This is a genomic window from Butyrivibrio sp. AC2005, assembly GCF_000424145.1.
Taxonomy (GTDB): domain Bacteria; phylum Bacillota; class Clostridia; order Lachnospirales; family Lachnospiraceae; genus Butyrivibrio.
In genome coordinates this window covers 1-55813 of sequence record NZ_AUJI01000039.1, presented here as the reverse complement: position 1 = coordinate 55813, position 55813 = coordinate 1, and the positions used below count along the sequence as shown (strand labels likewise).

The following is a 55813-nucleotide window of genomic DNA, read 5'->3' as shown; positions in this document are numbered from 1 at the left end:
CCAGGTGCTTTGAGATATAGCATCTGGATCAGGGTAATATTTGCGGAGATTTTCAACAACAAAGTTTTGGTAGTCGGCATGACTGCCACAATTAACAGGTAACATAAAATCGCCCTCCAATCAAAAAACTTACGGCCGCGCCGTAACGACACATCCTTTTTAACAAGGGCGCGAAGCGCCGCATTTTTGGAGGTAAATGTCAAGTGTTTTTTGATAAAAAAGTGGGGGATTTTAATAAAAAAGGAATCTGAAAGCCGCATTGTTACTGGCTTATAGATTCCGAGAGTATATTTATCAAAAAAGGAGGTAAAAGCCTACGGTTGAAAGCGTACAAAAGGCTGTCGCCAAAATACTGAAGCACAGAGAATTCATGTCGGATATTTTTGATTACGAAGTACTCGAAAAGGATGGGCATGTACTTCTTACATTCTCTGATTCTGAGCAGAAGCTACAAAACATCACAGAAACCCAGCTCGGAAAGACTGCTCTGTTTACTGACAGAACAGATCTGTCGGATTATCAGATCATTTCTGCATATCGGAGCGCCTGGCACGTAGAGAGCTCCTTTAAACAGATGAAGGATACAGATTTTCTGACGGTAAGGCCAATCTTTCACTGGACGGATCCGCGAATTGCCATACATATCTTTATCTGTGTGCTTGCCTATAGATTATGTACCCTGCTTCGCAAGGAACTTCATCAAAAAGGCATTGACTGTAGTATAGATCAGTGCCTTGAGTCTATGAATGCGATCAACAGGGTCACCACCTTCTATGGTGATATAGCAAAGCCCAAGAAGATAGAGGCGTTCATCGAAGGTGATGAACTGGCATCACGGATCGAAGAGGTCTACGGACTTCAGCAAAAATACTATAGTTAGGTATACGGCTTGACTTGCCTGAAACGCAGATGATTACTGCGTTTCGAGGCATCAGCCTTTTATAACTTGTAAACTTACGCCAGGATACTCATACTCTCCACTGCCATCATTAGTTCCGCACCTCTGGAAAGAAACATGGTCATCGTATTTGATGATCATATAGGAATTTTTAATCCCTCGGAAAATAATCTCAAATTCTGGTTCTCCGGAAATTTCACAAAATAACTTTTTGAATGCTTCATAGTCTATCATTTGCCGCACCTCCAACCAGCCTTAATCAAAAAAACTCCTCTTCCTAATCGGCGCTGTTATAAGCCTGAACATCACTTTTCGTCCCGTAAGCCAGTTTATGTGCACATCATTGGCAGGATCTTTCAGCATCTCTCTCACCAGGAACTTTGCCACAACATCCGGGTAATCCCCTAGCATGTTGTATACGTTCTTAGTTTTCTCAGAAAGCTCTATTTCCTGCTCTCCTCCCAAAGCCGTCTTGGTAAAATCAGTGATCATGATACCCGGTGATAGCCGTCCAATCCTAACCCTGCTATTTCTCTCTTCAAGTTCCTTCGCATAAGCTTTGGAAAAATGAGTGACAGCTCTTTTTGTTGTTCCATACATGTTGAGCCCTAGCATCATAGCATCATTACTTCCATATCCCTCAACCGTATAGATCATTCCGCCTTCCGATTGTTTCTCCATCTGCAGCGTGGCAATCTTTGTTCCCAGAATTGCTCCGCGAAGGTCAATATTTAGAAGCGCATCTATCTCTGAGTCTGTCAGCTCCCATATGGCTTTTGAAGGCTGGTTCACCCCAGCATTGTTAATCCAGATATCAATCGCTCCGAACTGCTTTACTGCGCTGTCCATAAGATTCTGAATGTCCTCAGATTTTGCGATATTACCTGCCACTCCAAGAATATCACCCTTGCCTTTAATCTTTTTAAGACTTTCTACCGCATGGTTAAGCCTGTTCTCATTTACTCCATTTATTACAACATTCCAGTCGTTACGCAAAAAAGCCGTAGCCATTTCGTAGCCAAGGCCTCTGGTGCTGCCTGTAATTACTACTGTTTTCATACGCTCCAAACTTCTTTCATATTCTTTATAAATAATACTTTTTATCTATATACGAATGAACGGTGAAAGACAGCCCTGCCCCTCAGGCAAAGCTTCCTCCAGTTCAATCTCTGTAATCATCTGTCCGCCTTCGGCAGAAACATGCATATCAAAAACAGCATCCTCTGATACTGCATAAAAATCCTTCGATGCCTTGATCTTATCTGCAGTCATTTTGTCGTAATGCACGATCTCTCCAGAGCGCACTGTAAACAAATGATTTTTTTCTTTGTTACTACCAAACATATTCAGAATAAATTTCAAAGTCATGACGTTTCCCCCTCTGTCCTCTAATCGTCAAACTTTATTTTACCCTATGTAGAAACAAAAAATAAGAGACCTGCCACCTTGGATTAGCCCCAAAATGACAGCCCTCTTTGCTTATCAGCCCAAAAGAGATTGTCTTCTATATTAATTCATTTTAAAACGTTACTGCAGCACCAGCTGGTACATATACATCTTTCTCTCCATACGTAAACCAGATTCCTCTTGATGTAGGATTTTGACACTTTGTCATTTCGGTGTTGAATATCAGCTGGTTAAACGCGTTGCAGTAATCATATATTTCAATATTTGTTGCATACCAGATGTCATCCCTGTGTCCCATATATTTACAGAATTCTTCGATAACATCCCAGTTATCACAAGCTTCAAATTCATAGCTGTGTCCCCAGAGATAAAAGAACATGGGATCCCACCAGTCCTTCGTCTCTGCAAATCTCTTTGCTAGATTCATTAGTTCGGGATCTGCATGATGGCAAGTGGCAGGAAGTCTCAGCCAATCCTTTGGCAGATGAAAATCATGTGTTGACTCTACCGTCCTTGCATAGCATATGCTACAGTTTTTAAGAATATCAACACTTCTGTCATCATAGGCTCCAAAGGGATACGCAAATCCCCTTACTATTGTCCCAAAGTGCTTCTCAAGCTCTTTCCTGTCATGCAAAATCTCATCTGTCGCAATATTTCCAGAAAGCCCCACAAGTGATGCATGTGTATAAGCATGAGCTGCTATTTCCCAACTGCTCTTTGCATAAACTTCCTTTGCTTTTTGCAGTGGCATCCTTCTGTGGATAGTCCCTTTTTCATAAGCCACATCTTCAGGCGGAAAGCACCCACTATTTAGGTTGAACGTTCCTTTGATGCCGTATTTTTCTGCAATCTCAATCAGTCTTTCATCCTGCTCAACTCCGTCATCATAACTTAAAGTAAGCGCCTTTGGCACTCCTCCCGGAAAGCGCATTATCATATTTGCCATTTAATATTCTCCTCTTCAAAAATCTCTATATGGATTATAGCGGTAAAATGGGCAGCATACTCTCCACAAAAGAATGTATGCTGCCCAGATAATGCTAATTTAATGGCTGATCAGTCCCATATGCCTCCAGCCATTGCTGTTTAAAAAAATAAGAGCCATCAGATGTTATTATCTGACAGCCCTTTGCTCTTAGGAATCTCTTCCCATCATATGCTGTGGCTATTTTAAAATTTTCTCAAAAAACGCATACAGGACGGCAATTCCTGTTCCAACTGTAGTCACAGTTGCACCTACGTTTTTTACTATAGCCAACATGTTTTCACTAGCTTTTTTTACATCCCATTTCCTTATCACTTTGACTGCCATACTTGTCAGACGTACCGCATTAGAAATGATAAAGGAAGCAATTCTGTTGAAATACCAGAATGCTGCTATAAGCGCTATAAGCAGCAATACTGGATGTAATCCGTTAAGTCTTACTACCGATTTCTTAAATCCGTATGCTATCTCTGTCATCGACATGATAACCACTATTCCAGCTCCAGCCTCATAAATAAGCCTTTTGCAGAATTTTTTAAGACCCTTCCTGCTTCCAATAATAAAAAATAATCCCAGTACAGTTCCTGCCGAACTAAGCAAACCCAGCATCCATCCAGCTATGCTCGCTGTTATGGCCGTATCTAGGATAAAGAAACTGTAAAAAAAGCTTGCAAGCAATAAGGAAACCCCTATTGTGATTCTTTTGGTCTTGTTCATGAATACCTTACGTGCATGACCAGACACTTTCTTAAATAATTTTTTTGCTCCCTTTGTAATTTTCTTCTTCATACCGAAGTCCTCCTTTTTACAGTGATTTAAGGTTGTTTTTCCCTTTTTCTCTGTTACCAGCCTATTTTTAGGCACAAAAAAACCGCCCCAAAACTGGAACGGTTAATACAAGCAATAATAAATAAAATAACTACATAACAACTTAATTATAGACATTTATCGAAAAAACATCAAGAAGAAAACCTCATTTTGTACTAACTATTTCTTTGCTAACGACTTTACTTTAATATATCCGTCATTCATAGTCGAAACCATACTATCACCAAAAGAAGATACTGTTCCTGAAATATTCAGCGATGCCAGCTTATCTTTTGCAACGCTTAAGGCGCTTGTTGCCTGAACAGGTACTATTGCCTCAAACCCGCCGCCATCTACAACATCCATCACTGCTTCTTTTGTAACCATATAGCCAACGCACGCAATCATACCTCCAGCCATACATCCACCCAGCATAGCTATTTTTGTTGCGGGCAAAGCTGCCAGGAACAATGATGAAGTAGGAATTGCCAACATGCAAATCATGGTTTTGTCTACCATCATATTCCCATATTCTTCAGCTGTTATTTTCCCTTGTGACAATTCATATCCGTGAATAGCTGCTTCAATCACAAGCACAGTCAATGTTGCTACCACAGAGGGATTTGCTGCTTTTAATTCTGCTCCCAGAATACCTTCCTGACACAAGGTGGTTACAATCCTGGATACAGACCCTTCAACAAACCCTTCTGACATGGATATGGCTCCATCTACGCCTACTTCCTTTAATTGTTCTTCATCAATTTCTTTGTTCTCAGATGCCTCTCTAAGAATTGAATAAATATCGGGTCCTATCGTAAATACAGTATTAATTACACCCACTTCCAATCCAGTCCCTATAGCCTGTTTCATAACATATTTAGGACTGATAACTGTACTTAATTTTATCCCAAAGTCCTCAGGTTTAAACTCACCGTTCTTTGATACTTCTGCAATAGCTTGCAACTCTTCGTATGTCAGGGGCTTAGATTGCGTACCATCAGGGGCAGTTAACCTGTCTCGCAGATTAGACAGTGTTTCCTGATATGATTTTGTTCTGGCAGAAGCAACATCACCTTCAAGAGCAGACAATTTGTCTATTCTTCCCTGTAAATATTCTGTTGCTTCAGCCACCTGGTCTGTTGGTATGATTCTAGTCTGCCCCTCATAAATAGATGAAAGCAGAGCATCCTGCGTTTCAGCGTTATAACCATTCTTATTCATATACTCTGCTAATGTCATCGGTTCTTTACTTGTATTCTTAGATGCAGAAGCATAATACTCATTATAGGCTTCTAACAAAGTTTTTGCCTGTGCCTGAGCACTTCCATTTGCATTCTGATAATACTTCAAACTTGCATTTTCACCATAATTTGTTTTTACATCAACAGAGCCCAGATCTGTACTACCGACTGTTTCTGCTCTAGCATCAGAGCCATTTGCAATTGCATTAAGATTAAATGTATCTGAAGCCCATTTTTCTGCCAAAAAACCTGCCTCTTGGGCCGTTCCTCTGGCAGAACCAGCAGCACTGTTCATGTCAGTCTTTAATATTGTCAGTGCCTCCTCAACATTCGCTACATATTTACTGCTCATTACTGCTGAATATTGTGCCCCCATAAACTCTACGGAATAATCCCATCCATCCTTAAACTTGCTTAAATCAAGGTTGGAATACCATGCAACCACATTATCTTTAGCTGAAGACGCAACTTCACCAACGGTATTAGCTGCAGATTCTGCTTTTTCCCTTGCACTTTCAAGGCTGCACGCTGTTGCATTAACAAACAATAATCCTATCAAAGACAGTGCCAATATTTTCCTAACTCTCATAGCACACCTCTCATTTAAGCTTTGTCCTCAAAATACAGTTATAAATATAGGGAATAGACCCCCTATTATCTATTCCCCACGGTTACTTCTATATGATCATTATATCAATTATTTATTTAATTTTTGTGTTTTCGTATTTTTATAATCTCTTATACAGAAGAACGATTCTATTATCTAAAAAACAATCTTTGAACCTGAACTATTATTCTTCTGGGCAATCTGATTATCATTCTGAATATCCGTATAATACTTCCTATAGTTCCGGCAGCAAAAATAAGTATAGCTACGGGTATCTTAATATTTTTCAGAAGATTGTTCTTACAAAAAGCACACAATGCCTCCAGATCACTTATACTCTTAGGTATTATTCCACTTAATACCATTAACGCTATTATTCCGAATATCGCCATCACAAGGCTCACAAATAATGAACTGAATAATCTTCCTCCGACCTCGAAGGTGACTTTTGTTTTCTTTTTTTCAGTAATCTCTGTTTGTACCTGCTCTTTATCTCGTTTCTTATACGTTGTAAATCTTTCGTCCGCGATTAATGCATCAAAACAATAAAGGGTAGCCCTGGCATCTTCATTAGAATCATGTGCATTAAAACAATATCCAAAGTATTCGGCACATTCTATCAATTTGCATTTTCTGTAAAATGAATGGTCTATGCCTGCCCTGTAACTTGCAAAAGCCGTCATCACATCAAAGCGCTTTCCTCCAACAATTATACCTGCAGCCTCTACAAACGAGATATCAAAGCCCACGTTGTAACCAACAATCAGATCTGCATTGTTAAATAGACCCTGAATCTGTTTTTTCACAGATTCAAAGGATGGGGCATCCTTTACCATTTCCCACTTTATACCATTTATAATTTCCGCTTCTGGCCATATTCTATGCCTTTCAGGTTTAATATATGAAGAAAATAGCTCGGTTCCATAACCATCCAAGATGGTAATCTGGAGTATCTCATCTAAAACATCGGATAGTCCTGTGGTCTCAACGTCAAACACAAGTATCCTGCTTTTATCCATCATAGGAAGCTTTGAAGCTTTTTTAGTTGCATACCATGACATTCCATTCCTCCATATGCACCTTCATCTGCTTATCGTGTCCCTAGCTATCGAAGGGTAGAATATCCCTTTATATCAATATTCTTGCATATAAATTATACAGCAGGGACATATAGCTGCTTATTAAATAACCATAAAATCATATTTTTCTCAGTATGTTATATTTCAATCAAGATTTTTAGCTGTCCTTATAGTCATGGTGCAATTCTTAATAAAGTGTTCAATTGCAACAAGTAATAAAAAGGAGTATTATATAGAAATCAGAATATATGTTCGATTTATTGTAAGAGGTTTTTAATGAGCAAGATTATTGAAAAAGTTGATGTTATATGCGAACACAAGTCAGACGGCAGCGTCATCCCCATGCGACTGCGATTCCAGAATGAAGACGGAGAATACGAAACATACAATATCAAAGGATACAGACAGGTAGTACATCCTGAATCCCAGACTACAAATGATGGCATATTTGTTGTTGCTGCATCCACACTGCATTTTGAGTGCATGATACTTGCGGTTGGCATGAAACGAATGATAAGGCTTTACTATGATCCACGGACTAGCGGAAAATGGAAGCTGGCAATATGATACATTGTTAATAAAGTAATAATTCAAATCTTTTTAATGGAGAGAGATAGTTGGATAAGGAAAAATGCTATAAAAAAATAATAGCTGATGCGGAAAGCTTTTATAAGAGCGAAAATCCCATGAGGAAGAACATTAAAGTGGGTGAAAAGACGTTTGATATGTTATGGTGTCCAGGACTTAAAAATGAAATCAATCTTTGGTCCTATTGGCAAGGTAAGGGTAATCTTGATACTGCTAAAATATTGGTCGTAGGTAAGGACTATGGGGGCTATGGTGCAGAGTCGGAGTTAAACAAGCTCGCAACAGCTTGTATTGATAGTGATGATTCAGATAAGTTTGATATTTCTAGGAAATATATTGAGGAGATATACAAAAATAAAAATGAGACCGATAACAATCTTATAAAACTGTTTAATGCGCTATCTGATGAATGTGGACAGGACCTGCGTGCTGATAAGCCTAATGACAATCTATTTTTTACAAATCTCTGTTTAGGCTATAGATCTATTCCAGATTTAACCGGGGGTGTATTGAGTGCGTTATTCGCACATGATGTTGCTTATCTTAAAGTACTTCTTCAATTATTGCAGCCCAAAGTAATGATTCTTTTAGGTCAGGATGTTGGAATAAGTGTTATTGAAGGACTTGTGGACCTTGCAGATCCTAGAAATAGTGCAATAAAGCATATTTATAGTGGCATCAAAAGCAGTCTTAATCGAGCGCTTGATAGGTCTGAAAATCATATTCAGCTTCAAATGGACGGAAACTTGATAGATACGTTTGTAGTTAGTCACCCTGGTTACTTTGGTTCTACTGTGAATCGAAAAGGCGGTTACGAGAAGGTCGAAGAAGACTGGAGAAAAATTGCTGCCTATATAAAATGATTCTTTTAAAGAAAGCAAAGTTTCCAGACTTCAGATAATTCTCCCTTCATTAGGATTTTGTATTTAAAATTACTGGCAGACTATTTTCGGCTCTCCCATTACTTTTCTCCACAGATCGCATCCTGAGAATGATCGAAACGATTTCTTCTATCAATATTATGAATTCACGTACTGGTTCTAAGTTGCAGAGAAAAATAAAAAGACTGGAAAGACTACAGTTTAAATGCCAAGAAAAAAGAGCTGCCACCAAATTTGATATGCAGCCCTTTTATTTTTACAGCTTTTTTCAAATATAAATCGGCAGGTTAATTCCCCATCTGCAATGGTTTCCCCAAGCATAACCTTAAAGTATGGGAACTGTTTGGTAAATTCACCGTCACATTCCATGGTTATATCTCAAAGGTAAACAATTTCAGCATCACTATAGCCCTGCCTTTTCCATTCAGTACCTATACCCTGTAGTGGAAAATGTTGCTTCCATATGGTAATCATCATCGTTAAAAGGTTCCCCATTTGTGGAATGCCACTCAGTAACGCTTCCCTTGAAGCTTAGTACAAGCCATACAATTCTGGTATTTGTATCGATTTTGAGATCAAATTCGGAATCACCCCTACTTTGATTAAGTGTACTTCCATAAAATTCTTCATACGGTATATCCACACCGGAATCTGTATAAGCTGCAGGAGTAACTCCGGTAGTAGTACGTCCGGAAGTATAAGAAACCCCTGGTGCCAAGTTACCATGATAGATTTCATAACCATCCTTGAATACATGATATTCCACTGTCCCTTGGGCATGGAACCCCCCTCTCTCATATTTATAATGCACTTTACCACCCATTTTATCCGGCAACTCTTCCAAATATTCAACCTTGGGTGCATCGATTTTAATCGATCCATCTTCTCCCAAATTAACCGTAACATTTTGTGGACGGTACTCAATCGGAATCAATACTCCTATGTCTGTCATCCCAACCGCCCTGAGCTTGTATTCAACTTTTTTAAACTTCTCCGATCCCTCCTTCTCTGGTTCAGCTCCTTTAACCATGATGTTTATATCTATGGTATATGAGCCATCCTTCAGGTCAATATCCGGAATCACAATATCTGCCTCTGTCTCTTCCCCAGTTTTAAGATCCGTAAAGACCATTTTTTGTGGAGCTCCCATCATCAGGTAGTGATAGTATGTACATTTAAAAACAATATCACTTTTTTTATTAGCCCGAGGAAGAAATCCGGGATCATAGGGATAATAATTTTTCTCTGAATTTTCAGTCCCATCTATATCTAATGGCAGGAATAACGGCTTATCTACTCCTTTAAAACGAATTGGTGTCTTAAAGTCACTACCAAATACATTCTCACCATCCGGAAGCGATCGGTACTTGCGGTTGGAGTTGATAGTCGTCCAATCCACACAGTAGACAGAATCAGCGAAGGTCTGCCCACTACTCAATGAGCCATCCGTCACATGAAAGACAAGTGTCCTATTCAAAGCAGGCAATAATTCCTTCTCCATTTTTTGGATAACTGATTCGCATGCTTTTCTCTGATAAGTTGTAGCCACATTTTCCAGAATAGGAATTGAATCTACCTTCTGTTTCATAACATAGGCATCTGACAGCTTTATTTGTTCTGCCCGTGGCATATTAAATGGATCATTTCCCAAATATTTATACTTCTTCATGAATTCATGTCTTGGTCCCTGTCCTGCAGCTCCCGCTGTCTGCTTTTCAGGCAGCTTCCAGAAAGCCCCTGCTACCGAACGGAATAATTCGTCAAAGATGGTCTCCAAATACTCTGGTTCATCTATATATAATTCGACAAGCTTGGAAAATGCAGGTGCAAATCCCTTGTAGTTGTCTGTTCGAAGTCCACCGCGTTCATTAATAAATTTACTGAACTCTTCATATTTCTTATCATCCATGGAGGAAGGCTTATCCATAAGAGCATAATGGTAATCCGCTTGTGCTTTCTCCCTCATATCTTCCGTATCAAAATACAGACGTACCCCTGCATCCTCATAAAAACGCCTATAGACTTCTCCTTCATCGGGATAATACTGTTTATACCATTCATCCACTCCATCTGAAATAAAAGTCTCATAGCCCTGACAATATGCAAATATCGCAACACCTATCGCGCCCGCTAATGGGTTTAGTACTTCCGGTGCAAAATTTAATGCAACTCCTGAAGCTGTGTTAAAAACATCAAGATCATGATCTAAAATTGCTTGAAACAAAGCTTCTGCATAAGGCGTTGTTGTGTTACTTAAAGCCTCAGATTTAACCTTTTGACTGGTAAACACAACATCAGCTATAGTCATACAGTGTCCAAAAATTTCCCGTAGGCTTATTTTTTCCTCCGATGCGGGAGCTATTAATCCCTCAGAAATACCTTTTCCTATCCAAAATATACCGTCCGTTGCATCGGCATAATCAAACAAATCAGCAGCTGTATCCATAGTGGGCGTATACGTAAGAGCTTCAATCTCTTTCGGCTTCTCTATAAGCAATTTAATACTGTTCCCTATGTCTTTAACATCCTCAATAGTCTTGAGTTGATACATATTCCAGAAACGCTCATAATCGATCCTAACCGGTTGTAACATCCGGGATTTATTACTGTGCTGTGTCTCTATAAATACTCCGTGGTCTAAATCAATCCTCCTGCCATCATCAATTACCAAATCCAGACGCTTTTCATCAAAGCGGTATTTTTTCTCGCCAAACAGACTAAAATGATCCGTATATATTGTATAGTATTTTCCGTCCTCACTAATTTCGCTATAAATATCCTCCCAGGTCCCAGTCTCCTCGTTATACCAGACACATCCAGACAGACTTTTGGCATCACCCTCACGGGGAATAGAGATAGTGATATCACTGTCAAACTCATGAGTTCCGGAAGCTAGAGAAAAATCATAGGCATGAATTGACCACCCCTCATCTCCCTGAGAAAGCACAGGCAAATTCTTAACCTCTATCTGATCTCCCTCTGACTCAAGTTCCCAGGATGGGATATCTACTCGAATATCTCCCATGGTTACACCTTCACTATCAGGAGTAACATCCGCCGTCATAATCTCGGCTTTTTCAATCTGCTCTTGGCTATATTTCAGCGGAATCTCATCCGCAGAAAGTACAACTCCGTCATTGTTAATCTCTGACACAGAAACATCATCCTCTTTCCCAAAAGAATCCATATCTAAATTCCCTTGTGCAAGATCTGACAGCCGTTCATACAGATTTTTTTTCGACTTATCCTTAACGAGAAATCCTGGAAACTTATAGCCTGCAACCAGAAACTCTATAACCATTACAACAACAAGCAGAATGTTAATCCTACTTTTCTTGACTTTAGTAGAAGATTTATGAGGTGTTTTTTGGTCTGATGATAATTCGGTTTTAGATTCTACTGAAACTCTTTTTGATGCAGACTTTTTTCCAACACCTTTTCCGCAATTAGGACAGAACTTTGCACCATCCTCTAACCTAGTGCCGCAGTTCACACAAAATTTTCCCATAACAGCTCCTTTCATGGCTTTATCATCGCTATGATTGCCTGGGTTCCATTTTTGTCTTCCATCGTCCCCAATATATGATCATACCCATCATAAGCAACAAAATATTTAAGGTCCATCTCCACCGCACCATCAGCATGGAGCACATTGTTGGCATACGTTCCATATAAATAGCTGTTATCCGCTTCACCCAAAGATACTTCCGGATTATTGTAATAGTGCGCCCAGTACCACTCAAAAGTACATACTACATTGTCAGGATTTCCTGAAATATCAACGTATAACAAAAAATCAGCCTCTTCGCCCGACTCATTTTGGGGATCGTTATGGATATATACCCTCCACTTGCCTTTTAACCTTTCAAAATCATCAAATTTTTCGGCCTCTTCAGGAATTCCGTTTACAAGGATTCCCGCATTAAACCAATCAAAATCCTTCATTGTCATCTTGGGTTGTATACTCTCTTCCCAATCCGCGGGGTTGTAGGAATCTGATGAATCATAATGGGAATTGTCATTGCCCTGCTCCCCAATTGCCTGATTATCAGTTCCCTGATTATCCCCTAAAAGCCAATCTTCGGTAACAGCATTCTTCCCTGTGCTTTCACTAAAAACATCATTCCTATAATCATTTTTATCTATATCATTACTTTCTGAGTAATAATCATTGGCAGCCTCTTCGGAGTATTCTTCATTTGCTATCCTCGAGCTTTGGTAATCATCTCTGTCTTCTTTCTTTGCAAAGGCAGAAGTAAGAATTACTACTAGCAATGCTATATCTACTATTGCAATACATATATTGAATGCTTTCTTCATTTGGAACCCTCCTAATTACATTCAAAGAACCATAATGGCAGAATTCCTTCCTACCAAGCACAAACAGACCTATGATAATTATCTCTCCTTCCTGTAAAAACATGATAAAACCGCCCTAAAAATAAAATTAAAAAAATAGCTAAATCACTTTGTTCTGCTTTTTGTGGTCACACCTTGCCAGAGCTTTAAATTCAAGTTTTCGATAACAGTAAAAATTATTGACTTACTAGATACAGAAATGCATATTCTAAAAAAGGAAGCAACCAGTCTGATTGCTCCCTCATAAATCTAAATTATCATAGAAGTTCCATATTTACAGATAATTTTTGATAGTCTCATGCGATTAGAACTTAGCATACTGCACAAGATCAACGTCCCATATGCTTGTGTCACCATTATTCACATATTCACCTATCCTTTGACTGATAACCATTGTAACAGGAAGTTTAACTGTTTTATCATCATTATCTCCATGAATGTTCAGATTAAAAGTAATCAAGATATTATCTGTCGAATATGGACTGACTTCATCAGCATATTCTTCCATTTCTGAAAAGGCAATGTTTATCTTTTTCTCATCCAAAGAAACAACATGTATATTCTTCTTAATATTTTTTTCCTTATATTTGCATATTGTTTTTAAATAAAAATATTGTTCTGGTTCCTCCGAAGAATAGCAGAAATATGCAGTAAAATTAGATATTTCTATATCAGAAAGAACAGCATTTCCTGAATTTTTCAAACAAAAAGATATAACATAACCTTTCTCATCCAGCAAATCATAATTAGTTTTTTCGATATTACCAGTAAAGTCAAAAACATTATCCAAAAATAAATGCTTGTCTTCAAACCTTGATATAAAGACCTCCTGATTTTCGGGAATAATAGCCTGTAATTCTTTATTTTTTAATATGGATAATATTTCGAGTTCTTTATCCCGCGTTTCTTCCAAGCGTTTCTTCATATCATCAGGAAAATTAAATTCTTTCTTTTCAAGGTCAATTATCTTTTCATATGTTCTTTGTGCATATCTCTCCAGTTTTTTGAAAAGAGCCCTTTCTCCCTTACTAACGTCTTTCAAAATCACCTCAGAACATTTATATACAAATATCTTATATCTACTAAAACTCTCAGCATCATCTATAAGATCCGCATAACCATTATTTTTACAAAACTCTTCATATCTTTCTTTCAATTGTTCATCAGTGCAAGATATATCTATATCTTCCTTTGAAATTAGCTTTATTAACTCTGCCTTGTAATTATTATCTTCAGATATTCCTTTAATAGCATCATTTATGGCTTTATCGATAGCTGCCTTATGCTCAATATAACCTCTTCCCTCGCTGATATAATCCTTTGCCTTGTCAGATGCTTTACCCTTAATGTAATCACCAAGTTCTGAAGTCAATTTCCCTTCAATGGAGACAAGTACTCCTGTTGTTAAAAAACCTATCATTGTCATTTCCTCCCCGTTTAAATTTTTTGATATGAAATTTTCTCTCTGAAAGCTTACAGAAAACACTAATTGTAGACTGGAATGTTATTCATTCCTTGTACGTTTTTGAAATTCTTTGATACTCTCCACCAAATCATCATCCAATTCAATTTTTACAGTAGATAAATCAATAGTTTTCTCGTTCTCTTCTTTTTCAAATCCATTGATAAATTCTTCAAAAGACTCCGCAACCATCACAAAATTGTCTTCATCCCTGTCATGAAACCAGAACCATATTGACCCATCTTGTTTATTCATGCATGCCAGATCCCCACCAGGCAGATCAGCAATAGGAATAACATCATCCATTACGACATCTGCCCAGTCTTTTATCTCGTCAAAAATGTTCCCCAAGCAGTCCTGCAATCCGAATAACATGTCCACCATGTATTGCTCCATATTTCCATCATCATCCTTGCATATGAACCAGTAATCATCTTTAACATAGTCATTTCCATGATGCTTAAGAAAATAAGCATAATACTCATCATAGTGAACTCCATAATTATCAAAAAAGGCCTTTACCTGATCATCTGTCTTTTCTGTAAGATCATGAAGAGTATCATCTAAAACTTCCTGTAGTTTATTCAAAAATCTATCGTTCATTTTGCATCCTTTCCTGTCTCTTCTTGTCTTTTTACGCGCTGTACTCTATCACGTATGACAACTACAACCGAGCCAACAGCAAATGCGTTAAGCACAACGATTGCATATACCATAACCACAAACGCTGCAATTATCGGAACTTCATCTGCCATCTGAATACGATAATAGTAATAATATGCAAAAATAATCATCCCCAGGATACAAGATAAAAAAAGCATCAGTGATGATAACAAGTATTCTTTCATATTCTTTGATATAAGCGCATTAATGATACCAAGAACAACTACCAAAACCAGTGGTGCTCTATGCAGAATGGTTTCACTTTGAAAATACATCAAAAAGAACATGCCTAGTGGCAAAAGATTTAGAGATCTTAAGTATCTCAATCCTCCATATTTTTCTTTCATGTCATACCTTTCTTCCATGATGTAATCCTCAGTTATTCTTTCCTCAAACTATAGCCTATCCCATGCCTTTAGCATGTTTTTGGCCATCTCAAAATCTTTAATTGCATCCTCCCTGTCATAAGTGAAATTCTCAGGAACATCTTCGAACAGTTCTATTCTCTCCATCTCACTTTCCGGAAGTTCTCCAAGAGAGTGTGCTATTGCCAGGAAAAACCGACCATTGTTTTTGTGGATTCCATCATCCCAAGGCTGCTCATAATCCCATAAAGGTATTATTTCGCAGTCAGTAATCCCTGTCTCCTCATATAATTCTCGCTTTGCTGCCTGCATCGGGGTTTCGCCCGGTTCCACATGACCTCCAGGGTTTTCGAAACTTTCTCTGCGTTTGTGAAAACAAAATACCCACTTATCTTGATATCTGGTAAGCACCACAACAAACTCGATATCTGAAAGCTGCCCCAAAAAATAATTCTTTTTCCTATATACCATATCTACCATTCCCAAATCAGTATGCTAATTAAATCTCATTTTCAAATTATACAGAAAAAGGATACTGATTGCCTACAATAAACAATCAAGTTTGAAATGGATATATACAAACTTAAAACATAAAAAGAGATGTATGATTGTAACCATACACCTCTGCATATCTTATGAACACCAGTTATTTTTCGATCAGTTATCTTCTATATAAGTGATAAGTTCACTTATTTCCTTCGTTTTCCAGCCCTTTTCAGATAAAGAAGCCCTGATGTTGTCCTTATGCCTCTGGCTGAGCTTCAGCTGATTTTCGGAATCCCACAAAAACCATGTTTTAAAGATTATCTCGTTATAGGACGCTTCTCCCAAATATCTGAGGTTTTTGAGGTTTGCACGTCCAAACTTCCGTATGTCATCCAGGGTATTTATGTCATTACGTATAAGAGCTCGCAGAGATCTGCTTGTTAAATGAAGATCCTCAACGGAAGAATTCATGACAAACTTTTCATATCCGAAGATAAGTCCTATATAGTAGCTTTCAATAAGCCTCTTTAGATCTTGCCTGAGTATACTTGAAGCCTTCATGTTTGTATATCCTCTGTCCTTGCCTATATTTTTAAATGTCCGTCCGAGTTGAAGACGTTCTATAAGGATGCTCATGAATTCGTCATATTTTATATAATCCACGATACACATAAGACCTTTTTCTTCATCCGCCGACATTGTATCAGGCATAGGAAGTCCCATTTCAAGACATAATTCCCTGTAAAAATTTAACGGAAAAGGATATGCACTCTGAAGTTTATTCTTCATACTCGGCTCCTTTCACTACTGACGCGAATATATGGCTATATTATTTCAAAGAGTCTCTCACGCGCGTGCGTTTTCACCCCTTTTTAAATTTATATTTTGCTTTCTTGGCCCCTGCTTTCCTAAGCTTTTTAACCACCTTATCATACATCTTCTTACCCTTACAGATAACCGTGATCTTCGCGTTTTCTTTGATTCCCTTGAAACTTCCGCTCCCTACTGATTTAACGTTGTTCGCCCTTATGCTGATCTTATTAAGGTTCTTACAGTTATAAAAGCATCTTTTCCCGATCTTTGTAACTCCAAGAGGGATACTTACATTCTTAAGAGACTTGCATCCATTAAAAGCATTATCACCTATAGCATTAACACAATATATTTTGTCTTTATAATTAATACGTTTTTTTATCTTAACGTTCTTTACTTTCTTATTTATGGGAGAAATATATGTGACTTCGTTTTTTCCACTAAGCATATAACGTCCATCACCTGATATTATTATGCTACCAATATTTAAGTCTTCTCTCTCATTACCTGCATCTATTGAAGCTGAAGGTTCTGATGATGTAGGATTATATCCATTATCTTCGCGGGTTGTCTCATTACTCCCTTCACTTTCTTCAATTTGACCCTCATTTTGATCTGTATTTGCATTGGGTTCCTCATTTTGGTCTGTATTTACATTGGGTTCCTCGTTTTGGTCCGAGTTTACATTGGGTTCCTCGTTTTGGTCTGAGTTTACATTGGAATCCTCATTTTGATCTGTGTTTTCATTGGGTTCCTCATTTTGGTCTGAGTTTACATTAGGTTCCTCATTCCTATCCGTACACAGATAATCGTATGTATATAATGTACCATTTGCCATCGGCATATCAGTACCTATATACTTCCGAACATGACTTACACCTTTTATCGGGCTTTCAAAATTGGTGGTTGTCTGATTAAAGAAAATATGTTTATCATCTTCTGACTGGTCATCCCAGGTTACATCAACCTCGTACCACTCTCCATCTAGGCTTGCAATATTCCATGCATGTCCGACATAAACACCATCCCTGTTACCACTTCCTACAACAACCTTGCAATCTATTCCAATACCATCAAGAATATATGCGAATGCCTGAGCATAACCATCACATACACACTCATTGAGACATAAAGCCCCATAGATGCTGTGTCCAATATCATATGGTGCATTTCTATCGGTTCTCAATGCACATACTTTATCATATGTAATATTTTCCATAAGTGCATCATGTATTGCCAATTCGCTGTATGGCTTTTGATTATCAAGCCGTAATCTTTGAATAAATGCATTCCTTGCATTTTTTACCTGCGCATTAAGGGATTCAAAATCGTAGTTTCCTGTCGCCCTCATATAACAGTATATTTTGTAATCTGACTCCCCATCGTCGTATGTATTAATTGAATAGGTATAACATATTTCACTTAATGATAGCTCTACCCTGTCCATATGGTCATATATTAATGCCCACCTCACTCGGTTTAGGGTCTCGTTTGGAATGTTAGAAGAATCTCTATTTTCGAATACAATTACATAATCTCTCGATGAAGCAATCTGGCCATATTTAAGAATACTATCAGATGCTTTCATTACCGCATTATATATCTGCTTTTCTTCATCATTTAACAGTGAATAATAATATCCTGTATCTGTGGCCCGAGCCCCCCGCATCATTTTTCTCGTCGGAGACAGTGTATCCATCTGTGTGTTAACAGGTACTACCCTGTAATCAACCCATCCAATCTCACTATCCATGTGCAGTTCTTCTGCATTCACATTTAACGAAATGAAACTGTAGACAGCCATCAGGAATATTAACCCTAAAAAAACTATCGTTATTCTCTTTTTGAAATCGCAAAATATATTCATTCAACTATCACTCTTTAATAAGGGGAATGCCCAATAGCATTCCCCTATAAAACAATCATACTTTTAGTATAAGCGCTTGGATTTAATTACCGTCTTCAGCAGTAACGTTTTCTGATCCTTCTGTTATGGATTCAGAACTATCCCCAGCCTCTGTTTGTTCTGTTGAAGGTTCTTCAGACTGCTCTCCTGAATTTGTATCATTAGAAGATTGGTCATCATTTGATTCCTCAGTAGTCTGTCCGGCATTTGATTCCTCAGTAGTCTGTCCAGCATTTGATTCCTCAGTAGCCTGTTCAGCATTTGATTCCCCAGTAGTCTGATCATCATTTGATTCTTCAGTAGTCTGTTCTTCATCTGATTTCTCAGAAGTGTCTTCGTTTTCATTATTCTTGTCGTCAGAATTTCCATCAGCTGGAACTACATTTTCGTCATTCTGTGATTCCTCAACTTCAGGTTCAACAGTTTCAGTCTGGTCGGGCTCAGTTACATCATCGCCAGTAACTTCTGCTTCATCAGCATTTTCCTCTGTACCATCACTATCCTTCTCATTCTCGATGCTCTTTCCAATTTCAGCAAGATCAGACTGAACATAGTCATCACCATCTGATTGAAGAACAAATGATCCATCAGGCTTCTCATAATAGCTCATGGTATTAACAGGATTTACCATACCTGTTGTAGCATCATAATCAAATACATGCCATACTGTTCCTTCATACTCTGTGGGAACATAGAATGTATCAGTATAAACGACTTCGCCATCTTTCATGATTTTCAGGTCAACATATGCTCCAGAAAGTCCTAATGCATTATTGTTTGTTGATCCCCTGTTTGAATAGTTATGGATATAGAAGCTGTAAACTCCCCTATTATTCATCTGGCGAACAGTGGTTGTTTCAGGACCATAACTAGATGTATCATCAACATCCAAATCTGCAATCCGGGTATTATTATAGTTGTAGTTTTTACTACTGTACCAGGTATGGAACCTATTTGAATAATTATCCACACAAGGTCCGAACAGATGTGAATCCAGGTCAGAAGGAGTCGCTCCCCAATGGAGTGTAATAGCCATTGATGCGCCATCTATTCCGGAAACAGCATTTGTAGGATACATAGATACTCTTACTACAGTATTCTTTCTGTTAACCATAGAGAAGTTCTTTGATGTTCCAATAAAGCCATCCTTACTAAATGCAATAGTATAGTATCCAGCCGGTAATGACATACTGAAATCAGACCTGTCAAATGTACCAGAATAAAGTACTTCTCCAGTAGTATTATTTCCGCCGCTTCTTATCTCGTACTGAACACCATTGATTGCCATAGCATTTGTTGAATTGAGGATGTTTCCAGTCAATGTTCCCCAGCCATCAGAATCGCCACCTGTAGAATTTCTGTCTATCATCATGGCAACTTCCATAAACTTTGTGGACCCCTGCTCAATAGTTACTGTCGATTCAAACTTGAGATATCCTGTAACCCTTGTGACAATTTTGTAGTTGCCAGATGCAAGATCATTAAAGCTGTACTTACCGTTAGCATCAGACATTTTGCTTCTTATCAGCAAATTATCCTTATAAAGTTCAATCTTTGCATCCTTAAGCTTTGCCTGTGTTGAGGCATCCTGCACATAACCTTCAAGTACGCCCATTCCAAACGTACATTCATCAACGATAACGCCGTTCTCCACGTGGAGCTTTTGCCTGTAAGGATTATCATCATCGTTTTTAAGTGGCTCAAATGATGTTTCAACATCCAGCCAATCCAGTACCTTTCCAACTGCAGAATCTGAATCAAGACCATGCTTGAAATAGAAATATGTTATTACTTCACCGCAATATAGGGTATCGGAAGCTCGCTCATGTGCGGTGAATGAAGCGTTAAGTCCCATACCACCTTCACAGTTGTAACCTACGATATAAATAAGCTCAAATGCACGAAGCTCAGCTCCAAGGCCTACTCCAGCTTCCAGACTTGCCTTTATTTCAAGTGTTGTAAGATCCTTCTTAAAGTCCTTTATCTGTCTTCCTCTGCCATTGACATAATGGTAACCTTCCAGCATGTCGAATGTGTAGCCAACATGTATCTCACCCTGAGCGCTTACGTTACATGACAATACAATGTCTACGGTAAGTCCTGTTGTTCCGATAGCAAAAGGAACTCTTCCAAGTTCGAACTGACCACCCTTGTAATCATTGTTTCCTGTAGCAAGCTGATATACAGAACCAACTCCATTGTTGGTAATTGTACCGTCAAACTTAAGCTCCTCTGTAATCTGAAGCATAAACTCGTTGACTTTTCTCTGTCTTACATTCATGTCAATCTTTGCCATGATTTCTGGTATGCTGACATCAATATCAACCTTGGCCTTGGTATTATCTCCAAGATCATAGTCAAATGAACTATGTATAACAGAGCCTAATGAAGTAGTTGCTGTTTTATTTATATGCCCATCAAGCCAGCTGTTAAGTGCTCCATCATTTTGCTCGACTGTCATTGTTACGCCTTCAGCAGGCTGAATATCTCCTACTACAGCTGTTGCATATCCACTATAGTCAATTGTTGTGAATACATCCTCTACCTCAGGTGCTGTTCCAGTAAGAACATAATCAGAATCAGTAGTACTTACACTGTTAACAAGCAGTGCAAATCCAGCAGGATGCTCACTATTTTCAGGCATGAGCGCTACCTTGCCTTCCTGTATATTTGCAGATAGGCTGCCGGTGCTCTTAGGAATATAAACTGTGTATCCACCTGCTGTTTCCTCAACACGATAGGAAGTAACATTTTCAAAATCCTCTCTGACAACACTTGCTGTATATTCAGATCTATCTCCCATCTGTGCATTTTCTACCCTAGTTGCTGCATCTGCCTTAGCATAACTATCCTTTATCGCTTTGAGGTCTGTCTCATTGGCTGCTGTCTTAGGAGCAAATATCTTTCCATTTGCACCATTTTTTGTATTAAGTATTCCTTCTTCTATTGCAACATAAGTCTGAGGCTTATACTGAACATCATCCCAGTCCGCACAGGGTGCTGAACTCGGAAGATTTTCCTCATAACCTAAGATCTTGACTATAACATATGCTGCAAATTCTCTAGTTGCGGGCTCTGAAGGATGGAATAAAGCAACATCCTCCTCGTTTTCCATATCAGCGCTAGGAAGCACACCATATCTCTGGGCAGTCTCTATCGCAATAGCATATTCTGTACCTGCAGTATCACCATAATAGTAATTAATCTCATTGGGATCTGTGTTAAGGTTCATTCCTGCCATATCAGCAATGATTGCAACCCACTCGCCTCTTGTATAGGATGATCTTGAAACAATATTCACCCACTTAGCATACAGTTTTATGTCAGAATTAATTGGCGTAGAAAAATCAAACCTGTTCTGACAAGCATTATCTATATGCCATCCGTCAAACGTATATCCTTCTTTAGTGGGAGCCGCAGGAATTGATACTTTTCCGCCTGCAGGCACTTTCTGAGAAGCTACATTTGTTCCTCCGTTAGTAACGAATGTAACCGTATACTCTTTTGTTCCTCCCTGCAGCTGATTTCCCTGCTGTTGATTCTGCTGCTGATTTCCCTGCTGTTGATTCTGCTGCTGTTGATTATCCTGCTGCTGATTCTGCTGCTGTTGATTATCCTGCTGCTGATTATCCTGCTGCTGATTATCCTGCTGCTGATCTTCCTGCTTTTGATCTTCCTGCTTTTGATCTTCCTGCTTCTTGTCAGAATCCTTGTTCTCTTTTACAGTTACCAAGCATTTATACTTTTTCTTGTCCTTTCCTGTAAAAGTAATTGTTGCTTCACCAGCAGAAACTGCTGTTATCTTACCCTTTTTTGTTACTGTAGCTACTTCAGGTGCACTACTTGTTACTTTAGTAGTCTTGGTACCTTTCAGCTTTATAGTCTGTTCCTGGCCGGGCTCCATCTCAATATTGTTATTCTCGATAGCGAGTCCTGCCTCAACTTTTACTTTAAAAGATTTTGTTTTCTTTCCAGCTTTTGCTGTAATAGTAGCTGTACCAACTTTACGCCCAGTTACTACACCTTTTTTGCTTACTTTTGCAATCTTCTTATTGCTACTAGTCCACTTGACCTTCCCCTTAAGTCCACCAGCCTTAAGAGTAAGTGTTTGCCCAACCGTAACTTTTTTGGTTGTTTTAGCGCTAGAACTTATTCCTGCGAAACTCAGCATAGAAACAAGAATCATTAGCGCTAGTGACAAAAGAAAAAATCTACTTTTTCTTCCCTTCTTACACATACTAACTCCATTTTCTTCATAACAACATGTTTACCGAGTAACCGTAGGCAGAAAAAGCCTTAGAATATCATATTAAAAACTGAACCCCTATGTCTTTTCTCCCTACCTTTTAAATATCTATCCTTCTTTTTCTCCTCCCTCCCCTACTTCACCTCAAATTTCTCAGATTAAGTAGATTGTTATTTGGTTGTCAATGTCTGATTTAACTTAATCAGTTTTTGGCGCACCGTCTGACATTTTATTACTCGTTAGCTGCTGCTGTCAATCACGTTTTTCTCACATAAAACAATTAAATAACACAGTGTGAGCTTATTTTCGTGTTAGTTATTAACTCTCCGTATAAAATGATTTAAAAAAAATTTTTTTCATAAAATCGAATCATCGCTAAACTTTTTTTGCATTTGCGAATATATCATTATTACATTATTTACTTTGCGTATTTACGCTAATTTGCAGACCGAGCTGAAGACGTTCTATAAGGATGCTCATGAATTCAGCATATTTAATGTAATCCACTATGCACATTAGGCTTTTTTTCATCCTCTGACATGGTATCAGGCATTGGGAGTCCCATTTCAAGGCAGAGCTCCCTGTACAGATTTAACGGAAAAGGATATGCACTCTGAAATTTGTTCTTCATACTCAGCTCCTTTCACTACTGATGCGAAAAAATGGGTACATTATAGAATACTTATCCAGAAATAGACAAAAATATATCCTTGACCAATATGGTCATTAGTAGCAAAGCAAAAACCAACAAAGTCAAACAAAAAAATGCGACATAAAAATACCAGACGCTATTAGAAAAACCTGCAGCGTCTGGTATCAAAGCTTCATCATCATGTCTCAGCACCGTTTATCTTAAATGCAATAATCAAATCCCCGTCGAGGTGTCTTTTGGATTCCTCATCCGGATCAATAGATTCAATCACGTAAAAATTGTCACGTATGCTCTTTTGAAATTCTGCCAGAGCATTCCATGCCTTTTTTGCAACACTTATTGCCTCTTTCTTTGTACCAAATTCCTGGACAAACAGTTCGCCGGTATTTTTACAGTCTATGCCTATGTACTTCATAGCTAATCCTCCTTAAGAACTCTACATATAATATGTAATGATTGCTATTTTTCCTATAAAGGTGTCTTGTATTCCTTTTTATTTATAAGCTTTTCTTTTTCTTGATTCGTTTAATACACCAATCAATGAACAGTAACACACAAGCTGTAACTATTACAAAAATAATTTCTTTACCAGTAAAAGGCTTACTAAGTGCGCTACATATAGTTCCTACAATGCTGATACCGTAATGACGTGCCATCATTTTAGCTATCTCTAGGCATATAATACTTATAGAGAACAACATCATATGCATCTTTTCCTTGTTCGCTTTCTTTATATCTATAGCACTAAACCGCTTAAAGCCACTTATTATTACTCCTACGATACAGCCAATAATGATAACATCCACTAAAAAGTCTTTTCCCAGTCCCATGCTTGTCCTCCAAAATCAAATTATTTATTCATCTAATGTATCCAAAAATGAATCTTTATTATCACATACAGCCTTTTTTAATTATCATCCTCTTCCATCAGATCATCAAAAAAGAATACTTCTTCTACCTGCTTATCAAATACCTTCGCAATTTTCATTGCAAGTTTTAGTGATGGATTATACTTTCCATTTTCAAGACTTGTGATGGTTCCTCTTCTCACACCCACCAATTCAGCAAGATCATTCTGACTCATCTTTTTTTCTCGTCTCAATTCATGTATCTTGGTCTCCAGCATAAATATCGTTCCTCTTATTCGTCCACTTTCTCAAAAATGTTAAAAAGCAATCCATAGAGAATGCCGCCAATCCCCGCAACAATGTACAGGATCTGTTCTACAGAAAGAACCTTCTGAACAGAAGAGCCAAAAACACCTATCGTAATAAGAAGAAGCAGTATGAAATTCAGTGTAAGATCACCGGCTCTTCCTATATGCCTTGTATACATCTCATCTGTTGCTTCTTTTTTTATAAAGTTAGTACCCAAAACAAGAACTGACATTATCACGGCAAATGCAGCAATAACTACTCTGAAAGGCTCATTCTCAATTGAGTAGGATACTGCCATCAGGATAAATGATAATCCCCAGAGCATGTTCTTGTAGCCCACTGCAGCCTGGAGTGAAAGGGGTTTACTTATCAGTCCGGTTGATGATTTCATATATACTCACCTCCTGTATTATATTTCGTACAAATGTAATATATTTCGTTCATTTGTATTAAATATATTACATCGCATATCAAATTGTCAACATACGGTATAAACCGGTTCAAAAGGTTCAAAAAGCAAGAACTTTTTTATGACAGATTTTTCAGATCGGATGGAATCTAAATAGCCAGAAATATACCTATGTTGACAGATATGGACTTAAAGATGACAGTCATAGACTTTAAGCAGACAATTATAGACTTTAAGTAGACAGTTTATGCTTCTGATAGTCATCTGATTGAAAAAATCGGGCGGCGCATTCTCGTGACTTCAGTCGTGAGTTAGCCGCCCCTTTGATTGAACATATGTTCTGTACATGGTATAATTTATATATGGACAAAACTATTTTAAATTATTGCGGATAGCAACTTAACATATGGTAGAGGATATGTCTATTCCATACAATATCACATAGTATGGTGTACCAAATACAGAAAAAAAGTTCTTGTAGATGGCATCGACAACCGCCTAAAAATATATCTTAAGCAGATTGCATTTGATTATGATTTCAGGATAATTGCAATGGAAGTAATGCCTGACCATGTCCATATACTGGTAGACTGCAAGCCACAGTTTTATCCATCTGACATGATAAAAATCATAAAGGGTAATACTGCAAGATGGCTTTTCCAGTATTATCCGAAGCTTAAGGATTCATTATGGGGTGGTCATTTATGGAATCCTTCTTATTGTATTGTCACTGTGAGTGACAGAAGTCTTGCAAAGGTCGAAGAATATATAAGATCCCAAAAGGAACGCTGATGAAACTCATCTCCACGTACTCGGTAAAAATAAAAAACTATAATAACATTTTTAAGCAGTCAGTCCTGCTCTACCGCAGAGCTGTGGATTTCTATCTGTCTCTCATTTTGTCTGAATGGGATGCATTTTCAGGAATTACTCAGATAAAAGCTGTAAACATGGCAGAATCCCTGTCTGTAAGATCAGATAAACGCCCTATTGTTAAGTATGACTTTTCAAGAAAGTTTTATAAATTTCCATGCTACTTAAGGCGCGGTGCAATAGCTGAGGCCTTTGGAAAAGCATCTTCATTTATGAGTAGTGTTGATAACTGGGAGAATGCTGATACAAGGACTCGCGGAGAAAAACCGTCTTATCCAAAAGCTGGCTACGTATATCCTGCTCTTTATCGTGGAAACATGTTTATAAGGACAGATGATTACACTTCTCAGATAAAAGTGTTCCGCAACAATACCTGGGACTGGATAGATGTCTAACTCAAAAAAAGCGATGTTGATTATATCAGACGTCACTGCAGCAGTATGAAGGAATGTGCTCCAACACTTCAAAAGCGCGGCAAACAGTGGTTCCTTGATTTTGCATTTGAGCAGGAAACAAAACTTGTTGCTACAAAGGTTATGGATCAGGTGATCCTGGCTGTAGATCTTGGTATTAATAGCTCCTGTACCTGTTCTGTCATGCGTTCGGATGGCACGGTCTTGGGGAGGAGATTTCTTCATCTCCCCAGAGAATACGACTGTCTGGAGCATAAGATAGGACATATCAAGAGAGCCCAGCGCCATGGATCATACAGCACACCGAATCTTTGGGCTTATGCAAGAGGCGTAAATGATGATATTGCAGTAAAGACCGCAAATTTCATCATTGAGCATGCACTGTTGTATGATGTGGACTGTATAGTGTTTGAGCACCTTGACCTTGGCAAAAAGAAACGTGGTTCGCATAAGCAGAAGCTTTCACTCTGGAAAGCCCGCTACGTACAGCAGATGGTGACGCATAAAGCCCATGCAAACTGTATTCATATATCTACCATAAATGCCCGGGGAACAAGCTTTCTTGCCTATGATGGCAGCGGTCGGGTCCTTAGAGGTCACGATTCTGAGCGTTGTAACAGCTACAGTGTATGTGAATTTAGTAATGGGAAGATCTATAACTGTGACCTGAATGCAACTTATAACATAGGGGCACGTTATTTTGTGCGTGAACTTTTAAAGTCCTTGCCCGCAAGGGAGAGGCAGCGCATCGAGGCAAAAGTCCCTGGATGTGCGAAGATAAGCACCTGCACTTTGGCTACACTAATTAGCTTAAATGGAGAATTATGTTCTGCGGAACGTAGTATCGCTGTATAAGCTGTATTTATAGTCAAATAGTTCATGCCCTAGAAAACGGGGTATGGAAGCACGCGACTTTAGTCGTGTGAGGCTTCACAATAAGTTGCCATTTCATTACCACAAATAAGGGACAATCACTCACATTGACAGTCCCTAGAATATTTAGGTAAAAATATCACATTCGATCCTTGATTTTTTGCTTTATTGTTAATCTGTAACTTCACCATCAGCTTCTGCTTCATAGAGTCCAAGATATGAAACAATCTTGAATTCAGGATTATCAAGACTAAGATCTCTGAACCAAATATCACCATCGCCGATACTTGCTCCCTGGTAATTAGCCCATAGATCAGCAATAGTCCAAGACTGAAGCTTAGCGAGTGTCTCTTCATCAAATCCCTTTTCATTAGCGTACGAAACAAACTCTTCTTTATTCTTGCAAAGATTGCCTGACTCCTCAGAACCGATCGGATAGTCGATCATATCTCCGATAGTGTCCCAATCCTTAGCATTTGTCGCATCAACAATTTTCTGTGCATATGCCTCAACATCCGCACTGCTTGCACTTGTAAAAACAGAATAATCAACTGCCACTTCTTCATCAGTAGTTTTATCATCTCCTGCTTCAGTATCCGCAACCTCTGTTGAATCCTGAGTATCTGCCCCTGTTACATTTTCTTCCTGAACTTCTGCTTCTGTTGTATCTTCTACTTGAGTCTCAACGGCCTTTTCTGTTTCGACTGTACTGTTTGAAGAATCACCACAAGCAATAAGCATGATACTCATAGATGTAGCAAAACACATAGATATTATTCTTTTTTTCATAATATTTTTCTCCTTTTTTCATACTATGTGTGGCATTCTATCACAGATTCACATAAAAAGTGTGTATTATCGGTGAAGTATTGCCCTCTTCCACATAAAATAAGGCCCTTCCTGTACCAGAAAGAGCCTTAACTTAATACTTATATCATAAAAATTAGCTAATATATCTATTTTATGTATTTATGTCACACATAGTTATATATTTACATAATTACATAATGGTATTACCCTGCATATTTCTCTTTAAGCTCAGGGTCAGAACAAACGATAACCTTAGCGGCTTTCCTTACATTCTCATCCTTAGAGTTCCTTACAAGAAATACCAGGTTTTTCGGAGCTGTTTCATAGATATCTCCAAGAGTCATGCCCTGATAATTGCCGCAGTCAGCACTGATCGCCTTTGCAATCTCAATTGACATGTCCTCTTCTTTATCCTTAACAGCCTCCGGTTTTGTCTCGACTACAGGAAGTTCTGTCTCCGGAGTAATCGCAGCTGCTTTCTGCACCCTGTCCTCAAGGTCTTCAAAGCTTACTCCCTTGATGGTCTCAGCAGAAAGCCCTGCATCCTTTAAGATTTCTTCTGAAGCAGCCTTAATCGTAAGGTCAGGATTTTCAAGCACTCCGCCATCCAGCAGATGATATGACAGGTCATAAAATGAATAATCAAATCCTGTTTCACATCTGTGGATCGAAAAATACTTCTTTCCAAGCTTCATGGCAAGCTCGTTCTTATCAGGCTCGCTTTCCTTTGCTGCTTTCTTTGGCTTTGGGATAGGCATTCCGGATTTGGAATACTTCTTTTCCTCTGTTTTCTCAGAAGAAGGCGCAGCCTCTCTCTTTTCTTCCTTGGGCAGCTCTTTTTCATCCAGGTTTTCTTCCGGAGTGAATACATCTCCATAGAATTCAAGACCGATGCCTGCATCATAGAGCGCTCTGGATTTTGCACCACCTATTACCGTGGATTTCCATTTCGAAGTCCTCTCAGATTCGTCCATGAAGACACCGGGCATAACCTCATTCAAAGACAGGCAGTGGAAACCATGTCCGAGCACCTTCTTAGTACCATCCTCTGCAAATGATACGAGATATACATTGGCACAACACACTGTTACATCGCCTATCTTCTCAAAGTAGACATCCTCTTTGTCAGTATACTCAAAAGAAGTATTGAAAAGGCCAAACACTATCTTCTCAATCATCCTCTTGTACTGAAGCGGGATATATCTTGATCCGCGACTGTCTTCCTTGGAAAGGTAGTATAGGTTTGTCAGAACATCTTCCTCAGTTCTTATTTCTGAAGGACAACCGTTCTCCTTCATTGCTGGTGATAATAAATTGGTGATCCAATTCTTAACAATTATCTTCTCCATCTTTGTTCTCTCCTCTCTTTATTATGTTCTCAAGACTTTTTACTCCGTAAAATAAAAGCTCAAGTCCCATTGCACCTACTAAAATCTCAACCCCAGTAGTTAGTATTTCCATTATCTTGTCTCCTCGTCATATGTATTTGGAAAAGGATGTATTTCACTTTATAAGGGAACTGATTGCTGCAATAAGTGCAGCCAGTCCGGTTATGATAGCTGCGATTGCCTTAATAAGCTCAACAACATCCAGGTCCTTTTTCTGCTTCGCCTTTGAACCGGATTTTGACTTAGCCTTAGGTTTTCCCTTGGCTTTAGGCTTGTCCGAAGTCTTAGGCTTCTGCTCTTTCTTTGTCATAACGTGTTACCTCTTTAAAAAGGCCATCCCCGGAGCGGGACGGTCACAATAGTAAACCGGTATCCCTCTCCCAGGCGGTCCTTCCTTAAGGCGGTAGGCTTTCCTTTAAATCTCACGATTTTGCTTTCTGCTTTTTAGTGGCTTTCAGCCAGGAGTCTTAAAATAAAAATCCCAGGATAAGGCCCCCTAAAGTCAGCAAAAATGCAGCGCATATCTTTGACATCCATTTTCTTATCGTGATAGAATCAAGCTACTAGGGAGTGGCTAGACTCCCCCGTGACTTAGATCCTGTAACGAAGAAAGCTCTTTATAGCAATGGCGATGTTTTTTACATCTTTTACCATTGTTACAAAGGCGTAATCCTCTTTACACGATTACTATTCTTTGGTGAAGAATTAGGATTCTTTTTCTTAGCCTCTGGCTTGGACGAAGAATCCTTTTTCTTGTATTTAGCATCAGTCCTGCTTTGCTTACCTGAAAATGATATTAAGGATGCTGATGGCGATCGTCGGTAAGACAAAAAATCCCACCAGGATGCATCCTATTGATATGAATATTTCCACCATGTTTATCCTCATAATTTCTGTTTTTGAGCATAGAAAAAGGGAACACTTTCGCATTCCCTTTACTTGCTGTTATGAAGTTGCTTCTCTGATCAGTTGAATGGCAGCTCATCGTCAATTCCTTCAGGAATATCCATAAAGCCGTCATCATCAGGATCCGCTGCAGGCTGTGAACTGCCTGTGCTGTTGCCCTGAGAAGCGTTCTTGCTCTCCGCAAAATCGATCTTGTCAGCCTGGAAGTCATATGTATAAATCTTCCTTCCGTCCTTCTCATAAGAGCTTGGTGTCACATGGGATTCAAGTTCAATCTTCATTCCCTTGTGAAGGTATTTCTCTGCGAATTCTCCAAGCTTTCCAAAGGCAACCACATTGATATAACCTGTGTTGTGCTCTTTGTCCTGCTTGTCGATTGCAAGTGAAAATCTTGCGACCGCCCTGGGGTTTTCACCCTGTGTATACCTTACCTCAGGATCCTTGGTAAGCCTTCCAGTAAATAGACATTTGTTCATCATTTTTTTCCTTCCTCCTTATTGTATAGGTTTATTGTGCTGTCATAAGCAGAGGTGCTAATAGAGGGAATAAAAAATCCGCTAAGCGAAAAGCTTAACGGATAATACTTGCCACAATTATCAACTATTAATAACTACTTATAACATTATTAATTATAATATCCGTAATATTATATGTCAATAAATATATTCCCATGCCGCCATATCAGTTAAGGCATCCTCAGCCCTTATACAGCTTAAATCCCGGCATTATGATCATAAGCGCCAGGCGGCTTAAAAAATACCTGCTGGCTAATCCAAAAATGACTGTAAAAATAAGTACCCATACGACTGTCCATGCCATATCCTTAAAAGCGTTCGTCTTGTTATCTTCTTTCTGTTCTTTGGCAGCAACACCACTTACATCCGCATTCACATCCATAATAACCCCCACTTGCCTGATACATTAACAGTTACGTTTTTCAGAATTTCACGATGACACCTTCATTTAAGTCCTTCTTTTCTTCTTCATGAAGTCCAAAATATCTGCACTTCTTGTTGAATGTGATCGTAAAATCCTTATGGATCGTCACTTTCCTTCTCTTATCCACAATACCCCACTGGCTTTTAAAGACACCTTCCCCCGTAAATTCGATATACACAGGCTCAGTATCATCAAGAGATGTAATATCTACAGGATAGAGTTCTATGCCGCTTACAACCATGTCCTTTTCACCCCTTCTTTTCTAAGGCCCGGTCATCAGCCGGGACCCGCATATATTTAGTTGACTCCAAAAATACCCGGTGAATACTTATCCTTTACTGATTTTTCAAGGTCTATCACGACCACGTCACCCTCTTCAAAACTCGTGATCGGTGTCGGATCCCCTGCAATCGGAGCTGTATTAAATCCTTCAGTCTCCCACATGTCTCCTCCGGCGCTTCCGCCCTCGTAACGCAGATGTCCTTTTCCGTTCTTATAAGTCCTGATATTGAAGTTGACTATAAGGTAGCCGCTTTTTTCAAATACCGGGTCATCTTCCTTTATCCCAAGTCCTCCATTGGCCGTAGCCATATATGTTTCCATATCAAAACCGGGATGCTTGTTAAGGTCAACTATGAAAAGATCTGATGGAATATAAAACTGTCCGTACCAGGTCTGCATTGAAGTCCTGAACCTTTCAGTATCTTCTGGGAGCCATTCCGTATCTGCCGCATCATCATGGTCAAGGTCGGAATACCTTGAAACACTTTCAAATTCGAGAGGTGTTTCATGGGTATTCCAGCTAAGCTGCTCCCATTCTCCTGAGTAGAGCCTTAGGTGCTGGTCAAGGATGATATGGCTAAGGCAGTATGTCATCCCGCTCTTTCCAAGCACCTTCTCAGAAGTAAGTGTATCCATCCCTGACAGACCAAACTTGTCATTGTACTGTTCAGCCGTGAAAGTACTCCAGTCTCCGAAGTGGTATTTCCTTGCTGCCCCGCCATTTTCACTGTCGGTCATGTCCTTTGTGTAATACGCGCCTTCCTGCATCTTTGAACCGATATTTGTGCTCATCCAGTTGGAGGTAAGCGTATCCCTTGATGAGCCATATTCTATGTAGGAGCCGCTTCCGTCCGGATTGTTGTAAAAGGCCTTTATGTGGTCATGGTCTACTTTATTTCCATGATTATCCACATAAGTAAATGTCGGGATAATATCAACCTTGTCATTTTCATTCCAAAGGTTTGCTATCGTCTTAAGCTCAAATGAGAATGTCTGCCCCTTCCAGAGTGCGCCCTGCTCGGTAAACTGCGATGATTTACCATCTGTAAGTGTTATGGTGTTTATCTCAGGCCATGCCCCTGTAAGACTTCCATCAACAAGATACCTTATATTGTCTTCGCCAAACCTGTTCTTTGTTCCTGCCTTCTTCTCATTCTTTGACATCACGAAAGAGAGCTCATTACTTCCAAGGTCTGATTCTCCTGCATAGAGTGAACCATTATTTATTCCCGTGATCGTGAAGTCATATATCCATCCTGAGAGCTGGACAGGGATCTCATATGTTGCCACATATTTTGCCCCGTCATCTGCAATTACAAGGTCAAACCATATATTTCCGCTTTCCTCCTCTTCTGCATAGTGTTCTGCAAGGTCACCGTCCACGTTGATGGCTTCTACCTTATAGAAGATGCTTCCCTCATTTCCTACTTCTCCCATCTCCCTTGCATATGACGGAATATAGATAGGAGTATCTATCCAGTGATTGTCTACTGAATCAGTCCAGTGTGCAGGTCTCTTTATCCTTATCCAGTCCGTGTAGTTAGTGCCAGGCTGTAATTCATAGAAAACTCCATCGTAAAGGACTTCAAACGGGAACTTCATCCATTTATCCTGGGTATATTTGTCATATTTTGAAGGGTTTTCACCTGATTCTCCATATCCGAGAATTTCCCTGTGCTTCATGGAATCCCAGTGCATCTTATATTCTGTATCAAGCCGCAGCTGATACCATGCATCAGGGTTTTCATCGACCAGCTCCGACCTGTCCTTTCCCCCATCAGGAATGTCATTTCCATCCTCATCAGTGATCACGACAGGCGAGATGACAGGCGTATGGACGAATATCGGCTCGAACCCTTCATATCCATCTATGATATGCGCAGGGTCAAGTCCATCCACGCACTGAACCTGCACTGTCTTCAGCGAAAACACTGCTAAGGATGCGGCAAAAGCCACAATTCTTTTATATCTCATCTTCTGCCCCTCCTCAGTCTGCCTCGAATGTTGTAGCTGTTTTTGAATATGTTATGAGTCTCTGATAAAAGACCTTCATTGATGTAGGATACTGTCCGTTATCTACTGTCGGCGGGATCTGTACATGCTCTGTTCCAGTAACGTCCGCAGGATCATATGCGTGTAACGGCCTTGTTCCTGACTGCATCATGTAATCATTTACCCATGCAGCTGACTGTGTACACTGCGTATATGAACCGGGTACTTCATCAAGGAAGTTACAGCCTGATACCCAGTCGTTATTCATGAATGTATGTCCGTCAATTACAAGCTTATCGTTTCTTGTCTTTGTATTTCTTGAAATGATGTCCCTAATTGCAAGGATATCCTTTGCTGCCCTGGCATCAATATCAGGCTTCTGGGTTACAACTCCAAAGTTATACTCATTCTTGTATGTAAAGGTCCCCATCGATGCATGGTTCTTTGTATCAGCTGTCCAGTCCGGTTCCTCTGTTACCAGTTCTCCGGATGATGCTATGTCTGTATATTCATTTGTTGTAATACATGTCATTGTAACCTCATGGCTGTCGTCATAATATATATGGTCTCCAGGGTAAGCTCCGTTTGCCACATCTGCATTAGTGAAATCATATACATGCGTATCCGTAAGATACTGGAATGCTGCATATCCTGTTCCGATATCAAGGAGTCTTGATTCCGAATATGGAACGATATCTGAAATCCATAAATTATTATCAATCTGACCATCACCATTTGTATCCACAGGCAGCCAGTATCCATTATCTATCTGCCACCTGTATGTAATATAGTGGGTATATGTCTGACTTATGACCCTTGCATACACACTTGTATTTCCATACCAGCTATCTGCTAGAAAAGAATTGTCAATGTATTCACTTGATGGAATACCATCATGAAGATCAAATTCAGAAGAGTAATTACTCATTGCAAATGCAGGCTGATTGACATCAATCCCGGCATAGTGATCCATCGTGTAATCGTCTGTCACATGCTCATCAGGATACTCCTGCGGTTCCTGGATTTCCCCACTTCCGATAAGGAGATAGTGATTGAAGTGAGTATCAAGTCCCTTTTGTACATCAAATCCAAGCTGTGCCATACTAATGCCCTCTTCTGATACCCCGACTTTCTGGTTTCCATCTGAACCACCCCATCCCGGAACATTTGCAAAGGGACCAAATTCCTTTCTTAATTTGTCATCTACTGCATACATAATACAGTCCAGTTTTATGTACACTGCTGGTCCAGAACCATCTATGGCACTTTGTATTTCCTTAGCCCATGCAGGATCCATCTGCATAGCACCTGATATGATTTCATCTATCGAAATGGTAAACGTATTGTAATATGTGCTGCCTTCAAGTATCTCTGCTGCATTTGCAAGCTGATGCACGAAAAAAAGCTTTGATTCATGAATTTCCTTCGATGTCGGATCATACTTGCATCTGGTTATGGTGACGCCATCAGTGTAATACCATCTGTCAGAAGTTCTCTTCTTATCTACTGTATATATCTCAATATTGCCATCTTCATTTAAGTGGGCTTCCCATGCATATGTTTTAAGCGGAAATAATAAGATCAGGACAGAACACAAAAAGAACACCCCGAAGGCTTTACTGATACGCTTAGCCAGTGATTTCATTTTTTACTCTCCTAAATATACTATACATTTACATATAATATATCATTCAATATATTATTATTCAATATTTAATGGCAACAAAAAAAACCTATAATTTCAACAAATTACAGGCTTTCTTTCCTTATAAGGTTCACTGTGGACCTCTTTATTTTACTTAACTCAGGCTATTTTTCTTTCGCTCTTAGCTCCGTTCTTTTTGGATCTGATCATTAAAACAACCGCACCTATAGCAATAACACTAAGCAGCGCTAATCCAATATAAAGATAAGTTACAGAATACTTTGAAGGTAAAACTTCTGTGCTAAGAATCTCGCCGCATGTGGAGCATTTGACTACCTTTTCCCCTGTAGAGAATAATCCCGGCTCCTTTGTAATTTCTTCAGCTTCAACATGACCGGTTGCTGGAATCTCCTCTGTATATGAATCATCACATCCCGTGCATATATAAACTCTGGTTCCTGCGGTTGTACAGGTTGCATCCTCAGCTATAGTTGATTCATAAGTGTGTTCTATCATCGGAATCTCTTCCGTATATGAATCTCCGCATACAGTACATGTATAAGTAGTCTCACCTTTTTCGGTGCATGTTGCTTCTTTTGTAACCTCAGATGTATATTCGTGTTTACCTGTGGCTGGGATCTCTGTCCTGTATGTGTCTCCGCATTTGGAACATTTGCTTTCCATCATACCGGGTTCTGCACAGGTGGGTTCCTTAACTATAGAATCTGTATAAGTGTGTTCACAGGCTTTTACCTCTTTTTTAGGCTCCAGTAAATTACTTTCGGATGGAGCTGTTGATGAAGAACTGTTTTCTGTATTTGTAGATGGTGTAACTCCCCAGTCACTTAAATCACTTGTAGATTCATACCCTGCACTGGCTGCTTGCTCTCTGTGATTCTTTATATAGTCATCCATGCTTGTAAAGTTTGTGCAGTAAACTGTTTTGCTCGATACAAAAACAATACTTATTGCTGTAGCACACCACAGCACACACTTTAGTACCTTCTTATGTTTCATACTTATCATCCTCTATATAAATACTTATAATATTCCCTTTTCTTTAATATATGCCTTATTATACTTGTTGTCAATTTTAAGGACAAAAATGTTGGGTATTTCAAAGGCTTCTCTTAGACGGGCAAATATCGCCAAATCAGCACATATAGAATAATATCAGCACAGCTACTGTATTTTCAAGCAGTTTAAGCAAAAAATAGAAGGAATCCACATTTGAATTCCTTCTTGCTATAATTTATTTTAGATAAACAGCTCTTTAAGTATCAATAGTCAGATGTTTCCTTCCCTCATGACTATTAATATATTCTAATTGTACTCATCTATATTCCACCCCAAGTATAATGGGATGTTGTAGGTCTTCGTGTTTTCACACATATTTTCTGCAATGTTCTTCTGTGATAGCTTAAAGCCATGCTTAACATCATATTTTTTGCAAAATTGTTTATAGCTTTTTGCCTGTGTGTTGTCTGCAGCTTTAACTTCAACCGGCACTATTTCCCCATCTTTCTCGTAGATGAAATCTATCTCTGCAGTATTTCCTGATCTCCAGAAGTACAACTCTTTTCCACAGGATTTAAGCTCGTTTAATACATAGTTTTCTACAAAGGCTCCTTTGTATCTGACAAACAGCTCCGTTCCCTCTAAGATTGTTTTAGCTGCAACACCTGATTTAACCCGCAGTAGTCCAACATCTGACATATAAACCTTGAAATACGTCTTATCAGCAAAACCTGACAGAGGGCTTTCCGGCTTTTCAACCAGATGAACCTGCGTTATCAGCCCTGCATCAGAAAGCCACTGTAGAGCATCTTCAAGTTCAGCAGATCTTTTGCCTGCCTTTACATGGGAGAACACAAACTTGTTGTTCTCCTTTGCCAGCTGTACAGGAACAGAGTCCCAGATCCATCTTATCTTAGGAATCTCATTTACAGGTGCATGCTTTGAAAAATCATCTGCGTAGTCACTAAGTATTTCCTGCAGAACCTCTTCTACTTCATTTATGTCATGAGTCTCAATCCACGTTTTTACTGCTTCAGGCATTCCACCTACAATGTAGTATTCCTTAAGCAGTTTAGTCATCGGTACAGAGTACAGCTCAGGTATAACTCTGTCTGTAGGCCAGTTTTCAAATACTTCTATAAGGTCTCGACGATCATTTGCTATAACAAATTCCTTGAAGCTCATGGGATAAAGCTGCATCCTGTTCACCTTGCCAACAGGAAAGGAAATATTCTCGCTTTTTATCGCAACGCCTAAAAGAGACCCTGCACATATCACATGAAGATCCTTCATGTTTTCACAGAAATATTTAAGGGATGTAATTGCTCTTGGGCACTCCTGTATCTCATCGAAAAAAACAAGAGTTTTCCCCTTTGTGACTTTTGTCTGGTACTTGCGTTCAAGCTCAGTGATTATCCTGTCCACATCAAAATCGTAATCAAATATGGCAGAAACACCAGCTTCTTTTTCAAAGTTTACATATACGTAATTATCGAATGACTCTTTGGCAAATTCCTCAACTATATATGTCTTTCCGCACTGCCTCACTCCTGTAAGCAGCAAAGGCTTCCTGCGGCTTTTTACCTTCCATTTTTCCAGATCATTTATTATTTCTCTATACATAGTTCCTCCAAAAGTCGTGCCTCTTTTGCAATTATTATAACAAAAGTCCTATGACAAACGCAATTTTATTTGCAAATATCATAGGACTTTCGTTATGAAAAGCCACGTTTCACAAAATTTCTGCCTCTGAAAAGAGAAATAAGCTGCTCGAACAAAAGCAACTCCTCGTAATAAGAAAATATGAATTATAATTGTCCTATTTGCTTATTTTTCCATTCTTACAGGACAAATATAACTCATTTTCTTACTATAGTTGTCCTATTAGGTCATTTTTAACTTAGCAGGACAATTATAGCGCTTTTTTATTGTTGTCATAGATGCAACATATACGCCTTATATATAATAGAACAGCAAAAATGAAACAAATTCTATAGATGAATTTGAACATGAAAATAAAAATAGGTATCCATTATTAATGGACACCTATTTCCTGTTCACCATACTCGCTATTCTAATAAACAGCTATCATTTTCAGCTTAATTATTATTCACCAAAATAATCTTTTATTAAACATACCTCACCATTTTCATCAAATGTAATCCATGGCAAATTCCATATGTATCTATCGTCAACATAAAACTGCCATACTTCCATCCCATTCCCATCATCGCTACATTTCCAATGGCCATTCTTAAATAGGTTTTCTACTTCATCATAAAATAAACCATTCTCATAATGAAAATCTACGCTGTAACTATCTTCCTCATAATGGTTCATTTCAAGCTGCGTTGCAACACATAATTTTGCATCTTTAGAAATCCTTATTTTTTCTTTGAATTCAAGATTTTCGGTATCCCCAGTCAGAGAATAAAGCACGCTATACCCATCATTGCTTTGAGGATAAATGTAATACCAGTCCCCTTCTTTTACCAAAGTGCAAACGCCACATTCATATTCAAAACCTGCACCTTTTTTGTAATATTCTGAAGCAGCATTATCATTTTCTGTTTCAGTCACTTCCTCTTTTCTTATAAGCCTACTTGCATTATATTTTTCAGGTATACATACGAGTACTTCATCAGAATCTGCTATACTGTCCTCATCATTATCGCAGACAAATGAGCCTGGCAGGTCAATTCTGATTCCCATGTTAGCAGGAACAACAACTGTTTGAAGAGCATTACAATCACTTAGCATATCCTGCGTATCTTCTACTTTTTTTGTATCAAGGCCACACAGATTTATCTTCTCAAGGGAAATGCATCCACTAAACATCGACCTCATTGATACTACATTCGAGGTATCCAGCCCACCAATTCTAACATTTTGTAAATTAAAGCAGCCCTCAAACATGCTATCCATATTTTTTACATTAGATGTATCAAGCCCATAAAAATCGACGTATACCAGATTTGAAGAATTGCTAAAATCGAGTCTATCCCCTGTAACCTTACATCCATTTCCAAAAGAAATTGTCTTTATCTCATTGTTTTCTTTAAATGCTTCTCCATCTATATAAGTGTTATATGTTATATCATTTAGTCTAGCTGTACTTTTTATAAATGTGTTTTCCTGGGCATTGATCGGATACCTGATTATGATAACTTTATTGCTAGGATCTAACTCATATTTATAATTAGTAAACCAATATTCATTCAACCCTACTGAATATGTCGTAAACTCCTCTTCTGTAGCTTCATCATCAGGGTCCTCTACCGGAATCAATTCATTGTTTTCAAATTTGTAAGCCTGATATTCTTCATCTGGCCCATTATCAGTTAACATAAAGCTGCCCGAATACAAATAGCCATTCTCTTCACTAGTAGAAGTATAAGAACCCAAATTGATATATTTTTTATTATCTACAGTATATATTTGATCCCTGGTGCTATGAACACTTTCATAACACTTTATAGCCAACAACTTCTGATTTGTTAACGTATCATATTTTTCAAATTCAATAAATGACCCATCATAATGATCTTTTATTTCACATATTGAATCACCAGAAACAAACCAGATATTGTACGGATAAAATCCCTCAAAACTATCTCCTTCATCATCAGATGTAATCAAAAAGGCCTCTTTTATACCATCACCATCAAAGTCGTCTATGATACAGTCAACAATAGGATCAGATGTTTTCCTCCTTACTAAATCAGTTATGTTGTTCTCTTTCCCATTTTTAATTATGGATTCATCAATATCATCATATAGACCTTCTTCATATGCCAGGCTCTTTATCCCTGCACAGGAGATCATTGCAACAACTGCCAGTATAGTTCCAGCTGTAAAAAACTCCTTCTGTAATCGTCTTCCAAATTTAAAAAACATTTCTTTAACCTTTTCCTACAAAAACAACCTTGTCAGATTCTTATGCTGTCAAGGAAATCAATTATCGCCCACTTGAGTTCCAGTTCATATCCCCAAAGAACATCCAAAAATTCTTCTAAAGAAATACCCTTACTAAAACAATACATGCCAACATAAGTTGTTATGATAAGCACCAAGAAAAAAAGGATTGCCCCTCCATATCCTTTTTCCCTAACATAATTCTGCTGCACATTTTCTATTCTTTGTTCCATTTTTAGTTCTCCTAACACTTTTCTTAAATCACATATACATTTATGCCTGTCATTTGGCACACAATTTATGATTATATAAAATCTACATGTCATTTTCAACAAAAAAATAAAAAGAGTTTTTACAGCTCTCTTTAAAAACCATTCATTATTCGCATCACTGAAGCTATTTGTTTTCCTTATAACAGAAAAAGGAGTCACTTGTGGAATGACTCCTTCATATTGGGGAAATGGGAAGAATTTTTAGTCACATGTACTGTGACCGAGAGACTATGAAAAAGCCAAAAAGGCTAATTCCCTTTTTATGCATCATATTGCCACTCTATTTTCTTTCTCAGAAGTTTTTGAGTGTTTTATGAGCTTTTGGTTGATGTTATTCCTATCCCACAGCTCAACATCATTGCTCTTTGCAAGCTCTGTTGCAGCATTGGTGAAATAGGAATTGGTTATAACCATGCATCTGTCTGCTTTGTAATATCCCTTTGCTCCGACGATCTCCTGAATGGCCGCAATGCCGACCTTACCACGGTATCTTTTTGCCTGGATGATAAGGGTCTCATTACTGTTTCTGCAGACAAGATCTGCACCAAAATCACCACTGTCCGGTGTAAGCTTCACACGGTATCCGAGATTTTCAAAATGACACTTAAGGTAATATTCAAAAGACTTTCCGGACATCTTATCAACTTCAGCGAGAGGACTATTTAAGTACTTTCTCTTTTTTATTACCCTGGCTGCAAGCTTTATTACCGCACATACAAGGATAAGCGCAATACATGAAACATAAATAAAGTATGTCAGCTGCTTATTGGTAACTCCCATCTGCCTAAGCCTCAGATAAAGAAACAGAAGCCCTGCTATGATTACTATTGCCAAGAACTTATATATTTTCAGTTTGAATTTATACCTTCTGTATTCGAAATACTTCATTGCTTAGTCCCATTCATAACTGGTCATCTTACATCCCGTGGTTCAAATATATGATAATCACCTTCCTGCCTGCATGTATGACAGGTATGAGTCCATCCAAATCTCTTACAGAATGATTCTGTCCTGAATAATCTCCTGAAGCAAAACAGGTTACAGACAAAACAGCAGAAAGTAGATTTGGCAAACTTCGTGTAATGATGCTTTTCACAACAGCAGGGTTCTATCCCCCATTTGTTTCTATGGTTAAATCTGATGATTATGCCTTTTTTCATATTCAGTTCCATTCATATACGCAGTTATGCGGCGTAGCCCCGCGTTTTGCACAGTCAGACTGCCTGGTGTATACGGTTTCAATCTCATGACCATGATATGTATATACAACGTATTCCGTAGTAACTACTTTTGTTACGCCCTCTGATTCATATGTAGTAGATACAGTATTTACCACCTTTGAAACATCCGGATCAGACTCTATGCAGTGATATTCATCACCTTCTATGAAGTAGTGGTAATTTGTTACAAGCTCTCCTCCTCCAAGGGCATAGATGTTCAGATATCTGTTATCCGCCTTTGATGAATATCCCTGGAGAAAAGATATCATCGTGGGATTCTTTAAAAGCCTTGCCCAGTCCTCTCCTTCAATCTCCGGAAGTTCAAATGTGTACTGGTTCTCGTAGTTATCACCTATTACATTGTGTCTGTTGATGTAGTATTCGCACTGCTCATTTATCTCGCGGACAATAAGCTCATTCTTATTGGCATTAAAGACATCATCATCCACAAGGAACGCCATCTGTGAAACTTCCGTGCTTCCCGGGAGCTTTTCTGTTAAGACCTTGTAAACATCTTTCCTGTTCCCTGAGTAAATGGTCCCGTCAAGCGCATATACCTCAACATTGTCATTGAGGAAGTATCTAAGAAGAACCCCTCCGTAATTCTTTGTCCAGGTATTTAAGGTGGTAAGTCCATTTCTCTTTTCTGCATCAGATGGAATCTGTACCATGCCCGAAGTATCAAAGACAACATTGTGGCTTATATAGTAACCGTCTATATCAACAAGGCATACAACCGGCGTATAAAGCGCCATCTCCTCGACTCTTCCCTGATTATCCCAGTTAAAGGAATAAACAAGGGAGTTATAAAATACTGTAAGCGTTTCATTAAGGTCGTCCTCGTCATTCCATACGCAGCCATACTTTTCTACATTATCCGTGTTCATGGTCTGTGCAGCATCATAACAGGCAGACGTGAGCTTACTTGAATACTGGACATTCTGCGTATTTACTTTCTTTGTGATATCGACGTTTGCAAATGATCCAACGCTAAAACACAGGAATATTCCCAAAAAGGCTAATATGTAATCACTAAATTTCATCCGGCTGCCTCACTGCATATTGTTTCCAACGTATCCGCCATAAGAAGTAAACAGGGTTATATCGGAGCTCTTTGTCTGAAAGAGCCTTGAAAGCCTGGTTCCGAGTGTCGGAGAGATGTTCTTTACTTCTACGGAGAGATAATCACCATTCTTCATCCGGTAATCCCTGTTGTCTCCGGAAGCAGGGTAAAGCACGTTAAGGATCTCTTCTTTCGTATAGTCGACCCTGTACGTTGCGATCTCATGGTATCCGGTATCAGGATCTATCACTTCCGTGGGTACGGTATACGCTGATGAATGCGTTATATTTATCTCACATAAAAGATGTGCCGTGTCAACGTCATAGCAGAGTTTCTCATAAGCCTCAGGCGTGATCTTTCCCGCAACCTTTGACTTATCCACGAATTCAACGACCGCATTATCTATATAACTCTGCCTGATCGTGTCCTGCTTCTGTGCGATAAGCATGATCGGGACAATGAACATTATGATGCATCCAAAAAATGCGGCAAAAACCCTTCCTAATACATCACCCATAAAAACTCCTGTTTCTATATATTTAACTGTGAGTATATGTCACAGCCTTGATTTCGTTTGTTGAGAAATAATCGTGTTTGATCAGATAATTGTCGTCCATGCTTATCTTTGTCTTAAGATCCAGGACATAAGCTGGGTTCTTTTCCCTTAGATTCTTAAGATAGTCATCATCAAGCACTGCCCCATCAAGTATGATGGTTATCTTGTCATTCTGACTTATTATGTCAGTAAATACGGAGCTGCCATTTACGTACAGCACCGGCTCAGAATATCCAAGCTCCGTGTTCATAGTCACAGATGCCTTGGTATTCATATCATCAATCTCAGCCTTGTTAAATACACTTAAAAGACCCATATAACACATAAAAAATGCAATCGCAGAAGCAAAAATGATCGTTGCTGCCACTATATGCAGATATTCTGAAAAAGTATCGCCCATGCCATTCTCCCTCTGCCAGATCATCCAATGACCGGAGGCAAAAGCCCCCGGCAAATGATGACCGCCAAAATATCAGCTCTTCCTGAACACAATACCTACGATGGCATCTGTTGTAGCGTCACGGACTACCTCTCCCGTGAATTTTGAATTCGGATTGATATACTGGCCGCTTGTCTTATTCCTGGCATTTGCAAGGTCTGCCCCGGGTGCTGAAAATGAAGCATCCGAATAGATGTAATTAACCTGACCGCCACCATTGTCAACGCCAACGTAAAGCTGGTCGTTTGAGTGGAGCTTGATTACATTTACCACTTCTGAGCCGGTAACAACTGCAGCATCGTACTGTGTGTACTTCGCCTCATCCATCTGGGTGATCGTTGAGTTAGAGTCTGTAAGTGCCGCATTTCCCGATTCCTTGACTGTTGACCACTGCATGAATACGAATCCAATGACCAGACATGAAAGCACTACCGCAAAAACCGTCCTCAATCCTTCTGATAAACTTCCGCCCATCTTTTTTCTCCTTTTATGTAATATTTTTATAGTATAAGGACCAGCAGTCCCTGATACCTTCAGTTACATCCCGATGCTCTTCATCATCTCCATTGAATAGAGTGCAAACGGAACTATCATGTAAACGACCAGTGTAAGGATAAGTGGTATGAATGCCACGATCTTTCCTACTTCCGCTTTCTGTGTTGAGATGATCTCGTTATCGGTCTTTCTCTTCTCCTTGTAGTATTCCCTGTCAGTCTCGATCTCTGCGAAGGCTGTAAGTATGTCCTCTTCCTCGACCATAAGCAGATTGTCAACAAATCTTCTGAACGGAGGAAAAGTCTCCTGATTCTTCATCTTCTGCAAGGCCTTCTTTGTTGAATACTCAAGGTTTATGATGCACTCCTGTATTGACTGCCTGAAGCAGAATGAAAATCTCTCAAGCCAGTCAAGAACAGTATCTACAAGTATTCCGTCAACGTGCATAAGGATAAGCACTATCGTCTGATACTGGATGACCTCATCTTCCATATCCATCTTCACAATCCGCAGTTTGTACTGAAGTATGAGGTAAGGAAGATAGTAACCTGCAAAGTAGCCAAGGATATTTATAAGCAAAAACCACCATCTGTAATAAACATCCCTGTACCTCTCTACCCTGTAAAATACTTCATCCGTTACCTGTGCTGAAAACTTGGGAGCTATCCCCCTTTTTTCAATCTCAGCCTGGATCTGCTGTCTGTTCTCCGGTGTGTCCTTCATCTTCCTGCAGCTTAAGGTGTAATCAATTGCTGCATCCCTCATGGCCTGCCTGTACTCTTCATTCGGAACAATGGAGGATTCAAATGTAGTCTTAAAGTCATTTAAGAGATTATGCCTTGTCCTCCACTCTGCCGTGAATATGACAAGGTTTATCATAAAGATTGCCAGGAGCCCAAAAAGGATCCTCTTTACCAGGAACCCCTTTATCCCTATCCTGTCCCCGACCATCTTAAGGCCTTCATCAATCTTCAAATGCTTCGTATAATGTCTGTTGATCTCGATGGTAACGAACCTGTTTATCACTGGAACCGTAAGGAGCCAGCTTATTATCTTGTGTTCCCTCTCATCGTCCACATGCCCGTCCTTTAGGTTGGCTATAAGCTGGTAGACTATGACTGTCACAACAAAGATGCATGCCATTACCGTTGTTCCCGCAGGCCCATTGTAAAAAGAGGTCATTTCAGGGATATTTGATATTCCCCATGCCTCTATCGCCTTTAAGAAAAACAGTGGAAGAAGTGTAAGCGTTATCAGCCCCGAAAAGAGGAAGGCATTTCTTCTTCTCTTTATGAGCTCCACATTTATCTCTTCTTTTAGGTAATTGATATTTGTAAGGAAGAGCGACTGCCCGTCATCCAGTGTCTTATCACCATATTCCTTTATGGTCGCGCAGATAGCCACCATTGTAAGAACAAACTTGTTTGGTGCGATATCCTTATACTTATCTACTTCATGATCCACATTTGTTGCGCCAAGCATCCTGTAGATCTTGGATGCGTGAAGCCCCATCTCATACGGAGTTTCATCCAGAGTGTCATAGATCGCATCCTCAACATTTCCAAGTACCGAATAATGATGCCTTATGTTGGTGATAAAATCCCCGAGCTGGTTTAGCAGTTTGTTATCAAGGCTTTCCTGGGCTGCAGTTATAAAATACGTGAATATGAAATAAGCCATGAAAAAGCCCATGCAGATATAAAACCAGTCCCCGCCGGAGATTGAAATGACAAATATAATCAGAAGAAGGGCTCCGCCCACACACTTTGCAGTCGTGAGGGTAGCTTTCCTTTTTATGCTCATCTCATCTGCCGGGTAATTGATCTCAAGGAAATTCCGTATCTTCTGGTAATATCTTTTGAATACCGGCGTCTGTGAAAAGAACCTGTACAGCCAGAAGATACCCTTCATGCTTGCCCTGCTTCCCCTTATCGGGGTAAGGGAGCGCTTTTTTCTTATGCTGATCGTAAGCAGGATGTAGAATAAGAGGCATACAGCAATCGCTATAAGCATCACTCTCATCGTTATCTGAGAACTCATATATTATTCTCCTCATCTATCATGCATACTTTCTTATCTCGTTAAACTCTGATTCAAAGAGCTGCCTCTGCTCATCAGACTTAAGGTTGAGTCTTATCTTTTCCATGAGAGCCTTAGAAGGCATGTTCTTGAATACATACTTTCCGTTTTCAAAGACCACAAGATCCCTTGAGGTATAAACTGCCCTGTCTGTTCCTCTTCTGTAATTTTCCATGGTATCGAGCTTTATCTTCTCATCAATGGACAGTTTCTCATTCTGCGGAAGCTGTGAGGGATATCTTGTATCATCTATGGGAATGATCTCCGTGATCCTTGAGCAGAAACGGTGTCCTGCAACTGATTCCATGTGGAAGTCGATGTTTATTGCCCTTGCTACCATCTCCTCAGCAGCCTTTTCTGACTGGAATCCTGCTCCAGAGTGTGCATCCAGAAGGTTATTTCTCATGGATATGATAAGGTCACGGATGGTCTTTGCATGATGGGTCCCTATCGTAGCCTTGTTACCAACCTGCGCAGTCTGTACAAGCCATGAAGCTCCTTCTGCAGTCGCAACCTCTGCGAACACGAAGTATGAACCATTCATCTTCTTTTCTAGGTCCAAGCCTTCCTGTGCGGTAAAGTTGTCTGTCTCCTGCAGTGTAGAGATATTCCTGTCGGGATATACCTGTCGCATGTTTGCCTCAAACGCCAGCTCCTGGATTCGGATATTTTCAGACTTTGGCACATATCTGATAACCGACTTGAGCGTTGTGGTCTTACCTGAAGCCTGCATTCCGGAAATGATGATGTTGATATAGCCCTTGATAAGCCACTTTATCATTGTGATGGGAACGATATTGTTCATATCCTTTAAGATGGTCTCAGGCTCAAGGGATGTGACGGAATCAAACTTGCGGACAAAGAATTCCCAGGAATCCGCTGCGGGTGGTCTTGCAACTACCACACGGGAGTTGTCCATCATGGTCGATACAACCCTGGGATTTCTTCTTGAAAGTGCATATGGTGCATTGTTCTTGTATACGTTGGAGCATATCCGCACAAGCTCATCATGCGACCCGAAGCTTAAGAACTTCAGCTTTAAGTCTATGCCATGAACCTTTATCCATACTGATTCAAAGGAATAGGGCTGATCCTCAGACTGCACTGAGTGCCCTGTAAAAGGAATCCCTGAAACACCACCATCAACTTCATCTACCGCATTATCAAAGAGGATATCAGCAGCACCAAAGCCCTTATATTCCGAGAACACTCTCTGCGCTATGATCTCAAGCTTGTCCTCATAATCTATATGCTCGATCGTCACAATGAAGTCCTTATATGCCTCTTCTACTTCCTCATCAGATACTTCATATAGATAATCACCGTCCTCACAGACTTTCGGGTCAAGCCATCCGTAATCCTCTATAAGCTGTACAAGGCCGTCCTTTTTATACTCCTTCATGTAGAAATAGAGCATTATCTCGAACTTGTCCCTTGTCGTAAGCCTTATCGGATTATCAAAGGCAATGACATTGTTCACGGTATCTTCCGTTACATTGATCGCTTTTCCCCTGATGATATCCTTGATGAAGTTCTTGATATACTTCTTGGCTACGGGATTTCCATAAGCTGATTCCTTAAGTGAGATACGCAGTTCCTGCTTTGCAGATTCCCTGGCTTCAAGTTCCCTTCTTGTAAGATTCTGCTCTTTAAGATTTACCTTAAGGGCAGTTGAAAACTCCTCAGCAACCTGCGCTGTTATGTGTTTTATGGTGTATGGATTTTCAAAATCCAGCTGTTCTTCAGACTTTGATAACTTGGTGAAGTACCAGAATAAAAAAGCTATAAGTGCTGCAAAGATCACCAAGATCAGTATCAAGTTCACGGTCTGCATCTTACGCTTCCTTTCGTTTAAGATTTTCAGAAGATTCCCCGGTGTTCTCTGTATTTTTCTTCTTCAAAAGGCCGTTTGTTTTTGATATAACGCTGTTCTTTATATTTGAAAGATTACTTTTAAAATTTTCCTTCCGTTTTTCAGCCTTTATCTTCTTTAACTTCTTTGGATCAAGCTCTGTTATTTCCCTGGAAGGCTCTTCTTCCTCTTTGAATTTTTCATTTACTGATACATGTACAAGCGTCTTTGAAGGCTTAAGGAATTCTTTTTCTGTCACCTCTACTTTTACGTTGTCCCCATCAAGAACTGCCTTTTCATTCGCATACCTTGCGACAGTCTTTTTCGTGAACCTGTACGAATCTTCTTCCATTTCCTCCTCGTCGATAAGAGCCTTTGTGAGCTTTGACATCTCACTTATAAGGTGATATGAATAGTCACTCTTTTCAGGTTCCGTATTTGAGAGGATAAACTGGATCATGTTCTCATTGGTGTAGTAATCCTTAAAGTCCACGTTATACGGCATGGTGTATATCTTTTTTACGCCATATACTTTCTGCATGTGATGAGCTGAAAACTGGCTCTTGTAATCGTAGTTTGTAACCAGAAGAAAGCTGCTCTCTGACGAAGGAGCAGAGATCTCTTCTTTCTTTCCCTGTGAGATACAGGTCACTGTCCTATCAATATATGGAAGGACTGCTTCAACAACCTTACCTGCTTTTCCATCGCAGAGGACAAAGATATTGTCATATATCCTCTCAGCTGACCTTATGATGGCTCCTACGGATTCGGGGTCCTGTATCACTTCCCTTGCAACGTCACCCTCAACCTTCTTCGAGACCTTAAGGATGTCAAAGAGATTTTCACTTGATACTGCCGGGACAACAGCATTAGCAAAATGGCTTTCCGTAAATGACTTTACCCCTGCCCTTCTTGTAAGGGAGTCCATACCGGTGTCTTCAAAGATATACTTGTTATCATCAATCGACTGTTCCCCGACTCTTTTACCGATCAGATATTTTTCTACCGGATATTTTGTCGTAAGCTGCAAAAGCAGTGTCTTTTTCAGATACTTTGTTGCTGCAAGGCCAGCGCATAAGGAAATCGCCTGCGGTGCATAGTTCTTCGATTTATCTGTACCTTTGAATAAGATAACCATCTGGTCCACCTTAAAAGCGTCTTACGCGCTTTGCCTTTCTACAATATTTTTTGACTGTCTTCATATCATCCCCGGTAATGATCGCCAGCGTTGACATCACTGCAAGCTGCATGTCCGCAGAAGTATCCTTTATCCTCTGCCTGCCGGTGTGAGATAAGTTGACATATGCGATCTCGTCCTTATCATCAAGCGGTATATATCCAAGCATCTGGTCCTCTTTTATCTCAAGGAGTTTTATCACTGCTCTTTCCGTAACCTTGTTTGTGACCTTGTCCCTCATGATAAAGAAGGATTTCTGGAGAAGGTCTTTTGGTATCCTGGTCATCCGGTGGATGTCACATGCGCTGTAATCATGAAGGATGAATGAGTATTCAGAGTCCTGACTTTCTTCATTAAGTCCCATGTAGTAAACAACAAAGTCAAACTTGTCGATGAAGGCTTCTGATACTTCCGCATCCCTTATATAAACGATGTTTTCCTTTTCTACCGCCTGCTCATCGTCCTTATACTGATGCACGGATTCATAAAGGTCTTTTGCGTAGCTGTTGTCGATAACAGCCACCTTGAATTTATTGCTGGCAAGGGATTTTGCCACATAATATGGAAAATCTCCTTTTTCCTTTCCTCGAAAAGCTATTGTCTTAGCCATTGTTTGTCACCTCCTCGTTAAGGCGCCTGTGTCTCTTCACCGGAACCTTCTGCAGATGCTCCTTCACCTGCTCCTTCTTCCGGAACTGGTTCCTCAGGCTGTTCTGCAGGTGCCTGCGCATCTTCAGCTGCTGTCTCTTCCGTGATCTCTTCAGCATCTTCAGGGTCTGCCTGGTACTGAATGCCAAGCTGTGCACTCTTCTTTGCCGTATCTGCGATACCATGACCGTCCGAAACTGCCTTTAATGTATCTTCCGACATACCGATAAGCCTCTGTTCAAGATTCATTCTCGCATCAAGGTTAAGGGTCTCCTTTGCAATTGAAAGGATATTGGGATCAGAATTGATAAGATCTATTACCTCAGGCCTTACCACATAATTGGGAACTGATTCTTCCTGGAGATTTGGCTCTACATACCTTGTGGTATAGATATAGGTTCCCGTGACCGTGTAGGCATCGATTGTTGCTGAAGCCATTCTTAGTATCTCGTCTTCATTCAGATATGAATAGAAAACACTGTTTGGAAGGATAAGGTTATGTACAGGCTTCTTTGTAAGCACTGTATAGTCTTCACCAGTAGGGAACATGATGCGTACATCAACGTAGTCACATTCGCTCTGGTCAGTCATTAGGTTTGCAACTGCAATCTCATATTCCCTTGTGTCCTGCTGGACCTGGAGCGGTGTTACCATGTCTGCCATTATCGGTTCCAGCTCCCTTATATCAAGGACTGCAACCCCGCCAACTGCATCAACCGGAAGATAATACTCAGCTTCAAGACCTGTATGGATCTCCTGCTTCATTATGTTTTCATCAACCACGAGTGTTTCTCCTGCAGAAATATTCTTCTTGGCAACATAGACAACCTGCTTGTTTGAATCTATCTCATACTGGAGTTCATTTATCTGTGCCGTCTTTTCATCAATGGTCTTTTTACCGACATAGATGATAGCGATGCATCCTGCGAGAATAATGAGAACTGCCACAAGTATTGAGATGACCAGCCTGAATTTGTTTTTTCTCATTTCTTTTTTATGCTCCTTCTTTCAAAAATATGCTGCCCTCCAGGGAGAGCAGCTTTTTCTTACTTAAGGCTTCCGTAAATGAACTTCTTTTCTTCATCCTTTGAATTTATTCTTACTACTACCTGCTCCCCCATAATCGGCATTCTTCTGCCTGAAGAAGGATGCTTGCATACACAGTCCATCTTGTTGTCGAGATTGACAAATACGCCCGCTTCTGTAATTCCTGTAATGACACCTGCATAGAAATCTCCGGGATTGAATTCTGTAAAGTACTTAAGCCTCGGATTAGCCTTCGCCTGCTTTATGGAACCTGTAGCCTCTATCAGCGTGTAGTAGGAGTTGACAACCTTTACCCTCTTTGGCTCAGCTGAAAGGATCTTTACATTCACCCTGTTTCCGACCCTGTAGCACTCTGATGTCTTTATCCCGTCGAAATCCCTTGCATCTGCCATATAGAGCCATGAGATCTCTTCAATCGGTATCCTTATCTCTGCACCGCAGGCATCCACTGTGATATACTCCCTTGCCACTGCGATTATCTTTGCCTGGACGATCATTCCCGGAATAATGTTTGGCTTTCTTCCGTTGATTGAGGTATAGTTTTTCACGCCTCTCATGGAAAGAGCCGAAAGTCTGTCTCCATATACTGTTCCTGTCTTTTCATCAGCATATCTGGCTACGAAATCTATCTCAGCCCCTATCCTTCTCATCATGTTCTTCTGGATATCCATCGCCATCGCACGGTTCATGCGCTCGTAATGATAGTGGTAAAGAACATATGAAGGAATGCTTACCGTAAACTGGCCAGTCTTGAATCTTACTTTTGCCATGAAGTCCGGGATGTAATCCGGATCATCCGGTTCCTTAGCTGACTTGATCTCCGTGATGGATGTAATCGTTCCCTTAAGGATCCTGTCCTCGTTTGCTGAAGCTACAAGCTCAAGCCACTCTTCTTTTCTGTGTGTGGAGTCTGTCTCGACAAGTGCTTCGTCCCCGTCCTCTACGAAGACATGCTCTGAAGAATAGATCTCCTTCTTCGCAAGGTCTGAAGCTTTCTGTACCGAGTGGGTATTTCTCTGTACGTGGAGTCTGATGGCATCGGCTTCCGGCATCAGGTCGATCTTTCTCTTTCTGGGTCTTCCCGGTCCTCTCTTTTTAGGTGCTTCAGCAATAGGTTCGCCATTCTCCCCAGAGGTTTTTTTCTCTGTCTCATTGGCATCATCCATCACAACAGCTTCCATCTTTACCTTCTTTGGAGGATTGATTCCTTTTGCGAGCTGTTCAACTGAATCTGCCTGTAAATCCAATTTAGCCATTTGATTTTCTCCTTTTTACGTTTATTACATTGAATAAAAAACATAATTATTTATTGTAGTGAACCATGGATAACTGTCCCATTCGGACTCATTACCATCAGCTCCCTCATTTTCCTCGCTACAAAGATCTCTTGTATCGAAGAAAAATACTGCTTTTGGATTATCCAGAACCTTTAACTGTCCGGAAAGTACCATGTGCGCCACATTCAGAATCTCCTCCGGCGGTTCTATTTCTGAAAGTTCGCCGCCCCCGGCGTTCTGGTATATAACTTCACTTAAAGTCCCGGGGAACATATCAGAGGCCACCCTGTTCTTCATGACCTCTCCCACTGCTATCCAGCAGTTCATTCCGTCTCCCCTTGCCTTAAGGCTTATAAACTTTGCCAGAAGCTCTTCATCTTCGTAACTATATTTTAGAGTATAATATATCGATTTTTGTGTGTCAATATTTTTACATATATTATCATTTTTTATATACTCGCAGGACATATAGTTTTCTATGACGCTCTCATCTATGCCCACAGGATCCTCTGCAGGACTGTAATAAATGCTGAAACTATTATACTTACTCACTGTAACTGTCTTTTTCTCTGAAGAGCAGTGGCACCAGAGTCCGTCGCCTATATAGATTCCGGTATGGTTGGTACCGAGCCTGTTGGTCACACCTATGTCTCCAGGCCTGAGTCCATCCAGTGTGGTGGGTCTAAGGCTGCTTGACTTTATCGCCTTTGTTGAACCCATCTGTCCGTATATCTCACTTGGGAAACCGCTTGTCATATATGTCCACTGCACAAACCCTGAGCAGTCAAGTCCGTGCTGCAGCCCGTTGTCTTCGTTATAAGACCACCATATGGTGTCATATCCAGGCTGTGTTGCCTTGCCGCCCCACTCATAAGGAACCTTTCCGATAAGTGAAAGCGCAGTCTGGACTATGGTCCTTCTTATACCATCCAGCTGCTCTATATAAGGTGCATACTCCATGAGTCCCTGATTGGATGTAATCCCGACAGAAGGGAGATTTATAAATACCGTCTGTGAGATTGACTGATTACTCGTGACACGCTTTATCATCTCTGTGCGTCTTTCGTAGTCATCATCTACAAGTTCCCTGCCGATTCCCATTTTTTCAAACATGTCTTCCGGCTTTAAGACTGAAAGCTTTACATCTATATAGGTGATATCCTTTTCCTCGGGCACTATGAGCTTCTTTTCACCCGTGGTCTTGAAATGACCGTTCTGCTGCTGTTCATAGACATCCACTTCTGTAGGAGTGGTTATATACTCATCGCCATTTAGTATAAATTCATCAAGTACCCGGTCCGACTGGCTATAATGGGGTATCTTTGTAGGAACATAGTCCTTTACCGTACTCTCTGTGACCTCATATGAAAGGAAGGGGATCTCCCGTAGCTGTGGCACATTTATGGAATTATCCAAAGCGTACTTCTTACAGCTCATATAGACTGAGAGGAACCTTATGTAATCCGCGTTCTTAAAAGGGTTTGGCTGATCATAGAATGAATCCATGGATAGTGAGTAATCATATCCCTTTTCCCTGATCAGTTCCTTGATCTCCTCCTCTGCGGATGAATATCTGTCTTTCAGCACTTCCTTTAGAAGGAACACTACATTTATCACCGAGTCTTTTAACTGGATTACGTTTGCATCTGTCTGTCTTGCAGCATGAGCCTGTACAGGATATGTTCCTATAAGCATCAGAGCTGCCATGGCACCTGCCAGGATTCGTTTCAGCATAGTTTTTCTCCTTTGATATATTTTTACATATATTATATCTTTATATGTATAATATCAAGCAAAGTATATTTAGGAAAATGGGAAAATATCAGATTATATCGGGGAATTCAGTGATTATGAGCAGATAAAAAATACAGATAGATTTATTTTATATTGACAAAAAGCACATATTTGCGATAATATAATATCAAGTTAAGTGATTTTGATCCACGTTAGTGGACCTCCTTTTTACAGATAATAGAAAGACCACGGTTGCCAGCCGTGGTCTTTTACTGTGCCATGTTTTATCAGGCCTATTATTATGATATAAAGGTCCACCGTGAACCTTGCCAACTATTTTTGCATATAAAACGCATTCCTTCAGATAACATAAATTGACAAAATACACATGTTAGTGTCAAAATGAAAACAACAGGAGGCAACTATCATGGGAGATCCTAGATTCTTATCCAAAAGCAAAATCACAAAAAACGACATCTGTAATTACATGCTCTCAGAAATCGAGGACTACGACAGACCTGTTCATAACCACGCCATTTTCCACGAGCAGTATGACAGTGATAATGACTATAGGAAATTCATGGATTCCAGGAATGATGATGATATAGATGAACTGGACGAACTTGATGCAATGAGACAGCAGGACTGGGATGAACAGGAAGAATATGAGCAGAAAATGCATGACATCCATGAAAAGTATCCTGACTTTGACGCTGAAGGCGCAATATTCAGGCATGAAGATCCAGAAGCAGCTGAACGCGGTGCCAGGTTAGATGATTATCTTAACTGGTGGTAATTTTGAAATACTATTATATATAAACCAAGGGCCATCCGATTTTGAACGGATGGCTCTCTCTTCTTGATTGGAAAGAATATATTCCGATATATCTTACTATCATATATTTCTACAATTACGAACTCAGGCAAGACTTTTTATCCAATCCCCTATGGGCCCCAAAATGCAGAAGATGATCTGATCATTCGTTGCTACAAAATTTCTTCGCATTTATCCTGCATATCCTGCGTGATCTTGTCAAAAGCTGCGGCTCTGGGTGCAAGGTACCCTCCGAGAGATATACCTATGATCGTCACATCCTTCAATTTGAAATAGTCAATGCAAATATCACTGACCAGGATACTATAATGATACCTATAACCAACTTGATGCCCACTTCCGGCCTGAGGTCATAGAATTCCATTTTGCCAAATCCAATCAGAGACATCAGGACTCCAATTATGATCATGATCAATGGTAGCAGCGTCGCAAACAAAAGAAGGAAAATAGCTGCTGCGAAAAAAGCATCTACTCGTAAGCAATCACTGATCATTGAGCTATTCAAAAATCCCACTAGCAAAAAAATGCCTACGAATAGAAAAATAATACCGGCAATGCGAAACAAAAATCCCTCTTCCCAGCTTAAGCGTTTGTGATTCCATATTCCCGGGAGATATGCAAAACCGTGATCTCTCAGATAATGTTCAATGATGGAAAGGAGTTTGTCCTCATCAAATCCAATATTCGCCCAATCCTTATGATCGATTCTTTTTCTCCAAGGCAAATTCTTCGGTGTAGAGAGTGAAAAAACAGCTCTGGTCTCCGTGGACAATGGCGGCTTATAAGTATCTTTGACAAGCAAGGTTTCACCGCCGCAAAACGTTTTGTCTCTGCTAAGTATATATGTCACATAAAAGGAACCGGTGTCCCTGTTGTCAGTTTCTTCCGAGATTTGCTGCGTTTTCCACCTGGCAACAATTTTATTTTTTTGAACAGTTACAACAAAGGGATATTCATCCGAGTTTAGATCCCTTTGTATTAAAGCTTTAAAATCATTAAATTCTTTTCTATTAATCCTTTTCTTCATGTTTTACTTAGTCCATTATCCTACT

Annotated in this window: 54 protein-coding genes and 1 pseudogene; 7 read left to right on the top strand and 48 right to left on the bottom strand. The window is 39.6% G+C overall.

The window, feature by feature from the left end; genetic code table 11:
• Window positions 1-370: 370 nt before the first annotated feature.
• Window positions 371-880: a hypothetical protein gene (locus tag G602_RS0112155; protein WP_026659252.1), complete on the top strand. Its 510-nt coding sequence runs from the start codon at window positions 371-373 to the stop codon at window positions 878-880.
• A 51-nt stretch (window positions 881-931) separates the two neighbouring features.
• On the opposite strand, the gene G602_RS0112150 is transcribed toward G602_RS0112155, so the two are convergent.
• The 7 genes from G602_RS0112150 to G602_RS28955 all read right to left on the bottom strand — a co-directional run bounded on the left by G602_RS0112150 (window position 932) and on the right by G602_RS28955 (window position 7009).
• Window positions 932-1132 carry a hypothetical protein gene (locus G602_RS0112150; RefSeq protein WP_026659249.1) on the bottom strand — a complete coding sequence of 67 codons (201 nt, stop codon included), beginning with the start codon at window positions 1130-1132 and terminating at the stop codon, window positions 932-934.
• 21 nt (window positions 1133-1153) lie between these two features.
• Window positions 1154-1957: an SDR family NAD(P)-dependent oxidoreductase gene (locus tag G602_RS0112145; RefSeq protein WP_026659248.1), complete on the bottom strand. Its 804-nt coding sequence runs from the start codon at window positions 1955-1957 to the stop codon at window positions 1154-1156.
• Window positions 1958-2002: 45 nt separating this feature from the next.
• Complete coding sequence (locus G602_RS0112140) at window positions 2003-2266, bottom strand: hypothetical protein (RefSeq protein WP_026659247.1); 264 nt, start codon at window positions 2264-2266, stop codon at window positions 2003-2005.
• A 151-nt stretch (window positions 2267-2417) separates the two neighbouring features.
• Window positions 2418-3254, bottom strand: coding sequence for a polysaccharide deacetylase family protein (locus G602_RS0112135; RefSeq protein ID WP_026659246.1), 837 nt, complete (start codon window positions 3252-3254; stop codon window positions 2418-2420).
• Between the two features lie 219 nt (window positions 3255-3473).
• On the bottom strand, window positions 3474-4082 hold the full coding sequence (locus tag G602_RS0112130; protein ID WP_026659245.1) for a hypothetical protein: 609 nt from the start codon (window positions 4080-4082) through the stop codon (window positions 3474-3476).
• 198 nt (window positions 4083-4280) lie between these two features.
• Complete coding sequence (locus tag G602_RS0112125) at window positions 4281-5930, bottom strand: hypothetical protein (protein ID WP_026659244.1); 1650 nt, start codon at window positions 5928-5930, stop codon at window positions 4281-4283.
• Window positions 5931-6100: 170 nt separating this feature from the next.
• Window positions 6101-7009, bottom strand: a complete 909-nt coding sequence (locus G602_RS28955) for a 3'-5' exonuclease (protein ID WP_049945203.1) — start codon at window positions 7007-7009, stop codon at window positions 6101-6103.
• A 294-nt stretch (window positions 7010-7303) separates the two neighbouring features.
• Between G602_RS28955 and G602_RS0112115 the strand changes: the two genes are divergently transcribed.
• Entirely contained in the window at window positions 7304-7594 is a 291-nt protein-coding gene (locus G602_RS0112115; RefSeq protein WP_026659242.1) for a hypothetical protein, read from the top strand.
• A gap of 50 nt (window positions 7595-7644) precedes the next feature.
• Window positions 7645-8478, top strand: a complete 834-nt coding sequence (locus G602_RS0112110; protein ID WP_026659241.1) for a hypothetical protein — start codon at window positions 7645-7647, stop codon at window positions 8476-8478.
• 219 nt (window positions 8479-8697) lie between these two features.
• On the opposite strand, the gene G602_RS30435 is transcribed toward G602_RS0112110, so the two are convergent.
• The 15 genes from G602_RS30435 to G602_RS0112035 all read right to left on the bottom strand — a co-directional run bounded on the left by G602_RS30435 (window position 8698) and on the right by G602_RS0112035 (window position 24996).
• A complete protein-coding gene (locus tag G602_RS30435) occupies window positions 8698-8865 on the bottom strand; it encodes a hypothetical protein (RefSeq protein WP_155829848.1) in 168 nt (55 codons plus the stop codon).
• 55 nt (window positions 8866-8920) lie between these two features.
• Window positions 8921-12004 (bottom strand): zinc ribbon domain-containing protein, encoded by a 3084-nt coding sequence (locus G602_RS0112100; protein ID WP_196808660.1) that lies wholly within the window; start codon window positions 12002-12004, stop codon window positions 8921-8923.
• Window positions 12005-12015: 11 nt separating this feature from the next.
• Window positions 12016-12816: a hypothetical protein gene (locus G602_RS0112095; protein WP_026659239.1), complete on the bottom strand. Its 801-nt coding sequence runs from the start codon at window positions 12814-12816 to the stop codon at window positions 12016-12018.
• Window positions 12817-13159: 343 nt separating this feature from the next.
• Complete coding sequence (locus tag G602_RS0112090; RefSeq protein WP_026659238.1) at window positions 13160-14275, bottom strand: hypothetical protein; 1116 nt, start codon at window positions 14273-14275, stop codon at window positions 13160-13162.
• Between the two features lie 84 nt (window positions 14276-14359).
• A complete protein-coding gene (locus G602_RS0112085; protein WP_026659237.1) occupies window positions 14360-14920 on the bottom strand; it encodes an SMI1/KNR4 family protein in 561 nt (186 codons plus the stop codon).
• On the bottom strand, window positions 14917-15345 hold the full coding sequence (locus G602_RS0112080) for a hypothetical protein (protein ID WP_242835597.1): 429 nt from the start codon (window positions 15343-15345) through the stop codon (window positions 14917-14919). The genes G602_RS0112085 and G602_RS0112080 overlap by 4 nt, the downstream gene beginning before the upstream one ends.
• A 30-nt stretch (window positions 15346-15375) precedes the next feature.
• Window positions 15376-15816: an NUDIX domain-containing protein gene (locus G602_RS26400; RefSeq protein WP_044931982.1), complete on the bottom strand. Its 441-nt coding sequence runs from the start codon at window positions 15814-15816 to the stop codon at window positions 15376-15378.
• Window positions 15817-16002: 186 nt separating this feature from the next.
• Entirely contained in the window at window positions 16003-16620 is a 618-nt protein-coding gene (locus tag G602_RS0112070; protein ID WP_026659234.1) for a DNA-directed RNA polymerase subunit alpha C-terminal domain-containing protein, read from the bottom strand.
• 73 nt (window positions 16621-16693) lie between these two features.
• Window positions 16694-18511 (bottom strand): leucine-rich repeat domain-containing protein, encoded by a 1818-nt coding sequence (locus G602_RS0112065; protein ID WP_026659233.1) that lies wholly within the window; start codon window positions 18509-18511, stop codon window positions 16694-16696.
• Window positions 18512-18593: 82 nt separating this feature from the next.
• Complete coding sequence (locus G602_RS0112060; protein ID WP_026659232.1) at window positions 18594-22787, bottom strand: InlB B-repeat-containing protein; 4194 nt, start codon at window positions 22785-22787, stop codon at window positions 18594-18596.
• A 502-nt stretch (window positions 22788-23289) separates the two neighbouring features.
• Complete coding sequence (locus G602_RS30430; protein ID WP_155829846.1) at window positions 23290-23427, bottom strand: hypothetical protein; 138 nt, start codon at window positions 23425-23427, stop codon at window positions 23290-23292.
• A gap of 199 nt (window positions 23428-23626) precedes the next feature.
• On the bottom strand, window positions 23627-23863 hold the full coding sequence (locus G602_RS0112050) for a hypothetical protein (protein ID WP_026659231.1): 237 nt from the start codon (window positions 23861-23863) through the stop codon (window positions 23627-23629).
• A gap of 82 nt (window positions 23864-23945) precedes the next feature.
• Window positions 23946-24278 carry a hypothetical protein gene (locus G602_RS0112045; protein WP_026659230.1) on the bottom strand — a complete coding sequence of 111 codons (333 nt, stop codon included), beginning with the start codon at window positions 24276-24278 and terminating at the stop codon, window positions 23946-23948.
• 77 nt (window positions 24279-24355) lie between these two features.
• Entirely contained in the window at window positions 24356-24574 is a 219-nt protein-coding gene (locus G602_RS0112040; protein ID WP_044931973.1) for a helix-turn-helix transcriptional regulator, read from the bottom strand.
• Window positions 24575-24588: 14 nt separating this feature from the next.
• A complete protein-coding gene (locus G602_RS0112035; RefSeq protein WP_026659228.1) occupies window positions 24589-24996 on the bottom strand; it encodes a hypothetical protein in 408 nt (135 codons plus the stop codon).
• A 380-nt stretch (window positions 24997-25376) separates the two neighbouring features.
• On the opposite strand from G602_RS0112035, the pseudogene tnpA reads away from it, so the two are divergent.
• The 3 genes and pseudogenes from tnpA to G602_RS31455 all read left to right on the top strand — a co-directional run bounded on the left by tnpA (window position 25377) and on the right by G602_RS31455 (window position 27155).
• A pseudogene (gene tnpA / locus G602_RS0112030) lies at window positions 25377-25806 on the top strand (IS200/IS605 family transposase).
• The gene (locus tag G602_RS31460; protein WP_242835595.1) at window positions 25806-26282 is read left to right on the top strand and encodes a hypothetical protein; all 477 of its coding nucleotides are present in this window, start codon (window positions 25806-25808) and stop codon (window positions 26280-26282) included. The pseudogene tnpA and the gene G602_RS31460 overlap by 1 nt, the downstream one beginning before the upstream one ends.
• A 45-nt stretch (window positions 26283-26327) precedes the next feature.
• Window positions 26328-27155 (top strand): hypothetical protein, encoded by an 828-nt coding sequence (locus tag G602_RS31455; protein WP_242835593.1) that lies wholly within the window; start codon window positions 26328-26330, stop codon window positions 27153-27155.
• 189 nt (window positions 27156-27344) lie between these two features.
• Here G602_RS31455 and G602_RS26390 read toward each other — a convergent pair whose 3' ends face one another.
• From G602_RS26390 to G602_RS28945, 25 genes are all read right to left on the bottom strand, one after another.
• Window positions 27345-27962 carry a hypothetical protein gene (locus G602_RS26390; RefSeq protein ID WP_044931970.1) on the bottom strand — a complete coding sequence of 206 codons (618 nt, stop codon included), beginning with the start codon at window positions 27960-27962 and terminating at the stop codon, window positions 27345-27347.
• A 224-nt stretch (window positions 27963-28186) separates the two neighbouring features.
• The gene (locus G602_RS30965) at window positions 28187-29332 is read right to left on the bottom strand and encodes an LPD16 domain-containing protein (protein ID WP_026659225.1); all 1146 of its coding nucleotides are present in this window, start codon (window positions 29330-29332) and stop codon (window positions 28187-28189) included.
• Window positions 29313-29444, bottom strand: coding sequence for a hypothetical protein (locus G602_RS31740; RefSeq protein ID WP_256374976.1), 132 nt, complete (start codon window positions 29442-29444; stop codon window positions 29313-29315). The genes G602_RS30965 and G602_RS31740 overlap by 20 nt, the downstream gene beginning before the upstream one ends.
• A gap of 42 nt (window positions 29445-29486) precedes the next feature.
• Window positions 29487-29681 carry a hypothetical protein gene (locus tag G602_RS0112005; protein WP_026659224.1) on the bottom strand — a complete coding sequence of 65 codons (195 nt, stop codon included), beginning with the start codon at window positions 29679-29681 and terminating at the stop codon, window positions 29487-29489.
• A 655-nt stretch (window positions 29682-30336) separates the two neighbouring features.
• Complete coding sequence (locus G602_RS0111995; RefSeq protein ID WP_026659223.1) at window positions 30337-30753, bottom strand: single-stranded DNA-binding protein; 417 nt, start codon at window positions 30751-30753, stop codon at window positions 30337-30339.
• Between the two features lie 220 nt (window positions 30754-30973).
• Entirely contained in the window at window positions 30974-31174 is a 201-nt protein-coding gene (locus G602_RS0111990) for a hypothetical protein (protein ID WP_026659222.1), read from the bottom strand.
• Window positions 31175-31214: 40 nt separating this feature from the next.
• Window positions 31215-31457, bottom strand: coding sequence for a hypothetical protein (locus G602_RS0111985; protein ID WP_026659221.1), 243 nt, complete (start codon window positions 31455-31457; stop codon window positions 31215-31217).
• A 56-nt stretch (window positions 31458-31513) separates the two neighbouring features.
• Window positions 31514-33472, bottom strand: a complete 1959-nt coding sequence (locus tag G602_RS0111980) for a hypothetical protein (protein ID WP_026659220.1) — start codon at window positions 33470-33472, stop codon at window positions 31514-31516.
• 13 nt (window positions 33473-33485) lie between these two features.
• On the bottom strand, window positions 33486-35135 hold the full coding sequence (locus tag G602_RS0111975; protein ID WP_026659219.1) for a hypothetical protein: 1650 nt from the start codon (window positions 35133-35135) through the stop codon (window positions 33486-33488).
• A 159-nt stretch (window positions 35136-35294) separates the two neighbouring features.
• Window positions 35295-36152: a hypothetical protein gene (locus G602_RS0111970; protein WP_026659217.1), complete on the bottom strand. Its 858-nt coding sequence runs from the start codon at window positions 36150-36152 to the stop codon at window positions 35295-35297.
• Between the two features lie 306 nt (window positions 36153-36458).
• Window positions 36459-37775, bottom strand: a complete 1317-nt coding sequence (locus tag G602_RS0111965; RefSeq protein WP_026659216.1) for an ATP-binding protein — start codon at window positions 37773-37775, stop codon at window positions 36459-36461.
• Window positions 37776-38258: 483 nt separating this feature from the next.
• Complete coding sequence (locus tag G602_RS0111960; RefSeq protein WP_026659215.1) at window positions 38259-40049, bottom strand: BspA family leucine-rich repeat surface protein; 1791 nt, start codon at window positions 40047-40049, stop codon at window positions 38259-38261.
• A 32-nt stretch (window positions 40050-40081) separates the two neighbouring features.
• The gene (locus G602_RS0111955; protein ID WP_026659214.1) at window positions 40082-40300 is read right to left on the bottom strand and encodes a hypothetical protein; all 219 of its coding nucleotides are present in this window, start codon (window positions 40298-40300) and stop codon (window positions 40082-40084) included.
• Window positions 40301-40606: 306 nt separating this feature from the next.
• The gene (locus G602_RS0111950; protein ID WP_049945201.1) at window positions 40607-41227 is read right to left on the bottom strand and encodes a restriction endonuclease; all 621 of its coding nucleotides are present in this window, start codon (window positions 41225-41227) and stop codon (window positions 40607-40609) included.
• Window positions 41228-41501: 274 nt separating this feature from the next.
• Window positions 41502-42602 (bottom strand): hypothetical protein, encoded by a 1101-nt coding sequence (locus G602_RS0111945; protein ID WP_026659212.1) that lies wholly within the window; start codon window positions 42600-42602, stop codon window positions 41502-41504.
• A gap of 9 nt (window positions 42603-42611) precedes the next feature.
• Window positions 42612-43139, bottom strand: coding sequence for a hypothetical protein (locus tag G602_RS0111940; RefSeq protein WP_026659211.1), 528 nt, complete (start codon window positions 43137-43139; stop codon window positions 42612-42614).
• Window positions 43140-43161: 22 nt separating this feature from the next.
• Window positions 43162-43578, bottom strand: a complete 417-nt coding sequence (locus G602_RS0111935) for a hypothetical protein (RefSeq protein WP_081675992.1) — start codon at window positions 43576-43578, stop codon at window positions 43162-43164.
• Between the two features lie 72 nt (window positions 43579-43650).
• Window positions 43651-44091, bottom strand: a complete 441-nt coding sequence (locus G602_RS0111930; RefSeq protein WP_026659208.1) for a hypothetical protein — start codon at window positions 44089-44091, stop codon at window positions 43651-43653.
• A 63-nt stretch (window positions 44092-44154) separates the two neighbouring features.
• The gene (locus tag G602_RS0111925; protein WP_026659207.1) at window positions 44155-46152 is read right to left on the bottom strand and encodes a hypothetical protein; all 1998 of its coding nucleotides are present in this window, start codon (window positions 46150-46152) and stop codon (window positions 44155-44157) included.
• Window positions 46153-46171: 19 nt separating this feature from the next.
• Window positions 46172-48025 carry an ATPase, T2SS/T4P/T4SS family gene (locus G602_RS0111920; RefSeq protein ID WP_049945200.1) on the bottom strand — a complete coding sequence of 618 codons (1854 nt, stop codon included), beginning with the start codon at window positions 48023-48025 and terminating at the stop codon, window positions 46172-46174.
• Window position 48026: 1 nt separating this feature from the next.
• Window positions 48027-49181: a hypothetical protein gene (locus G602_RS26385; RefSeq protein WP_044931969.1), complete on the bottom strand. Its 1155-nt coding sequence runs from the start codon at window positions 49179-49181 to the stop codon at window positions 48027-48029.
• Window positions 49182-49191: 10 nt separating this feature from the next.
• The gene (locus G602_RS0111910) at window positions 49192-49830 is read right to left on the bottom strand and encodes a hypothetical protein (protein WP_026659205.1); all 639 of its coding nucleotides are present in this window, start codon (window positions 49828-49830) and stop codon (window positions 49192-49194) included.
• Between the two features lie 17 nt (window positions 49831-49847).
• On the bottom strand, window positions 49848-50855 hold the full coding sequence (locus G602_RS28950) for a hypothetical protein (RefSeq protein ID WP_026659204.1): 1008 nt from the start codon (window positions 50853-50855) through the stop codon (window positions 49848-49850).
• Window positions 50856-50914: 59 nt separating this feature from the next.
• A complete protein-coding gene (locus tag G602_RS0111900) occupies window positions 50915-52171 on the bottom strand; it encodes a S1 RNA-binding domain-containing protein (RefSeq protein WP_026659202.1) in 1257 nt (418 codons plus the stop codon).
• 24 nt (window positions 52172-52195) lie between these two features.
• Window positions 52196-53926, bottom strand: a complete 1731-nt coding sequence (locus G602_RS28945; RefSeq protein ID WP_049945199.1) for an NlpC/P60 family protein — start codon at window positions 53924-53926, stop codon at window positions 52196-52198.
• Window positions 53927-54353: 427 nt separating this feature from the next.
• Here G602_RS28945 and G602_RS0111890 point away from each other — a divergent pair, with 427 nt between their 5' ends.
• Window positions 54354-54722 carry a hypothetical protein gene (locus G602_RS0111890; RefSeq protein WP_026659201.1) on the top strand — a complete coding sequence of 123 codons (369 nt, stop codon included), beginning with the start codon at window positions 54354-54356 and terminating at the stop codon, window positions 54720-54722.
• Between the two features lie 301 nt (window positions 54723-55023).
• Here the strand turns inward: G602_RS0111890 and G602_RS0111885 are convergent, their stop codons facing one another.
• Window positions 55024-55788, bottom strand: a complete 765-nt coding sequence (locus G602_RS0111885; RefSeq protein WP_026659200.1) for a hypothetical protein — start codon at window positions 55786-55788, stop codon at window positions 55024-55026.
• Between the last annotated feature and the right edge of the window lie 25 nt (window positions 55789-55813).

Bases quoted from the DNA above. Each gene is read 5' to 3' on its own strand.
- G602_RS0112155 (WP_026659252.1), top strand. From the start codon at position 371: ATGTCGGATATTTTTGATTACGAAGTACTCGAAAAGGATGGGCATGTA.
- G602_RS0112150 (WP_026659249.1), bottom strand. From the start codon at position 1,132: ATGATAGACTATGAAGCATTCAAAAAGTTATTTTGTGAAATTTCCGGA.
- G602_RS0112145 (WP_026659248.1), bottom strand. From the start codon at position 1,957: ATGAAAACAGTAGTAATTACAGGCAGCACCAGAGGCCTTGGCTACGAA.
- G602_RS0112140 (WP_026659247.1), bottom strand. From the start codon at position 2,266: ATGACTTTGAAATTTATTCTGAATATGTTTGGTAGTAACAAAGAAAAA.
- G602_RS0112135 (WP_026659246.1), bottom strand. From the start codon at position 3,254: ATGGCAAATATGATAATGCGCTTTCCGGGAGGAGTGCCAAAGGCGCTT.
- G602_RS0112130 (WP_026659245.1), bottom strand. From the start codon at position 4,082: ATGAAGAAGAAAATTACAAAGGGAGCAAAAAAATTATTTAAGAAAGTG.
- G602_RS0112125 (WP_026659244.1), bottom strand. From the start codon at position 5,930: ATGAGAGTTAGGAAAATATTGGCACTGTCTTTGATAGGATTATTGTTT.
- G602_RS28955 (WP_049945203.1), bottom strand. From the start codon at position 7,009: ATGTCATGGTATGCAACTAAAAAAGCTTCAAAGCTTCCTATGATGGAT.
- G602_RS0112115 (WP_026659242.1), top strand. From the start codon at position 7,304: ATGAGCAAGATTATTGAAAAAGTTGATGTTATATGCGAACACAAGTCA.
- G602_RS30435 (WP_155829848.1), bottom strand. From the start codon at position 8,865: ATGGAATGTGACGGTGAATTTACCAAACAGTTCCCATACTTTAAGGTT.
- G602_RS0112100 (WP_196808660.1), bottom strand. From the start codon at position 12,004: ATGGGAAAATTTTGTGTGAACTGCGGCACTAGGTTAGAGGATGGTGCA.
- G602_RS0112095 (WP_026659239.1), bottom strand. From the start codon at position 12,816: ATGAAGAAAGCATTCAATATATGTATTGCAATAGTAGATATAGCATTG.
- G602_RS0112090 (WP_026659238.1), bottom strand. From the start codon at position 14,275: ATGATAGGTTTTTTAACAACAGGAGTACTTGTCTCCATTGAAGGGAAA.
- G602_RS0112085 (WP_026659237.1), bottom strand. From the start codon at position 14,920: ATGAACGATAGATTTTTGAATAAACTACAGGAAGTTTTAGATGATACT.
- G602_RS0112080 (WP_242835597.1), bottom strand. From the start codon at position 15,345: ATGGAAGAAAGGTATGACATGAAAGAAAAATATGGAGGATTGAGATAC.
- G602_RS26400 (WP_044931982.1), bottom strand. From the start codon at position 15,816: ATGGTATATAGGAAAAAGAATTATTTTTTGGGGCAGCTTTCAGATATC.
- G602_RS0112070 (WP_026659234.1), bottom strand. From the start codon at position 16,620: ATGAAGAATAAACTTCAGAGTGCATATCCTTTTCCGTTAAATTTTTAC.
- G602_RS0112065 (WP_026659233.1), bottom strand. From the start codon at position 18,511: ATGAATATATTTTGCGATTTCAAAAAGAGAATAACGATAGTTTTTTTA.
- G602_RS0112060 (WP_026659232.1), bottom strand. From the start codon at position 22,787: ATGTGTAAGAAGGGAAGAAAAAGTAGATTTTTTCTTTTGTCACTAGCG.
- G602_RS30430 (WP_155829846.1), bottom strand. From the start codon at position 23,427: ATGAAGAACAAATTTCAGAGTGCATATCCTTTTCCGTTAAATCTGTAC.
- G602_RS0112050 (WP_026659231.1), bottom strand. From the start codon at position 23,863: ATGAAGTACATAGGCATAGACTGTAAAAATACCGGCGAACTGTTTGTC.
- G602_RS0112045 (WP_026659230.1), bottom strand. From the start codon at position 24,278: ATGGGACTGGGAAAAGACTTTTTAGTGGATGTTATCATTATTGGCTGT.
- G602_RS0112040 (WP_044931973.1), bottom strand. From the start codon at position 24,574: ATGCTGGAGACCAAGATACATGAATTGAGACGAGAAAAAAAGATGAGT.
- G602_RS0112035 (WP_026659228.1), bottom strand. From the start codon at position 24,996: ATGAAATCATCAACCGGACTGATAAGTAAACCCCTTTCACTCCAGGCT.
- G602_RS31460 (WP_242835595.1), top strand. From the start codon at position 25,806: ATGAAACTCATCTCCACGTACTCGGTAAAAATAAAAAACTATAATAAC.
- G602_RS31455 (WP_242835593.1), top strand. From the start codon at position 26,328: ATGAAGGAATGTGCTCCAACACTTCAAAAGCGCGGCAAACAGTGGTTC.
- G602_RS26390 (WP_044931970.1), bottom strand. From the start codon at position 27,962: ATGAAAAAAAGAATAATATCTATGTGTTTTGCTACATCTATGAGTATC.
- G602_RS30965 (WP_026659225.1), bottom strand. From the start codon at position 29,332: ATGGAGAAGATAATTGTTAAGAATTGGATCACCAATTTATTATCACCA.
- G602_RS31740 (WP_256374976.1), bottom strand. From the start codon at position 29,444: ATGGAAATACTAACTACTGGGGTTGAGATTTTAGTAGGTGCAATGGGA.
- G602_RS0112005 (WP_026659224.1), bottom strand. From the start codon at position 29,681: ATGACAAAGAAAGAGCAGAAGCCTAAGACTTCGGACAAGCCTAAAGCC.
- G602_RS0111995 (WP_026659223.1), bottom strand. From the start codon at position 30,753: ATGAACAAATGTCTATTTACTGGAAGGCTTACCAAGGATCCTGAGGTA.
- G602_RS0111990 (WP_026659222.1), bottom strand. From the start codon at position 31,174: ATGGATGTGAATGCGGATGTAAGTGGTGTTGCTGCCAAAGAACAGAAA.
- G602_RS0111985 (WP_026659221.1), bottom strand. From the start codon at position 31,457: ATGGTTGTAAGCGGCATAGAACTCTATCCTGTAGATATTACATCTCTT.
- G602_RS0111980 (WP_026659220.1), bottom strand. From the start codon at position 33,472: ATGAGATATAAAAGAATTGTGGCTTTTGCCGCATCCTTAGCAGTGTTT.
- G602_RS0111975 (WP_026659219.1), bottom strand. From the start codon at position 35,135: ATGAAATCACTGGCTAAGCGTATCAGTAAAGCCTTCGGGGTGTTCTTT.
- G602_RS0111970 (WP_026659217.1), bottom strand. From the start codon at position 36,152: ATGAAACATAAGAAGGTACTAAAGTGTGTGCTGTGGTGTGCTACAGCA.
- G602_RS0111965 (WP_026659216.1), bottom strand. From the start codon at position 37,775: ATGTATAGAGAAATAATAAATGATCTGGAAAAATGGAAGGTAAAAAGC.
- G602_RS0111960 (WP_026659215.1), bottom strand. From the start codon at position 40,049: ATGTTTTTTAAATTTGGAAGACGATTACAGAAGGAGTTTTTTACAGCT.
- G602_RS0111955 (WP_026659214.1), bottom strand. From the start codon at position 40,300: ATGGAACAAAGAATAGAAAATGTGCAGCAGAATTATGTTAGGGAAAAA.
- G602_RS0111950 (WP_049945201.1), bottom strand. From the start codon at position 41,227: ATGAAGTATTTCGAATACAGAAGGTATAAATTCAAACTGAAAATATAT.
- G602_RS0111945 (WP_026659212.1), bottom strand. From the start codon at position 42,602: ATGAAATTTAGTGATTACATATTAGCCTTTTTGGGAATATTCCTGTGT.
- G602_RS0111940 (WP_026659211.1), bottom strand. From the start codon at position 43,139: ATGGGTGATGTATTAGGAAGGGTTTTTGCCGCATTTTTTGGATGCATC.
- G602_RS0111935 (WP_081675992.1), bottom strand. From the start codon at position 43,578: ATGGGCGATACTTTTTCAGAATATCTGCATATAGTGGCAGCAACGATC.
- G602_RS0111930 (WP_026659208.1), bottom strand. From the start codon at position 44,091: ATGGGCGGAAGTTTATCAGAAGGATTGAGGACGGTTTTTGCGGTAGTG.
- G602_RS0111925 (WP_026659207.1), bottom strand. From the start codon at position 46,152: ATGAGTTCTCAGATAACGATGAGAGTGATGCTTATAGCGATTGCTGTA.
- G602_RS0111920 (WP_049945200.1), bottom strand. From the start codon at position 48,025: ATGCAGACCGTGAACTTGATACTGATCTTGGTGATCTTTGCAGCACTT.
- G602_RS26385 (WP_044931969.1), bottom strand. From the start codon at position 49,181: ATGGTTATCTTATTCAAAGGTACAGATAAATCGAAGAACTATGCACCG.
- G602_RS0111910 (WP_026659205.1), bottom strand. From the start codon at position 49,830: ATGGCTAAGACAATAGCTTTTCGAGGAAAGGAAAAAGGAGATTTTCCA.
- G602_RS28950 (WP_026659204.1), bottom strand. From the start codon at position 50,855: ATGAGAAAAAACAAATTCAGGCTGGTCATCTCAATACTTGTGGCAGTT.
- G602_RS0111900 (WP_026659202.1), bottom strand. From the start codon at position 52,171: ATGGCTAAATTGGATTTACAGGCAGATTCAGTTGAACAGCTCGCAAAA.
- G602_RS28945 (WP_049945199.1), bottom strand. From the start codon at position 53,926: ATGCTGAAACGAATCCTGGCAGGTGCCATGGCAGCTCTGATGCTTATA.
- G602_RS0111890 (WP_026659201.1), top strand. From the start codon at position 54,354: ATGGGAGATCCTAGATTCTTATCCAAAAGCAAAATCACAAAAAACGAC.
- G602_RS0111885 (WP_026659200.1), bottom strand. From the start codon at position 55,788: ATGAAGAAAAGGATTAATAGAAAAGAATTTAATGATTTTAAAGCTTTA.